Below are 57,671 nucleotides of genomic sequence, written 5' to 3' on the forward strand. Positions count from 1 at the left end.
CGCTGCCTTCGTAGGCGGCCATGAGCTGCAGGGCTAGGTCGTGGGCGTCGGCACGGCCGAGGACGCGGAACTGGGTTTCGGCCCAGGCGATGGGGAGGTGCAACAGGTCGGCGACAGGGAACGCCTCGTGCGCGGGGCGTTTGTCGAGTTCCGAGCAGAGAGTGCCGATGGGGCAACCGTATTGGGTGACGGTCTCACTGTCGGCGGTGAACAGATCCACGAGGGCTTTCAGGCGGCTTCTCGGCGAATCGAAGCGAGCGTCGATATCGGCGAGGGCTCCTCTGATCTGCTGGAGGTGAGCGTCGATGGCGGCGGTGACCACCTCGTCCTTGGTTTTGAAGTAGTAGTAGACGTTACCGGGCGGCACCTCGGCCGCCTGCGCGATGTCGGCGAGCGTGGTCCGCTGCACTCCCTGCTGGTGCAGGAGTTGAACGGCCGCGGCCACGAGCCGCTGCCGTTTGCCCGGCCGCGGTGCGACGGCCGCAGTCTGGGTTGAGTCAGCCATCTCACTTAACAGGATACGACGCTCCGGCGTCGACCATTACCAGCGGGGCCCGCATACGCGTATTGCCGGAGCGCAGGGCGATCAGGGCCGCGACCGCCATCAGGATAGCCCCGACGAACAGCGCCCGATGGTAGCCGGAATCGGCGGCCACGGCGGTGGACGCGCCCGCAGCGATCAGGTCGTTGGTGCGGGTGATGGCGACAGCGGACAGGACTGCGAGGCCGAACGCGCTGCCGACCTGCTGGGACGAGTTCAGCAATGCCGCCGCCAGCCCGGCCTTGTCCGGCGGCACGCCCGCGTTGGCCGCAGCGGTGACAGCGACGAACACCGGCCCCGCCCCCAATGACATCACGAGAAATCCCGGCAGCAGATCTCCGACATACGAACCGTGCATCGGCACCCTGGACACGTAGTAGATGCCTGCCCCGGCGAGCAGGCAGCCCACGATCATCACCCAGCGGGTGCCCACGCGCGTGATCAGTTGCGACGCAACGCCTCCGGCGACGGCGAACCCTGCGGTGATCGGAAGGTAGGCCGCTCCGGCCCGGATCGGCGAGTAGTGCAGGATCTCCTGCATGTAGAGGGTGGCGTAGAAAAGCAGCGAGAAGAACCCGGCGAACGCGATCAGCTGGGTCAGATCCGCCGCGAGCAGCCCTTTCACCCGGAGAACGGCCGCGGGCATCAGCGGATCGCGGGTGCGCACCTCGTTGAGCGCGAACGCGACAAGCACAGCGGCCGATCCGCCCAAGCACAGGACGGTGGAAAGCGAGCCCCAACCCACGACCGGCGCGCGCACCAGTCCGTACACCAACAGCAGCATGCCGCCGGTCACCAGCACCGCACCCTGCGAATCGAATGCCGCCCGCCCGGTCCGGCTGGGCCGGCCGTCTGCCAGAAGCATCACGCCACAAGCGATTACCGCGAGGCAGATGGGCGGGTTCACGAAGAACACCCACCGCCAGCCCGGCCCTTGGGAGATGACTCCCCCGAGGAACACACCCGCCGCCGCGGCCACGCCGCTGATGCCGCCCCACACCCCGAGCGCCGTGTCCCGATCCTTGCCCTCGCGGAAACGCGTCGTCAGTTCGGACAGCGCCGCGGGAGCCATGAACGCCGCCCCGATGCCCTGCACAAGCCGCGCCGCGATCAACAGCCCGGCACTGTCGGTCAGTCCGGCCGTCAATGAGGCTGAAGCGAATACCACTAGACCCGCGAACAGCACGCGGCGTCGGCCGAGCAGATCGCCCAGACGGCCACCGAGCAGCAGAAAGCCGCCATAAGTCAAGATGTAGCCACTGGCCACCCATTGCAGATTCTGCTGTGTGAAATGCAAACTGTGCTGGATGGACGGCAGCGCGACGTTCACGATCGCCGAGTCCACGATGTCCAGAAACTGGACAGTGCACAAGAGCACCAAGATAGCCACCCCCAGCCTGGACCGCAGCACCAACCGCCGCCCGGGCTCTTGTCCCAAAGCCGCACGCATACCAGCGTCCTCTCCTACTGAGTGAGTTTACTCACTCAGTCTTGTCAGCGCCTCTCGCCATGTCAAGTGAGTACACTCACTAACTAGGAAAGGCCTGTTGACCTGGCCTGTTTCTTTTCGAGATCGCCGCTCAGAGGGCATCCGAGCTAGCGTCCGGGAACTCGGTCATGCTCGGGTGAGGCTGCGTGACATGGTCATGATGGTGGCGATGTAGACCATGGCTTCGTGGCCAGCGTTCGTTCCACCACCCAGCGCCGCGGCAGGATCACGAAGCCGGGATCGATGCGTTGACGATCGTGACCGTCAGGTTCAGGGCGTGGTGCGACCAGCGCACCAGCCTGCCCGTGTAGCCAGCATCGGCCCAGGTCAGTGTGATGGTGGAGAACTGAGGTTCCCCCGCTTTCTCGGAGGGCTCTGACTGTGGTCCGATAGGACCGGAAGGAGTCATTCGTGGCAGCACCGAAGAAGTACCCCGACGCGTTGAAAGCGCGGGCGGTCCGCTTGTATCAGGAGTCCGATCCCAAGCCGACGATCCGCAAGCTGGCGCAGCAACTGGGGGTGCATCACGAGGCGTTGCGGAACTGGATCCGCCAGGCCGAGGCTGATGCCGGTGAACGTCATGACAGACCGACCACCGACATGCTCGCCGAGAACAAGCAACTACGTAAGCGGGTGGCCGAACTCGAGCGAGTCAACGCTGTATTGCGTGATGCGAGTGCGTATTTCGCCTCAGAGCTCGGCCAGACCCGGAGGTGATCGTGCGGTTCGTGAAAGATCACCCGCAGCACTCGGTCGAGCTCGTATTGCGGGTGCTGGACATCGCGTCATCGACATTTTACGGGTGGCTGCAGCAGGCGAAGGCGCCATCGCAGAGGCGGCTGGCCGACGAGGAGTTACTGGCTGAAATCGTCGATATCCACACCAGTTCCGGTGGTACCTACGGATCGCCGCGGGTGCACGCGATGCTGCGCCGCCGCGGCATCGGTGTGGGGCGCAAACGAGTCGAACGACTGATGCGGCGGGCGGGGTTGCAGGGCGCGTTCCTGCGCAAGAAATGGCGCATTCCCTCGACCCGGCAGGACAGGCGGGCCACGCCGGCACCGGATCTGGTCAACCGCGACTTCACTGCAGCCACTCCGGATCGGTTATGGGTGGCGGACGCGACCCGGATTTCGACCGGCGAGGGTGTGTTCTGGCTGGCAGCGGTCCGGGATGCGTTCTCCAACCGGATCGTGGGGTGGAAATGCTCGGATCGTTGCGACACAGAGTTGGTACTCGGGGCCCTCGAGTATGCGGTGTGGACGCGAGACGTGCGTGACGGGCAGCTGGTCCATCATTCCGACCGCGGCTCGACCTACACAGCGATCCGTTTCGCGAACAGGTTGGCCGACAACGGGATTGCCCAGTCGATGGGATCGGTCGGAGACAGCTACGACAACGCGCTCATGGAGAACTTCTTCTCCACACTGAAGACCGAGCTCGTCTACCGGAACTCCTGGCGCACAAGGGAAGACGCGGAGAACGCGTTGTTCTCCTACATCGACGGCTGGTACAACACCCAACGCATCCAGAAGAAGCTGGATTGGCGCTCACCCGACGAATACGAGGCCAGCTACCATCAACGGGTTCTGGCCGGAACCAGATAATCCGCTCTCCGGATTAGCGGGGGAACCTCAATGGATCCGATTTCGCTGGGTGTTGCTGCCGCAGCATTGGTAGCGACGAAGTTCGGTGAGCAGTTCGCCAAGGATGCTGGTGACACCGCGTGGCATGCGGTCGAGCGTCTTCGTAATCTGGTCACTGATCGGTTTCGGCGTGAGCCCGAAATTGGGTCCGCGATAACGGCTTTGACTGATGCTCCTACGCTTGAGGCACAGGCTGTGGTTGCCCAACGCATCGCCGACACCGCACGTGAGGACTCGGGCTTCGCGAGCGAAATCGATGGGCTTGTGACCGCCGCGCGGCAAAACCGGCCGGTCGAGATTGTCGTTGCGCAAGCGTTCGACGATGCGCGGCAGGTGAACGTCCACGGCGACAACACAGGCACCATCAATATAGGCTGAAGCATTGGCTGTGACACGGCATGACTGGTTCATGGCTGTTCTTAATTTTGGTGCGCCGCCAGGCTAACGGCTATCGCTGGGGTTCGAGACCGACCTCGTCCGTGTTGTCGAAGATGGCGATAGCGCGTGTCCATCCAGCGGAGGCGGCGTGGACCTTGACGGGGAAGCAGGAGATTTCGAAGCCGGTCGCGGGCAGTTGCTCGAGGTTATGCAGCTTCTCGATGTGGCAGTACCCGGTTTCTCGTCCGGCCTTGTGACCTTCCCAGATGATCGAGCTGTCTTGGTGTTGTGCGTAGCGCTGCGCGGTGTGCACAAAGGGGGCGTCCCAGCTCCACGCGTCGGTGCCAGTGAGCCTGACACCTTGTTCGAGCAGGCGCAGTGTTGCCTCACGGCCGATTCCGCAGCCCGTGGACACGTAGCTGTCCTGACCGTATCGGGTGCCGGCGGCTGTGTTGACGACCACGATCTCGAGGGGGCTGAGCGTATGGCCGATGCGCGCGAGTTCGGCGTCGATGTCATAGGGAGTCACGACGTATCCGTCGGGGAAGTGGCGGAAGTCAAGTTTGACCGCGGGCTGGAGGCACCATTCCAGCGGTACTTCGTCGATGGTGATGGCACGGCGGCCGTTGTCCATGGTTGATGCGTAGTGGTATGGGGCATCGAGATGGGTGCCGCTGTGAGTGGTCATAGAGACTCGTTCGATCGCCCAGCCCTCACCTCCAGGAAGGTCTGCCCTCGTTGCACCGGGGAAGAACGCGAGAAGGTCCTCGGCGGTGTCCTGGTGGGTGTGGTAGTCGATCTGCGGGAGCAACCCTGGTGGGTCCGAGGCGATTCCTGCTTGCAGGGGTACAGAGATATCGATCAAGGTACGCATGGTGGTCAGCGCCTTTTCAGTGTTCACGGTCGGGATCGTGTGCGGTAGCGACGTCAGAAGGGGCGATTGAGCGCGTCTTCGACGGCCGCTGTTTGTGCGGGGAGCGTCTCGCGCATGTGCTCGCTGGCGGTCGGGATCGCCGCGGCGTCGATGGCCATTTCGCCGACCAGGATGGCGTGGGAGGCGTCGTGGACGAGTTTGACTCGCTCGTATCGGCGGTTCATGAACGCGGCCATGGCAGGGTCCAGATCGGTACCGCGTTCGAGCTCCTCCGCCAGGACGGCGGCGTCTTCGAGTGCCATCCCGGCACCCTGGGTCAGGTGCGGTGCAGCCATGTGGGCAGCATCACCCAGAACGACGAGGCGGCCGCGATGCCAGGGGGCTGGCAGCAGAACCTCGTTCAACGGGCTGTAAACGATGCCTTCGGGCCCGTCGAGGCCATCACGCAGCGCTCCGATGATTCCCTGATATCCGGCCAGGCGCGCTCGCAGCAGTGTCGCGAAGTCGGCCCGATCGTGGCGCGGGTTGCCCGGCTCCGGAGTGACCAGGAACAGATACATCGATTCCTGCGACAGCGGAATCACCCCGGCCTTGCTCCGATCCCCCTGGAACAGAAGGGTGTTGGTTACCGAGGGATCACGCCGCACGGTTTTGCGCCACACCCCGTAACCAGTGAAAACGGGATCGTGGTCTGGCCCGACGACCATTTCACGCATCGCCGATTTCGCCCCGTCGAAGCCGATCACCAGGTCGTAGAGCTCACTAGCGCCGTCACTGGTGCGGACCAGGACCTGTTCACCGTCGTCGGCCAGAGTCTCCACGGTCACCCCGTAGCGGATCTTGGCCTGTGCGCTCTCGGCGGCACCGAGCAGTATTCGTTTCAACTCGGCGCGCGAGAGCGCGCTGTTGGCCGGGACGATGTCGTCACCGAGCCGCGAGGGGCAGTCGACGATCAGGTTGCCATGCCAGTCGAAGAAGGTGTTGCCGCTGTGGCTATATCCGGCACGCAGGCATTCATCGAGTACACCGATCCTGGCCAGTGCGCGCAGCGAGTTCGCGGGCTGGTTGATGCCCACTCCGAGCACGGCGGAATCCGGGCGTGCCTCGATCACATCGACCTGTACCCCGCGTTGCCCCAGCAGTGCGGCAGCTCCGAGTCCACCGATTCCGGCGCCGACGACGAGAACTTTGTGGACCAACATGGGAACTCCTTGAGGTGCTGGCGAGGGCGAACGGGCCACCCCGCCGGAATACATCGGCATCATGGGACGAGAAGTCGCTGCTAGGGGCGCAGCTCACGAGAACCCCACGGTATGACGTGGAACACACAACGCCAAGTGATTCCTGTCGATGCTGTACATCGTTAGGATTGATACTTGCAGGAATCGAAGAGGTGGCTGGTGCGCGATCTGCAGCGCGTTGATCTGAATCTGCTCGTCGCGTTCGACGCGCTGATGGCCGAACGGAGCGTTACTCGCGCGGCCGAACGCATGGCGGTGGGACAACCCGCCATGAGCGCGTCGCTGGCACGGTTGCGCAAACTGTTCAACGATCCCCTGCTGGTACGTGACGGGCGGGTGTTCGTCCCGACCCCGGTCGCGGAGTCTCTGACCGGGCCGATCCGTCAGTCGCTGTCGATAATGGAAGGTGCGCTTGGGCGACGACGCACCTTCGATCCCACCGTCGACCAGCAGACATTCACCCTGCTTGCCAGCGACTACGTGCTGCTGGTCCTGCTCAAGTCGCTACTCAGCGAAGTGGCTGCCGAAGCACCGCGTGTGCGGATCAACGTGCGTCCCATCAGCGGTGACTACGCCGACCAGTTACGGCGCGGCCAGATCGATTTGTTTATCGTCCCGCGCGAGATCGAACGGTCCGATACCCCGTTGCTGTCGGAGGACCTGTTCCACGACCGGCTCGTGTGTGCGGTCGATGTCGATCACCCGGAGGTTGGCGATGCGATTACCCGCGAGCAGTTCCAGACCCTGCCGTATCTGGCCTACGACGGTGGTCCGCTGCCTTCGGCTGCACAGTTGCAGTTGCGCGCACGGGGTGCGGAACGCGCGATCGACGTGACCACGCAGAGTTTCGTGGTCGCCCCTTTGATGCTGCGCGGAACCCGCTTCCTCACTCTCGTCCATGAACGCCTCGGCCGTAGCCTCGCCACTCAAGCTCAGATCCGGCTGCTCGAGCCGCCGGTGGTGCTGACTCCGATCACCGAAGCGATGTTCTGGAGTCCACGCCATCAAGACAGCCCCGCGCATCGCTGGTTGCGTGAGCGGATTCGTCAGTCAGCAGAAATGCTCAACATCTGATTATCGACGGCAGTGATGGATCCGATCGAAGAGAATTGATAACACCTCTGTGATCTGAGGCACTAGCGTCGGTGGTGCCGACGAGCCCGCCCTCGGGGACCTGCCTCCACACACAGCGGCTTCTTCCGACTGCGCGGCATTGGACGTTGCGGACTCGTCGATCCACCGCCTTCTATTCCGGAACCGAGGGACACGATGTTTGCACACGCCAAATCGCCTATCACCCATGTTCGGCACGTGGGGATGGCCGTGCCGAACTTCGAGGCTTCGGTCGAGTTCTACCGCAACACGTGGGGCCTGGAACTGGTCGCCGAGGACAATGGACTCGCGTTCTTCGGTACTCCCGCCCATCCGGAGAACTACATCGTGCGGGTGCGCCGGGACTTCGAGAAGCGACTGGATCTGATCAGTTTCGCCGTCGGCACCCCAGCCGAGGTCGAGGCTCTCGCCCAGCGGCTGGGACTGGCTGGCATCAGGCTGGTACGCGAACCAGGGACTCTGGACACCCCCGGTGGAGGCTACGGATTTCGTTTCTTCGACCCCGATGGCCGGTTGATCGAGGTGTCCAGCGATGTCGAGCAGCGCGCGGCGCGGACACTGGAGCCCCGCGAATCGATACCCCAAAAGCTCAGCCACGTCGTCATCAACTCCACCGATGTCGTGGCCACCAAAGCGTTCTACGAGACCCACCTCGGGTTCCGGCTTTCAGACTGGCTCGAAGACCGGATGTGTTTTCTGCGGGTACGCACCGACCACCACATTCTCGCGATCTCCCAGGGCCCGCACACCTCGCTCAACCATGTCTCGTTCGAGATGCGCGGCATCGATGAATACATGCGGGGCACCGGGCGACTCACCCGCGCCGGGCAGCCGCCGATCTGGGGCCCCGGACGACATGGAGCCGGAGACAACACCTTCTCCTACTTCCTCGACCCCGCAGGCAACGTCGTCGAATACACCACTGAGCTCGAGAAGATTGAAGACGACGACGCCTGGCAGCCACGGCGATTCGAAGCCACGCCCGAGGCCGCCGACCAATGGGGCACCGGCGGGCTGATCACCGAACAGATGATCCCGGCGATGTTCAACGACCCGGACAAGGGCCTGTGGATCCCCGCGCCCGTATAACCGATCACCGAGCACCCACTTGCCGTCCTAGCACCAGACGCAACCACACCTCCCCGCACGGAAAGTTCACGCTGACATGAGCGTTGCCATCACCGTCGCGCCCACCGGGCCGATCGCCACCAAATCCGACAACCCACACCTACCGACCACACCGCAGGAGATCGCCGAGGCTGTCGAAGCTGGCTACCGGGCCGGGGCCTCAGTCGCGCACATCCACCTACGCGACGAGCAGCAGCGTCCGACCGCCGACCTCGGCATCGGACGGCAAGTGATGGACCTGATCGCCGAGCGATGCCCGATCCTGATCCAGATGTCGACCGGCGTGGGACTCACCGTCCCCTTCGAAGAGCGCGAGAAGCTGGTCGATCTGGCCCCGCAGATGGCCACACTCAACCCCTGTTCGATGAGCTTCGGGCACGGAGAATTCCTGAACCCACCCGCCGGGGTCATACGTTTGGCGGCGAAAATGCGCGACCTCGACGTCAAACCCGAACTCGAAATCTACGACACCGGACACCTCGAGTCCTGCCTGCGGCTGCGGGACAAAGGACTTCTTCCTGAGCCGCTGCAATTCTCGATCGTGCTAGGTGTACAGGGCGGTATGGCAGCAACAGCCGACAACCTGCTCACCATGGTCCGGCGACTGCCCGAGGGAGCGATCTGGCAGGTCATCGCGATCGGACGCGCGAATCTGGAACTGACCGCAATCGGCCTCGCGCTCGGCGGCAACGCCCGCGCCGGACTCGAGGACACCCTCTACCTCGGCAAGGGACAACTCGCCGAAGGCAGCACTCCCCTCGTCGAGCGTGCAGTCCGCCTCACCACCGAACTCGGTCACGACATCGCCACCGTCGAACAGACGTACGCCGCGCTCGGTCTGAGCAGATAGCACCGCCGCGATCTCTGATGAAAGAAGGTAAATGATGTTCGAACCTGTACCGGGTAAGTACGTGTGGAACCTGTCCGCGGGATTGGCTTTGGCCACCGGTGGCCTGATAGGCGAGGTCGACCGCGCCTGTCGACCACTCGTAGATCCTGGCGAGCAAACCGAAGACGAAGCCACTCAATCGTTCTTCACCTCCTGGTGCGAGATCGCCGACACTCTGGTCGAACTTGCCGAGGAAGACGAAAAACTCAACCGACGCCACAGCGCCGGCGAGAAGCACCGCCGGGCTGCGGTGTACTACCAAACCGCCGAACGCATGCAGAACCACTCCTTCGCGCCCCGCAAGGACGCCTACGCCAAGACGCTGGCGAGCTTCGCGAAATTCCTGGAGCTCACCGACCAGCCCGCAGAACGCATCGAGGTCCCCTATGGCGAGGGCAGCTTCCCCGGCATTCTGATGCACGCCGACACCACCGGCCCGGCACCCTGCGTGCTCTTCTTCAACGGCCTCGACAGCACCAAGGAACAGTTCTACGGATCCGGCACCCCGGACGAGCTGCGCCGCCGCGGCATCTCCACGCTCATGGTCGACGCCCCCGGCGCGGGAGAAGCCCTTCGTCTGCGTGGAATGACGGCCATCCCCGAAAGCGAGCAATGGGCCGCCGCCTGCATCGACATGCTCGAACAGCGCAACGACATCGACCACACCATGATCGGAATGCTCGCCTGGTCACTGGGTGGGTACTACGGGCCGCGAGCCACCGCCTTCGAACCCCGGATCAAGTTCAGTGTCGCGTGGGGCGCGAACTACGACTGGGGCCAAGTCCAGCTACGCCGCCTCGAAAACCAAGGAGACCGGCCCGTCCCGCACTACTGGGAACATGTGCGCTGGGTGTGGGGCGCAAAAGACATGGACGAGTTCCTCCAGATCGCCCCAAAAGTCACCCTTCGCGGAATCATGGACCGAGTCCGGGTCCCATTCCTCGTAGTCCATGGCGCACACGACCGCCAGATCCCCCTCGAGTACGCCCACAACCTGTTCGACGACCTCGTCAACAGCCCCAAACGCGAACTGAAGATCTTCACCGGCCGCGAAGGCGGAGTCGAGCACTGCAGCATCGACAACATGCCCATGGTGCGTGACTTCATCTGCGACTGGATCGACGAGACCGTCACCGAACTCCAAAAATCAACCAGGGCAGCCCAATAGCCACCACCACCACGGCGCCGCTGTCGATATACCAGTTCGACCGGGCCGCGCATGCGCTCGCCGCCCCGCCAGGACACGAATGAACGAGGCCCGTGGCCTGTACAGCTAATTGGAATCTGGCAGCGCGACGGCGCGGTCGACGGGCACGAGCCCGGCCGTGGCGGCGCAGCGGGTGAGCACGGATGGCAGGTCGACCAGTTCGGCGTGCTGCCGCCAGGGGCGGGCGGTGACCACGACGTAGCTGCCGGGTTTGAGGTAGCGCCGCGGCCTCATCGAGGCCATCCACGCCGACCGTCGCGCCCTGGGCGTGGAATACGAGGATCGGTGGGCCGCGATCGCCCGGGAGAACCTCGCTCTGGCCGGCCGACGCCGGGTACGACACGGGCGCGGTCGTGTACACCGGCGATGCCCGCAAACTCGCCACCGTCCGGTGGTTCCGTTTGCGGATCCCTTCTCCGGCATGGACCCGTCCGTGGCCGTGGATCGAGTCGCCGTACGGGGCGGGGTGAGGATCAGATCGACGGCGCCGCGCACCTGCTCGGGCAGGTCACTCCACGCTGAAACTGTTCGGTGATTCCAAGAGGGACATCGAAGGCATACCGCGTTCAAAGAGAAGCGACGCCTGGACTTCTCGAAGTTCTACGACGCATAACCGCCGGGCGCCAGCTGACATCCCGGACATGCGTAAGCCGATCAGCGCCAGGGTGTCAGTGCGATCTTGCCACGCACTCGACCCGACTCTGCGATCCGGTGGGCCTCGACGATCTCGTCGAGCGATATCATCTGATCGACATGGATCTGCACCTGTCCGGCGGCGACCAGTTTCCCGATCTCGGCGAGGTCGGACGAGGAAGGTCGGCCGTTGACACGCTGATGACGCGGATCTGACCGAGCGTCGCAATCGCGGGTAGCGATGTAGCGGCCTCCAGGCCGAAGCACACTCAGCGACCGCTCACCATATTCTCCGCCCACCATATCCAGCACCACATCGACCGCGCTGACGACGGCGGCGAAGTCGACAGCCGTGTAATCAATCAGATCGTCCGCACCGAGTGCGCGCAAAAAGTCGTGGTTGGCGGTGCGAGCGGTACCGGTCACGTGCGCCCCACGCACCTTGGCGAACTGAATCGCAAGATGACCCACCCCACCGGCGGCACCGTGAATCAAAATGCGCTCGCCCGGGCGCAGGCCGGACAGCTTCAATCCCTGCCACGCGGTCAACCCAGCGGTGGCCAGCGCGGCCGCATGCACGTCGTCGAGGCCTGTCGGGCGCAGCGCCAGCCCCTCGGTGCGAGCGAGAACATATTCGCTGTGTGTGCCGGTGCGGCTGGGCACCATGCCGAACACATTGTCGCCCGGTCGGAACTCGACCACCGCGTCACCGACCTCGACGATCGTTCCGGAGACATCGAAACCAACCGGAAACGGCGGATCCCCGGCTACGGGAGAACTACCGGATCGCATTTTCCAATCCACCGGGTTCACCGAGGTGGCACCCATGCGGATCAGGACCTGCTCGGGGCGGGGGGTCGGTCGAGGAACCTCGACGGTCTCCAGAACCTCGGGGCCCCCGAAGGACGTGTGACGGATTGCTTTCATGCGGTCGATTCTGCACCAGGCGACCAAAAATTCCGATAGCCGGAGGACACAAAGTTGACCTGACGCTCAACATGTCATGCGCTTGAGGTTCATCGCTTGTACCTCAGCTGAAGCATCTTGAGCAGCACATACCGCGCCGCAAGCAAGCTTGAAGCTGATCAATCGGTCAACTAATGTGATCTGAGACAGTCGCGCCCGCGGCACACCGGCGTTGCGTCCGCCCGCCCGAAGACCAACGACGGCGACGTCTCCGACGGGCCGCCGCCCCCGAGAGGCCGAACCGCCTCACCACCTGTAAACCATTCACAATATAGGCGATCGCCCAATCTTCTCATGGGGGCGCCGAGCTAACATCAACGGAGCCGAGCAGCGAGTCGAGTCTGCTGCAGGATCATCCGTTAACATGCTGATACTCACGACCACAGCGCTTGACCACCTCGGCATTGAATGATAGACCTCCTTGTGTGAGGTTGGGCATTCGCCCAACAATGAGTGATAGACAGTGAGAGGCAGAGCAGCCTGTGTCCATCCAGGACCTGATCGAAATCCAGCAGCTGTTGGCCAAGTACGCGGTCACGATCACCAAGGGCGATATCGACGGACTGTTGGAGGTGTTCACCACCGACGGCACGTACAGCGCCTTCGGCGACACCTACACCCTCGACCTGTTTCCCGATCTGGTGGACGCCGCCCCGAAGGGCCTGTTCCTCACCGGAACACCACTCGTCGAACTGAACGGCGACACCGCCGACGGCACCCAGCCGCTGTGTTTCATCGACCACAGCACGCACGACATGCGCATCGGCTACTACACGGACAGCTATCTCCGAACCGAGGGCGGGTGGCGGCTGCAGACCCGGAAGATGACCTTCATCCGGCGCAATGGCAATCACGACTCCGGGATTCCACACGCATACGAACGTTCCAAGGGATGAATGAGCGGATGACTGTCGCCGGATTCCGGTCGGATCTGCGCGCCTGGCTCGACGAGAACGACCTCTCCCCTACCAATGACCGCTCGCGCGGCGCCGAACTGGCACAGGTATCACGAGTGCGGCGCGCGCTGTACGAAGCGGGGTGGATGCGCTACGGCTGGCCCGCCGAGGTGAGCGGCCTCGGTGGGCCGGCGTTGTTGCGCGCGGTGCTCGGCGAGGAGGTTGCCACCCGGGGATTGGCCGAGCCGGGGGCATACTCGATGATCGAGGTTCTCGCACCCACGATGATCTCCTACGCCGCGCCGGAGCTCGCCGCCCAGATGGTGCCGAGATTGTTGTCCGGCGCTGAACACTGGTGCCAAGGATTCTCCGAGCCCGGGTCCGGCAGTGATCTGGCATCGCTGGCTACGCGGGCGGTGCCGGACGGCGAGAATTGGGTGATCACCGGTCAGAAGCTGTGGACGGGTCTGGCGCAGTTCTCCACCCGGTGCATCGTACTGACGCGCACCGCGCCGGGCCACAGCGGAATCACCGCATTCTTCGTCGATATGGATACTCCCGGAATCACCGTGCGCCCGCTGCGCACCATGCACGGCGTCGACGACTTCGCCGAGGTGTACTTCGACGAGGTGGTTGTGCCCGCCGACCGGATGCTCGGCAACCCGGGCGACGGCTGGCAACTGGCAATGGATCTGCTGCCCCACGAGCGGTCCACCTGCTTCTGGCACCGCGGCGCGCACCTGTTCACCCGCTTGGACCGGCTGATAACGCAGACTTCGGCGACGGTCGGCGATGCCGGAGCCGACGCGGAACTAGGTGCCGCATATCTGGCGTTGCACACGTTGCGGTGCCGGTCCCGGCTTACCCAGCAGCGACTGGCGGGGGGTGGGCACCTGGGTCCGGAGACATCGATCGACAAGGTGTTGCTCGGCACTGCCGAACAGAAACTCTTCGATACCGCACGCGATCTGCTGCCCGCGGAGATCGAGCTGACAGATGGCGAATGGCGCACGGAATTCCTGTATTCACGAGCCGCCACCATTTATGGCGGCACCTCGGAGATCCAGCGCAACATCATCGCCCGCCGCCTCCTCGATCTGGGAAAGGAGTAACCATGGACGGCCCCGAACTGGAGTTGCTCGCCGCGACGCTGCGCATGACCATGTCGAGTACCTCCGGGAACGACCTGGACCGGGCGCTGACCAACCTCGGCTGGCTCGATATGCTGATCGAATTGCCGGAAACCGCTGTGCCGCTGGTGTTTCGGCTACTCGGCGAAACCGGTGCGCACGCACCTTTACTCAACGATGTGATACGGCACTCAGCTGGTGAACCGCTCGGGGACGGCACCGTGGTGCCCCTCCCGTTCTCGGGAGGTTCCTGGGTGATCTGGGAGCGCGATTCCGAAACGATTGCCGCGACCGAGTTTTCCACTGTCGACAGGGAGTTGCCACTTCGGCGGGTCGACGAGGGCCGCGAGGCCCCATTGGCGGCTGGCCGCCGCGCCCTGAGCTGGTGGCTGATCGGTACCGGCCGCGCCATGCTCGCCCTGGCCCGCCAGCATGCGCTCGATCGTCAGCAGTTCGGTCGTTCACTGGCATCGTTCCAGGCGGTGCGGCACCGTCTGGCCGAAACTCTGGTCGCCTTGGAGGGCGCCGAAGCTACCCTGTACACCGCCGAAGACGAACTCGGCGCGCTGTTGGCGAAGGCAGCATCCGGTCAGGCAGCGCTGACCGCGGCTCGGCACTGTCAACAGGTGCTCGGCGGCATCGGCTTCACCGACGAACACAATCTGCACCGCCACATCCGGCGCACCCTGGTACTGGACGGATTGCTCGGTAGCGCACGAGAACTCACTCAGCAGGCCGGCGCATTGATCCGTGCGCAGCGAAGCGCACCGCGACTTGCACCGCTGTAGTGTCTTGACTGAGCCGAGCTGCGAGGTGCCCAGCCGTCCCATACTGGGCGAGCGCCCAATGATATGTTTTGGTGCATGTATAGCACCGAGATCACCCGCCGGTCAAGACTCCATCGGGAGACCGACGGGTCGAACCGATACTCGAGTATTCGTATATGGGCGGTCCGCGCGTGAGCACCAAGCGGCGGGTAGGCACACAGGATTCCAAGACGCGCCAGACCCTCATCGAAACGACCACCCAGATCATGCTGGACGAGGGGTACGCCGCCGCGACATCGCGACGCGTGGCCGCGAAGGCAGGCGTGCAGCCCGCACTCGTGCACTACTACTTCCCGACTATGGACGACCTGTTCCTGGCGGTATTCCGGCGCGGGGCCGAAGCCAACCTCAAACGACAACAGGAAGCGCTGCTCTCCGACCAGCCCCTGCGGGAGCTGTGGGAGCTCAGTACTCGCCATTCCGGCACAGCGCTGATGATGGAGTTCACCGCACTCGCCAACCACCGCAAGGACATTCGCGCGGAGATCGCCAGCTACGCCGAACGTTTCCGCGAACTCCAACACACGGCCCTGACGTTCATACTCCGCGATCACGGCATCGAACCGGACGACCTGCCACCGATGGTGCTGGCGATACTCATCAGCAGCCTCGCGCAGACCGTGGTATCCGAGCAATCCCTGGGCGTCACGCTGGGACACCCGGAATTGATTTCGTTCCTGGAGCAGTTCGCGAGTCGCGTCGACTCGGCTGGAGGCGGTGGCGGCCACGACTGACCTCGAGGATCATCACCCCTGCCCATTGCGAGTTGCTTTTCCTTCCAAGTGGGTTATATCGCACCCTTGACGGCAGCACGGGCACCGCTGTCGATCGCGCCGATATCGGCGGCAACCGGTCGTCCCGACAGCCACCGGCCATCGTGGATCACGCTGCGCACCAATCGCGCCAATTCCTCCGCGACCACCGCCACCGCCGCTGGGCGGCGTCCAGCAGGCGAAACGACCAGAACGATCGACCGGCGAACCTCCGGCGCGCGCAGCGGCGCGGCGCTCAAGTCGTTCGCGAGGATGTCCCGATCAATGTGGACACCAGGCAACACTGTCCAGCCCTGCCCCTCCGCGACCAACTGCTTCTGCAGGCGAATCGAATTGGTCGTCACCGCGATCCGGAAATTGACGCCGAGATCGGCGGCCGCGATGTCGATCAGTTCACGCAATGCGTCCCCAGGTGAAGGCATGACCATCGGATGGTCTGCCAGCTCGCGAAATGAGACCGGAGCGTCGGCGCGCAGGCCTGCATCCGGGGGCGCCGCCACCCACAGCTGTTCGGTCGCCAGCGACACCTTGCGGCACACCGATTCTTCGACCCACCCCGAGGTGAGAGCGAGATCCAGATCGCCATCATTCATCCAGCGACGCAGCGATCCGGAGCCACCCGTCATCACGCGCAGATGAATTCCCGGATGATCGCGTAAGACAGTGGCGATCAGCGTGGCGCTCAATAGATCCACGACACTGTCCAGCACACCGACGGTGACGCCACCGCTTACCATGCGCGACAGTGGACCGATCTCGGCGCGAGCGCGGCCGAGTTCCTGCAGCGCACGTCGAGCCCGATCCGCCATGACAATGCCCGCGGTAGTCGGCGTCATCCCGTATCGCGTCCGCTCGAAGAGCTCGACACCGAGTTCCTGCTCCAGCGCCTGGATCTGCCGAGTGACCGAAGGCTGAATGCTGTTCAGCAGTTCCGCCGCTCGGGTCACGCTCCCGACCTCGGCCACCGTTACGAACGCTGTCAGCTGCCTGATATCCACTACGTGCTCGAGTCGGCTCTCACAGGCACAGACTGCCCAGGACTGACTCGGTCGCTCACGATCAACCTCTTTCGGTACAGGAACTCCAGCGGTTCCCGGCGTCGAAAGACGCCAATTCCCAACAGATGCTGAACTATCGCCCAACACAGCTTTGGCTATGTTTAACACCAGCAGCTGGATACGTCAAGAGAAAGTTGGTCAGCAGGTCAAGGTATTGCATGCCAAAACCGCATCTCCCGCATGCGGTGCCGACATTTCTCGGAAACATCATTCTCCGAAGTGGATAATTCCAATCCGCCACAGCAGTCCGTGCATGCAGCGCGGACGAAGGGAGAACACACCCATGTCAACCTCGCCCGTCGATGTCGGTAAGCCCGACGAAGTCGACACAGGCCGCCTCGACAGCTCATCGCGGCGTCAGATATTGCTGATCATCGCGGCAGTCGTCGCAGCCACCGAGATCGTCCCGTTCCACTTGACCTTCGTCGGGATCGCTGCCCGCTTCATCGGACAGTCGTTTCCGCACGAAAACGCCAGTCAACTAACCTGGCTGACCACGCTGTATGCGATCCTCGGCGGCGTTGCCGTCCCGGTCATCGGCAAGCTGTCCGACCGGATCGGTAAGAAGAAGATCGTCGTCGCATGCCTCATCGTCTCGATGGTCGGGTGTGCAATCGATGCACTCACGCCCTCATGGCCGGTCATGCTCCTCGGCCGGGCTCTGCAGGGCCTGGCATTTCCTGCGATCTTCGTGTCCTACGGCTTGATTCGCGATCTGATGCCACGCCGGTATCTGAACATGGCAATTGCCCTGGCCGGCGGAGGCACCGGCTTGGGTGCAGTGCTCGGTCCTCTCGCTGGCGGCGTCCTCACCGACCACTTCACCTGGCGTGCGCTCTTCTGGTTCTGCGTGGTCTGGAGCCTGGTCACGATCCTCCCGCTGGCCTTGTTCGTTCCAGAAACCAAGCTGCGGGTGAAATGCAAGATCGACTGGGTCGGCGCGGCCCTGCTGGCTATCGGCACGGCCGGGGTGCTGATCTATCTCAGCGAAGGCGGCTCGTGGGGCTGGATCCCGTCGCTGCCGTGGGTGATCGGCGGTGTGGTGGCGCTGGGACTGTTCTACGCCTGGGAGCTTTACACCCCGGAACCGATCATGGACCCGAAGCTGCTGCGGTCCCCTCGGTACGCGAGTGTCTTGCTTGCGGCGTTCATGTCGGTCGGAACCATGACGGGCCTCGGCTATGTATCCAGTTTCCTGGGTGAGACACCGGGCGGTGCGGCCGGTGAGGCCATCAAGCAACAGGTTGCCCAGGGTGCCGCCCAGCAAGCCGCAGCGCAGGCGTCGCTACAAATGCACACAACAATTCCGCCGGAGGCGATGCAACAGTACTTTTCGGTCGAAGGGCACCTGCCCGGGCTGAATCTGACACTTCTGCACATGACCCTGTATACGATCGGGATGACGATCGTCTACGTGATCGTGTCGCCGCTGTGTGGTTGGCTGTCCACCCGGATCGGGCTGCGCCGGCCGTACATCGTCTCCACCCTCGCCTTCATAGTCGCCGGAGTGGCATACGCTTTATTCCACTCGAGCGTATGGGACCTCGCGGCGATCGCGTTGATAACCGGGCTCGGAGCAGGTGCCTATCTCGGGACCCTTCCGAATATGGTGGTGGAAGCGGTACCACAGGAGCAGCAGGGCGTCAGTGCCGGCATGTACGGTGCGTTCAACAGCTTCGGTACCGCTGCCGCATCCGCGGCCGCCGCCGCGGTAATGGCTGCGCACCCACTGATCTTGCACGTCAACATACCCGGGCACGTCTCGACCACGAAGCTCAACACCGGGCCGTTGGCGCAGCTCCCAGCCGAATCCGCGTACACGACCGCGTTCTATATGTTCGCCGCGATCTCCGCCGTGGCGTTCGTACTGTCGCTTTTCATGCGTCAATTCAACCGGCCTGCGACCGGGGGACAAGGCGCACTGTCACCGGAACAAACTGCTGAGGAGCCGCATCCGTAGTCGGCATATTTCGGACAGTTCGGAGGCGTGAAAATGATACTTACACCCTCCGAACTGCTGGTTGATCGACCGTTCAGTGTGAGATGGCGGCACCCCGTACCGCATATTTCAGCGACACTCTGCTACGGAATATTCCGGTGTCTTCGACGGTTTCCGTCGAGAGCGCGGCGGCGACGAGTGCTTCCCGTTTGAACGCCCGCGCCGCATTGCTCAACGCATACTCTCCAGTATCGATCCGGAAATCCAGATCGACTGGACGGTCTTCTCCCCACAGTATGATCTCGGACCCGCCTTCACCGAGGAGGTCGAGGACACAATCATGGACACCGTCATCGGAGGCATAGAGCTGGGTCGCCACCGCGACCGTATGCGGCAGACCGCCGTTCGCTATGGCGACCAGCGCGGACTTCAATTCCGCGGACTTCAATTCATGTACGGATACGCCGAGGATGGACAGCGCCCGTGGGTTCGCGCGATCGGCGACAAGAACGTCCACCTCCCAGCCGGCCATCACCTGATCGAACAGCCACCCCCCCACCTGCTGAATTGTTTCATTTGCGCTCGGCGAAATCACGGCGAGCCGATATGGCATTCCCGGCCTGCGCAGATACATTCGGCGGGGCGGCCGGAAACGCAGTTCTCGAACATTGGATCCGAAAGATTCAGAGGGTTGAGGAGCCATCAGGTTTCCATCCGTTGGTATTAATGCAATATCCAGCCACGCGGGCCGGGTGAGATCCACTCGCTGTCATCTGGCTCGCAGCGGGTCGATTCGACAGCGCGCTCCTGTACGCCAGAATTTCCGGCCGTCCACAAAGGTTGTTGCGGTGTGATGCCGACGCCATACCCTCGACAGCTCCGAATTACCGGTACGAAGCCGCCGCGACCACGTGCGGCAGAGGGCGTCGTGAGGATGAATCTCCCGATGTCACTGTCGCGATGGAGTGGTGGCACAGCGATTCTCGGAGTCAGTCGGCGCTGTCCGACGAGGATGTCGTGGTGAACAGACCTCGATGGAGCATGGCGCGGACGCGGTCTGTCGTCCGAGTCCGTCCCAGTCCGTCACCGTCAGCGATCGGCCCTTCTGCCATCCGGAACGCCATCATCACGTCGTATACATCGACGGCCGGTCGCACGACACCGGCAACGCGGCCGCGTTCGAGCAGAGGGCCGAACGCATCCGCCGTCCGTCCGGACAGCACGCTGAACCATTCGATGGTGTTCGTGGCGAACAGCACATGCGACATGCTCCGACAATCCAACTGCATATCCAGGACGAAATCGAACAGGTCCACCACACCACGCGGACACTCCCGCAACTCAGCAGCGCGCTGCTCGATCCGCACCACGTTCTCCTCGAAGATCGTTGCGGCAAGTTCCTCACGGGTCGTGAAGTGGCGATACAGAGTAGTCCGACTGACCGACGCGGCACGGGCGACTTCCTCGAGGGGCACATCGTGGCCGTCTCTGGCGAAGATCTCGCGTGCCGCGTCCAGCAGCCGCATGCGATTACGGGCGGCGTCTCGCCGCACCTTCAGCTCAGACTCCATCCTGGAAGGATAGCCCAGAAACGTACACTCATGTACGGTTTTAGGAAACGTACACAGACGTACGTTTCATCGAGAAGACTGAACCGAACAGAGGAGTTGACATGGAAGGCCTGAACGAGAAGGTCATCGTTTTCGCCGGTGCGGGCGGACTCGCCGCCGCGACCGCAAAATTCCTGGGCGCCGGCGGCGCAACGATCGTGGTCGGCGACATCAGCGAGGAATCTGCCGAACGTAGCCTGCGGGCTGCCCAGGACGCCGGTGGCGAAGGCATCGCGATGGCTGTCGACATCGCCGATGAGGAACAGGTCAAGAGTCAGATAGATCTCACGATGAACAAGTACGGGCGCATCGATGGACTGTTCAACGTCGCGGCCAACATCCATCCCGATGAGGTCGCGCGAGACACCGACGTGGTCGACATCGACCTCGCGGCCTGGCAGCGCACCATCGACGTCAACCTGACCGGTTATCTGCTCACCCTCAAGCACGCGTTGCCGCACATGATCGCCGCCGGGGGTGGATCCGTCGTCAACACAATTTCCGACGCGGTGTACGCCGGTATGCCGGACAAGGTCGCCTACTCGGTGACCAAGTCCGGGATCACCGCGCTCACCCGGCACGTGGCCCGCAGATTCGGCAAGGAAGGCGTACGCGCGAACAGCGTTGCCCCCGGCCTGGTCCTCACCGAGGCAACCAAGCTGAACCTGCCACAGGACTTCCGCGACATGATCCTCGAAACGACCCCCGCATCCCGCCACGGCGTCCCCGAGGACATCGGCGCCACGGTCGCATTCCTGTTCTCCGGCATGTCCGAGTGGATTACGGGACAGGTATTCAATGTCGACGGCGGAACGACAATGCGCGCCTGAACAAGCGGCACGCTTCCGCCACGCCACCGGAACCCATGCGCGGCGCAATCGGACAGGTACAACGGTTCCCCTCACGACAAACTCGGCGGACACCTGGCCGTGGCCGACGCTATCGTCGGCCACGGCGGGCTTGCCAAGTTGACGGTCGTGCCGAACTGTTCCCCCGTAGTGCACGACCGAGCCCAGTGCGATACCCCCTCACAGGTCGCGAATGTCAGACTCCTGCGCGAATGCCGCGATCAGCCAGAGCGTCGTCGGGGATGGCGGAAATTCCATTCTGACAATGAGAGAATCATACATTCGAAAAGTGGCTGTGTCGATCCTGGGGCAGTTCGAACACCCCTCACTAGGGTGGCCTCGACCGCTTGCACGGGCCCTTGCGGCCTAAGTGTGCGCGATAGTACGGTTCTCACATCCGGAAGGGCGATTTCCCTTCGGACCTATCGAACAGCGAAGCCCCGGTAGTACGTGACAGGGCGGGATCGCCTCAGCCACAGGCACCATCAGCCGAGATCGGGGCCACAGCCATGCCCGAGAGCAGCCGCTATGAATACTGAAGACGACACCCGCAAACAGCCCCGTTACGACTTCGACCGGCACACTCCGCGATATCGCGAAGACTTCGACTCGATCACCAGCGAGATGGTGTCGCAATGCCCGATCGCCTGGTCGGACACCTACGACGGGCACTGGGTCGCGGCAGGCAACCGGCAGGTGTTCGAACTCGCCCGCTGCCCCGCCGTGTCCAGTGACCACGACCCGTTCGGCGAACGCCGCGGATATCAAGGAATCACGATCCCGCCGCCGCCCCGGGCCGGAACGACGCGCGGCGGCATTCTGGAAATGGACGATCCGGAGCATCGTGAACTCCGCTCGGCACTCAACCCCTACCTGTCCCCCGCCGCGGTACGCCGCTGGATTCCATTCATCGACGAGGTGGTTCGGGCAAGTCTCGACGAGAAGATCACCAGCGGGCACATCGACTTCGTGGACGACCTGGCGAACATCGTGCCCGCAGTACTCACCTTGGCAATGCTGGGGATTCCCCTCGAGAAGTGGACCATCTACAACGAGCCGGTGCACGCGTCGGTCTACACGCCACCGGACTCTCCCGACACACAGCGCGTCGAGGAGATGAGCCGGGCCATGGGCGTGGATCTGATGACGAACTACCACCAGGTCAAGCAGGCTCCACGCCCCGGCCTGCTCGACGCCGTCGCTCAGGCCACCCTCGGCGGTGAACCGATACCCGATATCGAGGCGCTCGGCATGCTGACGCTGATCATCGGCGGCGGATTCGACACCACCACCGCACTCACCGCCCACGCACTGGAATGGCTCTCGGAACATCCGGCCGACCGGGAGCGGCTCAGCCGGGAACGAGATCTGATGCTCGATCCCGCAACCGAGGAATTCCTGCGGTATTTCACACCGGCCCCCGGCGACGGCAGAACCTTCGCTACGGACGCGGAACTGGTCGGCAAGCGGTTCGAAGAGGGTGAACGCCTCTGGCTGTCCTGGGCGATGGCCAACCGGGATCCGTCGGTGTTCGAGGACCCGAACACCGTCGACCTCGAGCGAAAAGGTAACCGGCACTACAGCTTCGGCCTCGGAATCCATCGCTGCATCGGCTCGAACGTAGCCCGCACCGTATTCAAGCGGATGCTGATCGCCGTGCTGGATCGGATGCCGGATTTCCGTTGTGATCCCGCAGGCACGGTCCACTACGAGACGATCGGCATCATCCAGGGCATGCGACACCTGCCGGCGAGTTTCACCCCCGGCCCGCGGCTCGGTGCCGGGCTCGGCGAGACGCTCGAGACGTTGCAGCGGATCTGCACCGAACAGCGGCTAGCCGAACCGGTAACCGTCCACAAGGAAAAGGCACAGATCTGAACCGGCACCGCTTTCAGGAAAGGACAGCTACATGAGGTACCGCCGCACATCGGTCGTACGGGCGAGCCCATGACGATCGCCGAGGACGACCGTACGTCGTTCGACAGGGGCCTACCCGACCCCAGCAAGCCGGTTGTCCGTCAGGTCGCGGACATCGACGGCGTACCGATGTCCGCACTGCTCGCCACGGCGCCGGCACCCCGGGCGGTGCTCGTCGCGCTGCACGGTGGCGCGACGACCTCGGTGTATTTCGACTGTCCGGGTCATCCGGAACTGTCGTTACTCCGGACCGCCGCGGCAGCCGGGTTCACGGTGCTCGCCCTGGATCGGCCCGGCTACGGTAGCTCCCGGGAGTTCGCGGACCGATTCCACGATCCGCAACGGCGCATCGATGCGATGTATGCGGCCATCGACCAGCACCTCGGCCCGCAACCGCGGGGTGCCGGCATCTTCCTGATGGCACATTCGGCGGGCTGCGAACTGGCGGCGCGCATGGCCGGCCACGAGCGCGGCGCGGGGTTACTCGGATTGGAACTCGCTGGTACCGGCCGCGAGCGCCATGCCGAATCCGCGGCGCTGTTCTCCGGAGTCAGACCCGATGTGCTGCGGATTCGCACTCTCCTGTGGTCTCCGGCACGACTGTATCCGGCCGACCTCATCGGAGGCAGACCGATCGGCTGGGTCGGGGGCCCCCGGTACGAGGCCGAAGCAGCCGAGGCAGGGTCATGGGCGGACGTGCGTTTCCCTGCTCTCGCGGCACCGATCGGCATTCCCCTGCGCTTCACCGTCGGAGAGTACGAACGGGTGTGGCGCAACGACCCGGAGGAGTTGGCCGAGGTCGCCTCACTGTTCACCGCCGCGCCGCGGGTCGTGCTCAACATACAGCCGAATACCGGGCACAACCTCAGTCTCGGATATTCGGCCGCGGCATACCACCTGAAGCTGCTGTCCTTCGCCGAGGAGTGCGCCATCGCCCGGGAGACCGGCGAATTCTCGGGCCCGGCAACACAATGGGACGGTATCGCGCCATCTCGGCGGTAGCTCCCGGCATCCACTCAGGTCAAGATTGCCGACGACGGCTATGCCGTCGTCGGCGAGAGTGGCGTCCGGCTCGCGCGCTCCGGACAGCTGAGCCGACGTGCGCAGAACAACCAGTAAGGTCCGGACCCCTGCATCCCAGCGGCCTTGACCTCCCATCAGCCCAAGTGCTAAACATGTGTTCAACGTCAATCATGCTGTCTACCAGCAATTGCTGATCTTATGCACAACGTTCTACGACGAGTGAGGAAGTCCGATGACACTGCAGTCGGTAGTGGATGAACTACGTGAGCGCCCAGGGACGGGTGAGGTCATTCCGGTCATCGATCCCGCCACAGAGGAGCAGATCGCCGAGTTCACTGATTGCGGGGAAGACGCCGTCGACGATGCCGTGGCGCGGGCGCGAGCCACGTTCGAATCGGGGGTTTGGCACGGTCTGCCCGCACGGGAACGGGCCAAGATCATGTGGCGCATCGCGGATCTGATGGACCAGCACGTCGATGAGCTGGCCGAACTCGATTCGCTGAATACCGGCATGCCGTTGGTACAGGCGCAGAACATCATGCCGACCTGCGCCGAATTCTTCCGCTATTACGCGGGTTGGTGCACCAAGCTCGACGGCGCCGCGTACGACGTGCGGATGACCGGTGGGATCACCGGCGCCCATGCGAGCATGCACGCCTACACCATCAAGGAACCGTTCGGAGTGGTCGGCCACATCATCCCGTGGAACGGCCCGATGATGACCGCGTGCGCCAAACTCGCACCCGCCCTGGCCGCGGGCTGCAGCAACGTCCTCAAACCCGCCGAGGAAACACCGCTGTCCGCCCTGTTGCTGGTCAAGCTCATCGCCCAGGCGGGTGTTCCCGACGGCGTGGTCAATCTCCTGACCGGTAACGGCCACACTGCGGGCGCGGCCCTGGCCGCGCATCCCGATGTCGACAAGATCGCCTTCACCGGGTCGACCGAGGTCGGCAAGCAGATCGTGCGGGCTGCCGCGGGCAACCTCAAGAAGGTCCTGCTCGAACTCGGCGGCAAATCGCCGGTCCTGATCTACGACGACGCCGACCTGGAAACGGCCATCAAGGTGGCGGCCGGTGGCATTTTCGTGCACTCCGGTCAGGGCTGCGTCTGCGGTTCGCGCATCTTCGTTCAACGGAGCGTCTACGACCAGGTAGTGGACGGTGTAGCCCAGGCGGCGAATGCTGCCAAGCTCGGGGGACCGAAGGAAAAGGGCAGCAGAATCGGCCCGCTGATCAGTCAGAAGCAGCTGACCCGTGTGATGGGCTTCATCGACGAGGGTAAACGCGACGGCGTCGAGGTGGTTACCGGCGGGCACCGGCTCGACCGACGCGGATATTTCGTCCATCCGACAGTACTCACCAATGTCGATCCCGCCATGCGGCTGTATCAACAGGAAATCTTCGGGCCCGTGGTGACCATCCTGCCGTTCGACGACGACGATGAGGCCGTGGCGATGGCCAACGACACGACCTACGGCCTGGCCGCCACTGTCTGGACGAACAACCTCAGCCGCGCCCATCGCCTCGCGAAACGACTGGAATCCGGAACCATCACGCTGAACTGCCAATTGGTCTTCGACCACGCCGTGCCCTTCGGTGGCTACAAACAGTCCGGTTGGGGCCTGGAATACGGCCGAGAGGGCATCGAGACCTATATGCAGACGAAATCAGTCTGGACCCAGCTCTGACGTCGGGGCGCTCATTCGGGAGATGTGCATGACGCAGATGAAATTCGGACCCCTGATGCAGCACGGCTACGTGGTCGCCGACGCAGCGAAAGCGGCCGCCGAATGGTCGGAGCGGCTCGGCATCGGGCCGTTCTATCTGCTTCCGACGGTGGTCGAGGATTACCTCTATCGCGGAACGAAGAGCAAACTCGACCTGCTCGTCGGAATGAGTTATTGGAACGATATCCAGATTGAGGTCATTCAGCCCGTCGGCGACGGTGAATCGCTCTACACCGAGGCCGTCAGGACCGGATCGGGCGCGTTGAACCATCAGGCGGTCCTGGTATCCAATATCAATGTGGTGGTCCGGGATTCGAATCTGGAGAAATTCGTGGTGCACCGGGGGTCCTCGGCCGGCCTGGCCTTCCTGTACCTCGAAAACTACCTGCCCGATGGCAGTCACCTGGAACTCATCGATGCAGACGCGAGAATCCTGCGCACTTTCGACGCCGTGCAGACACTCTGCCGGACGTGGGACGGATCCAGGCCGGTACGGCACGCCCGGGAACTCTCGGCAGATCTGGCCGCGCTGTCGCGGTCTCGATAGTGCGGGAACGGTCCGGCCGCCCGCCCCACTGAAAGGTCGAATCCCCTGCCGCACTTCACCAAACCGGCCGCAGGCAGCTGGACGGAGAACTACCCGGAGCTCGGTACCGGACCGGTCGACTACACCGATTCCATAGACCCGTCCTTCTACGAGGACGAGCGCAACGCCATCTTCCGCAAGAACTGGCTCAACGTCGGCCGCGTCAACCAACTGCCGCGCGTGGGCAGCTACTTCACCAAAGAACTGGCCTGCGTTGGCAAGTCACTGATCATCGTCAAAGACACCGACAGCGTGATCCGGGCATTCCACAACATCTGCCGCCATCGCGGCAACAAGCTGGTGTGGGACGACTACCCCGGCGAAGAGTCCGCGGGCATCTGCCGCCAGTTCACCTGCAAATATCACGCGTGGCGCTACAACCTGCAGGGCGAGCTCACCTTCGTCCAGCAGGAGGGCGAGTTCTTCGACCTCGACAAGAGCGAGTACGGGCTGAAGCCGGTGCGCTGCGAGGTGTGGGAGGGCTTCATCTTCATCAACCTCGACAACGAGGCCAAGCCACTCGTCGAATACCTCGGCCCCATGGCCAAGGGCATCGAGGGCTACCCCTTCGATCAGATGACCGAGGTCTACACTTACCGCGCGGAGATCGGCAGCAACTGGAAGTTGTTCGTCGACGCGTTCGCCGAGTTCTACCACGCACCGGTGCTGCATCAGAAGCAGGCGACCCAGGAGGAGGCCGCCAAACTGTACAACGTCGGCTACGAGGGGCTGCACTACGAGCTGTTCACCCCGCACTCGATGATCTCCTCCTGGGGCGGTATGGCGCCGCCGAAGGATCCGAGCATGGTCAAGCCGATCGAGCGGGAACTGCGCAGCGGCCTGTTCGGTCCGTGGGACAAGCCCGATATCGAGGGCTTGGACCGGCTGCCGAGCGGCCTCAACCCGGCCCGGCACCGGGCCTGGGGAGAGGACTCGTTCGAATTCTTCCCGAACTTCACCATCCTGATCTGGGAACCGGGCTGGTACCTGACCTATCACTACTGGCCGACCGCGGTGAACAAACACATCTTCGAGGCGAGTCTGTACTTCGCCCCGTCGAAGAACGCCCGCGAGCGGCTGCGCCATGAGTTGGCGGCGGTCACCTTCAAGGAATACGGGCTGCAGGACGCCAACACGCTCGAGGCGACCCAGACCATGCTCGAGACCCGCGAGATCACCGAGTTCCCGCTCTGCGACCAGGAAATCCTCCTGCGCCACCTGCACGTGACCGTTCAGAAAATCATCAAGGATTACCGCGCCGGCTGATCGCGAAGACCATGGCCGTCGCCGGGCCGGACGTCCGTCTCGGCGACCACACGGCGGCGGTACGGCTGGGGCCTGCCGATCGGGCGAGGCGAACGTTCTTGCCCGATCGGCCCCAAAACCCATGCGGCTCACTGCGAGTGCTCAGCCTCGGGGTAGGCCGAGCACTCGCTCTGCGATGATGCTGCGCTGGATTTCGGAGGTACCTCCGGCGATCGTGGCCCCGAAGCTGCGCAGATACCGATCGAACCAGCTTCTGCTGAACAGGTCGTGGTGATACGGCTTAAACGCTGCGCTGAAGCTCGGATCGATCAAGCCGTCAGAGCCCGTCGCGTTCAGTGCCCGCTCGGTAGCGTTCTGCAGAGCCTCTGAACCGAGCAGTTTCAGGACCGACAGCGATTGGGTGTCCTGCTCGCCGCGGGCGGCACGGGACAACGCCCGCGACCCCAGCAGCCGCAACGCGAACAGATCCATCACCAGGGTGGCGTAGCCGTCCCGTTCGGTCGCGGTCTCGGGTCGGCAGTCTTCGGCGATGAACTGCAACTGCTCGGCGAAGCTCATCCACAGCAACGACCGCTCATGGCCCAGCGAGCCATTGGCCACACCCCAGCCGCCGTTGAGCGGACCGACGAGATTCTCCGCTGGCACCCGGGCATCGGAGAAGAACACCTCATTGAAGTCCAGGTCATCCGGGGAAACAGCCGATGCGAACGGCCGCCGGGTGACCCCCGGAGTATCGGTGGGAATCAGCAGCACACTGATGCCCTTGTGTTTCGGCGCATCGGGATCGGTGCGCACGAACGTCAGCAGCACGTCGGCGTCGTGCGCACCGGAGGTCCACACTTTCTGGCCGTTCACCACGAAATCGTCACCGTCCCGAATCGCGCGGGTACGCAACGAGGCCAGGTCCGATCCGGCGCCCGGCTCACTCATGCCCAGGGAGGCGGTGATCTCGGCGCGCAAGATAGGCACCGCCCAGCGTTGCTTCTGTTCCTCGGTGCCGAAGGACAGTAGCGACGCGGCGATGATGCCCACTCCCTGCGGGTTGTAACTGTGGTAGATCCGGCGGCGCGAGAGCTCCTCGAGATGCACGTACTGCTGCAGCACCGTGGCATTGCGGCCACCGAACTCCGGTGGATTTCCGGGCAGCAGCCAGCCGTTGTCGAACAGCAGTCGCTGGAAGCGGCGGGCCCACGGGGGCACATCGGAGCTGGAGTGCGCCCGCTGCGTGGTTTCGTCGGGGGCGGGCAGATGTTCGTCGAGGAAGGCCGCGAATTCGGCCCGGAATTCCTCGACGTCGGAGTCGAAGGACAGTTGCACGGTACTCCTCAGTAATAGATGTTCGCCCGGCCCGGTCAGGCGACGGCTTCCTCGCCGACGAGCGTGGTTCGATGCAGCAGGCGACGCGAGGTCGGTTCGAAGGGCAGCGCTCGGTGCAACATCCCGGTGTTGTCCCAGATGACCAGGTCGCCTCGCCGCCACTGGTGCCGCAGCGTGAACCGCGGCTGGGTCGCCCAGTCGAGCAACCGGGTCAGCAACGCCTGCCCTTGCGCCGCGTCCATTCCGACGACCTCCCCCGCGGTGGATCCGATCAACAGCGACTTTCGGCCATTGCGGTGCGTCCAGACCAGCGGGTGAATCTTGTCCGACACCTGCTCCCAGGCCGCGCGCTCGTCCGCTGTGGCATCGGGATGCACCCGTGCCTGGGCGGTGGCGAAGCTGTGCCGTACCTGCAACGCGCCGATCTCCGCCTTGGTCTCCTCGGGCAGTGCCTCGTACGCGAGATAGGTGTTGGTGAACTCGGTATCGCCACCGGCGGGATCCACCTCGCGGGCGACGAGCAGCGTGGCCTTCTGTGGAAGATCGCGGGTCGCGCCGTCGATATGCCAGAGAAAATTGCCCTGCCGATAGGAGGACAGCACCGCGCCCGCCTTGGACGGATCGAGAGTGATCGTGTCGATCTCGGGGTGCCGATGCTCGGCGGTCTTGGCCACGACCGGTTCGCCCAGTAGCCGAGTGAACGCCACCAGATCGTCATCGCCGATGCCGATCCCGCGGTAGATCACGACTCCGTGCTCGCCGAGTGCGTCCCGGCATTCCTCGGCCGCATCGCGGTCGGCCAGCCGATCACCGGATACACCGGCGGCCTCCACGCCGAACGGCGTCATTGTTGTAAAGGTCGCAGTCATCGCCGTTCCTCCATCGTCACCGCACGGATGAGACTCCCAGTCTCCTATTAGGAGAATAATACTCTGATATAGGATCAGAATACCCCTAATGTTCCCTAAATCGATGCCGTACACACACCCCAAGGAGTGGAATAACCTGTCGGTGAGACAACAGCGCATAATTCATTCGGTCACGGAAACGATAATCATATAAGAGCGAATACCAATCCCGCCGAGGTCGCGTACGCACAGCACCGACACATCCGAGAGGAACTGCTGCTCGACCAGCGACCAACCGCGCCAAGGCGGTCTCCGGCATCCGACCGGCAATCGCGGATGCGGCCGCCACGGCCCCGGACGTCCCGGATCACGCAGTCCGACTGCCTGATCCGGGCGCCTCGGACACCGGCCGCGACGCACGAACGACCGGAGTTCCGTCATATCCCATCGCACGGGAGCCCGGGGGTCACCGCAGTCTCACACCGCCGCCAGGGTCTTGCGCTCCAGGAACTCCTCCAGCCCGGCCACACCCATCTCGCGTCCGATACCGGACTGTTTGTAGCCGCCGAACGGCGCATCGGCAGCGAAGTAGTTGCCTCCGTTGACGGCGAAGGTGCCGGTGCGGATGCGCCGGGCCACCGCCAGGGCCCGCTGCTCGTCGGCGCTGAACACACCGCCGGACAGGCCGTAGACCGAGTTGTTGGCGATTCGCACCGCGTCATCGTCGTCGTCGAACGGAATCACCGCCAGCACCGGGCCGAACACCTCGTCCTGGGCGATCTCGCTGTCGGGATCGACCCCGGCCAGCAGTGTCGGCTTATAGAAGAACCCCGGGTCGATCTTCTCCCCGCCCGTCACCAGCTTCGCGCCGGCCGCTACCGCGCGCTGAACCATGGCATCGACTTTGTCCCGCTGCCGTTCGCTGATCAGCGGGCCCATATATGTCTTCGGAGCGCCCGGGTCGCCGACCCGGACCCGTGCCATGCTGGCCGCGACCAGCTCCACGACCGCGTCGTGATCCTTGCGGGGCACCAGCAGCCGCGAGGTGAGCGCGCACCCCTGGCCGGCGTGAATGGTGATGCCGAAGGCCGCGAACAACGCCGTCGACTTGTAGTCGGCATCGTCCAGCAGGATCAGGGCCGACTTGCCGCCCAGCTCCAGGAACACCCGCTTGAGCGTGCCGCTCGCGGCCGCCATGATCTTGCGTCCGACCACCGTGGAACCAGTGAACGTGACGACGTCCACATCGGGGTGGGTGGTCAGCTGTTCGCCGATCGCCACGTCGGTGGAGGACACCACGTTCACCACACCGGCGGGGATATCGGTGTGCCGGGCGATCAGCTCGCCGAGCGCGAGGGTGACCAGCGGGGTATCCGGGGCGGCCTTCAACACGACCGTGCAGCCCGCGGCGAGCGCCGGTGCCAGTTTGGCCAGTGCCAGCTGGGTCGGATAGTTGTAGGCCACGATCGCCGCGACCACCCCGGCCGCCTCCTTCTCGACCCACCGCCGGTGCTGCTGACCGTTGAACTCGATGGCGCCGAGATCCTCGGTCATCGGAAACGTCGGCAGCAGGTCGGCGTAGTACCGGACGATCTTGATCGGATCCTCCAGCTGACCGGCCTTGGTGAGTTGCAGAGTGGAGCCCGCCTCTGCGATGGTCAGCTCTCGCAGCTCCTCGACGTTGTCCAGCAGGGCCCGGTGAAACTGGTCGAGGCAATGGGCGCGGAACGTCGCATCCGTCGCCCAGGAGGTTTCGTCGAAGGCACGGCGGGCGGCCTCGATCGCCGCCTCACCCTGCGCGAGCGAGGCGTCGGGCGCGTACCCGACGATCTCCCCTGTCGCGGGATTCGTCGACGGGAATGTCCGCTCGGCCTCCACCAGCGTTCCGTCGATGAGCAACCGCCGAGTCACCGCGCCGGGATCACCCGTCGGGGCCACACGTGCGGGCGTCTGTTCTGCAGACAATTGAGTCTCCTAACTAATGAAATAAAAATAGAACCGACGACGGACATATTCGGCACGCCGTTCGATATCGCCCTGGATTCACACGATACTTGTCGAATCCGCTGCTGCGAGAATATGATTCTCATGACGCATGCTCATGGTTCTCATTCAGGGCCATGCTCACAACAATCCATGATTTCGATAACGAAGGAGTCCCTGTGCGTATTTCCCCGCTACCGGCCGAAGAATGGGACGATCGAACCCGCTACGCGGTAAAAGCATTGGTGCCGCGTCAGCGCCAGAACCCCCAGGGCGCCGGGCCTGCGATATCGACCCTCGCCAGGCATCCGGATCTGGTCGAGGCGTACCTCGGGCTGGGCGTTTACGTGATGATGCGATCAACCCTGGAACCTCGAATCCGGGAGTTGGTCGTCCTTCGCGTCGCCCAACGCCACAGCTGCGCATACATCTGGGTGAGTCACGTGCGGGCGAGCACGGACGCGGGACTGTCGGCCGCGGAGATCGAGGGAGTGCAACACGGCACGCTTCCCGACCCCTTCGAGCAGATCCTGCTGGACACGGTCGACGAACTCGAGGAGAACTACGACCTGTCCGAGCGGACGTGGGCGGCCCTGAGCGAACGCCTCGACGAGCGGCAACGCATGGATCTCGTGTTCACCATCGGTCACTACGGAATGCTGGCCATGGCCTACAACACCTTCGGCGTCATGCCCGACCCGCAGGAGATCCCCGAGACGCGCTGATCGCCACGCCGCCGCGGCGCGTGGACGCGGATCGGCCGGTCGGGCCGATCCGCGTTCGCCGCCATGGCGGCGCGCGCCGCACCGATCAGGTATTGCGCCCACCGTTGACTCCGAGCACCTGTCCGGTGATGTACTCGGCATCGTCGGAGACCAGGAACGCAGTGGCGGCCGCGATATCCTCCGGCCGTCCCGGTCGTCGCACCGGCGTGCGGGCCGCGTGATCTTCGAGCGACCCGCCGAGGAATCCACGCTCCTCCGCCGACCGCAGCAGCGGTGTCTCGACGAAGCCGGGCGGAACGCTGTTCACGGTGATCCCGGCCGGGCCGAGTTCGAGCGCCATGGCCTTGGTCAGGCCGATCAGTCCCGCCTTGGACGCCACATAATGGGTCTGGAATGCCTGGCCCGACTGTGCGCTGGACGAGGAGATGTTCACGATCCGCCCCCAGCCGGCCTCGACCATATCCGGCACGACCGCTTGGCACAGGTAGTACGGGCCGGTGAGGTTCACCGCCAGCATCCGATCCCACAATTCGTCGGTCACATTCATGAACTTCTTGAATTCGGCGATACCGGCGTTGTTGACCAGCACCAGCGCCGGCCCCATGCTCTCGCGGACGCGTTGCACCGCATCGTCGACCTGAGCCCGGTCCGAGACGTCTACGCCGCCGAATGCCTCCGTCTCGTAACCCTTGCTACGAGCCTCCTCCGCGACCTTCTCGGCCGCCTCGGCATTGCGGTCGAGGATCGCGGTCGCCAACCCGTCTGCACCGAGCCGGTGCACGATTGCCCGCCCGATCCCCGAGCCGCCACCGGTGACGATGGCCGTACGCCTGACACTCACGCGCACACCTCCTTGTGACTATCGATAGTGTTGTGTCCCATACCTTTTCCTGTCTTACTCAGATCGCAGGCTCGATGACGGTGTCGAAGAACGCGGCACCGGTATCCGGAATCCTGGGCTGTTTGAACACGTTCACCGGGTACGACACCATGACCAGCGAATACAGCAGATGCAACAGCCGGGTCTCCGGATCCGGCAGGTCGTTCAGATCGAGGCCGTCCAGATACGCCATGGCCTGCTCGGCGCGCGGTGCGATGGCGTCGTAGAACTCACCGAGTTCGTCGATGGTCTTGGAAAGCCGCATGTCGTAGCGCTCCTGCCTGGTGGGCCGGGCCCAATCGGCCACGTACGGCTCCAACTCCCGGAAGTCTTGCGGCAGCATTGAATTCGTCATCGGTATTCCTATTCGTCGCCGAGGTTCCGGTGCGCGGCCACGGTGTCCCGGACGACCTTGTGGAAGTTGCGGATCATCAACTCCTGATCGGACAGGTGGAACTGGCGATTGGCTCGGGTGGCCAGTGCGGAGTGCGTCGCCTCGACGGTGTTGCAGTCCTGCATGGCGAACTCGATCGTGGTATCCGCGACCATTTCCTGTGCCAGCCGCTCCGACGCGGTGGGTGGTTCGGGGAAGTAGATGTCGAGCTCGTAGGTGTGCGAATCGACCGATTCGGGCCAGTACTGGTAGGTAATGTAATAGTTGCGCGCCCAGATCTGCACCGAGAAGTTCGGGAACAGCCAGAACGCGTCGTTACCCCAGGACTGGATCCGGCCCGAGTTCAGTGCCGCCGGCATGGGACCGACGTCGGGAATGTCGTCCGGGCCGAACAGCCCAGCGCGGAACAGCTTGTAGATCCACCGCTGATCCCGCTTGGCCGGACCGAGGCTGCCCGGTTCACGCGGCGGCAGCGGCGGCGGCCCCGGCACCGAGTTGAGCATGTGCGAGGTGAACAGGTCGTAGTGGTAGGCATCGGGCGGCGGGACCATCTTCTCGGCCTTCGACACGTCCGGGTTGATGAACCTGCCGTGCACATACGGCGGGTGATACCACTCGAGGATCGTGTCGATCGATAGCTTCCAGTTGCCCTTGACCGTGGTCTTGTATCCGAACCGCTGGGTCATCTGCTCGAACGGGTAGGCGTCCAGCTCGCCGAACCGCTCCCCCAGGAAGGCCCGCAACGGTTCGGCATGTTCGGCGGAGTTAACGAAGATGAACCCGGCCCAGACATCGCAGTGCAGCGATGGCATCCCGAGGCTGTCCCGGTCGAGGTCGAAGAACTGGTCCTCGTTGGTGATGTGTGCGACCTTGCCGTCCAGCCCGTACCGCCAGCCGTGGTACTTGCAGGAGAACACCCGGCAGCTGCCTTGTGATTCTTCGGCCGGATGTTCCTGCCACACCACCTTGTTCCCGCGGTGCGCGCACACGTTGTGCAGCGCCTTCACGCTGCCGTCGGCCTGGCGCACGATGACGATCGAGCCGAGCCCGGCCAATTCACGGGTGAAGTAACTGCCGGTGTGCGGGAGCTGTTCCATTCGGCCGACCTTCAGCCAGGACCTCTTGAACACCGCCTCCCGCTCGGCGGCGAAAAACTCTTCGGAGATGCAGTCCTCGTAACTCACCGGCCCGGTACCGAGTTCGGGATACCGCGGGGTGAACTTTCCCTTTCCGGTGGCGAGGCGTTCCTGAATCGCCATGATGTCAACCTTCCTTCTGCGCTGCTCGTGACGTCACATGACGTAGTCGGCGTGCAGGCGAGCCAGGTCCTCGGTGACCCGGCCTACCCCTGACCCGACCAGGGCTTGTCGTTCCACTGCCGATCCAGCGGTTCCATTCCGCCGGCAATGGGGAAAAACGCGCGCTGGGCATAGGTCTCCCAGCCCACTCCCTGACCGATCTGATCCAGGAAGGCGCGTTTGAGTTCATGGGTGAACAGCTGACGGGTGTAGCGCAGAGTCAGCGGCGGCCGCTTGGCCAGCTCGTGCGCCAGCTCCCACGCACGGTCCAGCAGCCTGTCCTTGGAATGGACCTCGGCCACCGCACCCCATTCCAAGGCTTCCTGCGCACTGAGCTTCTTGCCGGTCAGTAGCAGATACCGGCCACGGTTGTGGCCGACCAGGAAGTTCCAGATCACGTGCTGTCCGTCGCCGGGCACCACTCCGCGCGGGAAGTGTGAAACATCCTGGAACCAGGCGTCCTCGGAGGCAAGCACGATGTCACCCATGAGCGCCACTTCGGAATGGATATTGCACGGCCCGTTCACCGCGCTGATCATCGGCACGTCCACGTTGAGCACGTTGAACATGAGATTGCGGTTGTACCAAGCCTTCTCGTCCAGCTTCCACAGCCCGCGATCACCCGGCATCGCCTGGTACGCGTACTCCTCCGGGGCTGGATTGTCCGGCGAGAAGCCCCAGTCAGCGTTGTAGTTCTCCCCGGTGCCGGTGTGGATGAGAACCTTGATCTCCCGGTCACCGGCCACATCGGCGAATGCATCGGCCATGTCGTCATGCGCTTTCCAGTCCCACACCAGCGGACCACCGTCGGTGTGGCACTGCATGAACAGGATGCCGTCGTCGCTCAGCTCGAAGCGGTAGTTCGCGTACCGGTCTCGGTACTCGACGAACCTCGTGCGCTTGACCATACCGCTCCTTCCGCTTATGAGAATGTCCTTCTCGCTTTCGGAAAGTGACTATACTCCAGTAACCGGACATACATGTACGTTTCTATGAACGAGGTTCTCGCTATGACCAAACCGTTCCGCTTCGCAGTCCAGGCCACTCGCGCCACCTCGGCCGCCGAGTGGCGTGACCTGGCCCTCAAGGCCGAAGACTTGGGGTACTCCACGCTGTTCCTGGCTGATCACTATCTCGGCAAGGGCCCTGCGAGCCGAGAGGCGCAGTGGCCTCCGCAATACCTCGCACCGATTTCGGCCATGGCGACAGCCGCCGCGGTGACAACGACCCTGCGGGTCGGTTGCCGGGTGTTCTGCGTCGACTATCACGTGCCGGGCGCGCTGGTGAAGGAGGCACTCACCATCGACCTGCTGTCCGAGGGACGGTTGGAGTTCGGTATCGGCGCCGGCTGGAGCGAACCGGAGTACCGCGCAATGGGACTGGACTTCGATGCCCCAGCTCGCCGGGTCACCAAGCTCGAGGAGGTCGTCGCGCTGTTCAAGACCCACAGCTCGGGTGAACCGCTCGACATCAAGGGGGACTTCGTCACCGCGCGCGACTACGCGGGCCTGCCGCTGCCGGTCCAGCGGCCGCACCCGCCGATCATGATCGGCGGCAGCCGCAAACGCGTCTTGTCGCTCGCCGGCCGTGAGGCGGATATCGCCAGCATCAACAACGTGCCGTTCGAGCCGATCGATGCCGCGGGCCGCACCCCGCAGCAGGAGGCCTTGCGGCGGCTGTCCTTCATCCGTGAGGCGGCCGGAGATCGATTCGGCGCCTTGGACATCGAGAGTTCTCCGTTCTTCACCGCCATCACCGACGACGTGGCCACCTCGGCCGCAGGCATCGCCAAGATGGTCAGGGTGCCCGCGGAGGGGCTGCTGGAACACCCGAATGTGCTGATCGGCACCGTCAATGCCGTTACCGACCGGCTGAGCGAACGCCGCGAGACATTCGGCATGAACTACATCAGCGTCCAGCAGACCGAACTGGACGCGTTCGCGCCGGTGGTCGCCCGGTTGTCCAGCAAATAGCAGATCGACTCCGGCACGCCCCCGAGCAGTCTCGACCATCCGACGGTGGGCGAACTGCTCCGGGGCGTCTAGATTATGCAGTCGCCCAGCATAAAAATCCTTCAAAGTCGGCATTTAACATGCATACAGCATCTATGCTGACCTTGTGTTCAATACTCGCAAGTATCGCGTCGTGCAGTGGACAACCGGGAACGTCGGGAGGGCCTCGGTCCAGGCGATCGTCGCGAATCCTCGATTCGAACTGATCGGGTGCTACGCCTGGTCTCAGGACAAGGCGGGCCTGGACGTCGGTGAACTGGTCGGCATCGAACCGTTAGGAGTCGCCGCCACCAACGACGTCGAGGCGCTCCTGGCACTGAAGCCAGATTGCGTGGTCTACAACCCGATGTGGTGCGACGTCGGCGAACTCGTGCGCATTCTCTCCGCGGGAGTGAACGTCGTCACGACAGCGGCGTTCATCACCGGCCACACCCTAGGTGAGGGGCGCGATCGAATCGCCGAGGCGTGCCAACGCGGCGGCTCGACGATTTTCGGGTCCGGCGTCAGCCCAGGTTTCGCGGAGCTGCTGGCCATCACGGCCGCGAGCGCGAGCGACCGGGTCGACAAGATCACCGTCTCCGAATCCGCCGACTGCACCTTTTACGACTCCCCCGATACCGAGATACCGACCGGCTACGGCAGGCCCATCGACGACCCTGCCCTGCAGTCGATGACAGAGAAAGGCACGGCGGTGTTCGGCGAGGCAGTGCGGCTCGTTGCCGACTCGCTCGGCGTCGAACTCGACGAGGTGCGTTGCGTGGCCGAGTACGCGCAAACCACCACCGATCTCGACCTCGGGTCGTGGACCATCAAGGCAGGATGCGTCGCCGGCATGTTCGTCAGCTGGCAAGGCCTGATCGGCGACACAATCGTCGTGGACATCAACGTCCGTTGGCGCAAGGGCCAGACCCTCGACCCGGACTGGAAGATCGACGCGGACGGCTGGCAAATCCAGATCGACGGACGACCGACGGTGGTCATGAAGGTCGACCTGCTGCCGCCACCCGACTTCAAGGCCGAGACACCAGCGGACTACATCATGCTCGGTCACATCATGACGGCGATGCCCGCGATCAATGCGATCCCGGCGGTTGTCGCCTCCGAACCGGGCATTGTCACTTACAACGACCTGACTCTGCCCAATCCCCGGGGGGTCCTCGCCGCCACGACGTCGCCGTCCGCCGGGAAATGATGCTCCAAGGAACTGATCGCCGCTCGACCACAGGCTCGAGCGGCGACGTTGCTACCACAATGCCGAGGTAATCACTGTGGAATCTGTTCGAACCTCGCTACCTGCCCTGCGTGTGACCAGTAGGGATATCCCGGTGCCCACATCGGTGAGCCCGCAGGCACAGGCCATCCTGGCCATGGGACTCTTGCAACCGCCACCGGACTGGCCCGCCCTCGACGACATCGACGGGTGGCGGACATCCGTCAGCGCAGAGGAAGCCAGCGCGATGGCCATGATCAACCAGATGTTTCCGGCCTACGATGCCGAAGTCGAGGAGATCGATATCGACGGCGTTCGTGTCTACGTGATCACACCCGCCGGTGTCGATCCCAGCGATCGCAGGGTCATGCTCGATATCCACGGCGGCTCGTTCGTCTACGGGGGCGGGCAGGTCTGCCGCGCCATGGCAGTTGGCCAGACAGTGCCGATGGGGGTTCGCGCATGGTCGGTGGACTACCGGCAGCCGCCCGACCACCCGTTTCCCACGCCGGTCCACGACTGCCTGGTCGCGTATCGCGCGCTACTCGAGGTCCACCGTCCCGAAGACATCGTCGTAAATGGCGCATCCGCCGGCGGCAATATCGCCGCCGCGATGATCCTGCTGGCCCGCGACGAAGGTCTGCCGCTGCCCGCGGCAGCCGTCCTCACCAGCCCGGTTGCCGACCTGACCGAATCGGGCGACAGCTGGCATACCAACATGGGCATCGAGCCGACGCTCACCGGCAGCCCCACGCCGGCCTTTCTGCTCTACGCGGGCGGACACGACTTACGTGACCCTCTCGTATCTCCGCTGTTCGCCGACTTCACCACGGGATTCCCGCCTACCCTGCTCTTCGGCGGCACCAGGGATGTCTTGCTCTCGGACACGGTCCGATTGCATCATGCGCTCTACCGAGCCGGCGTTCCGGTCGAACTGCACGTTACCGAGGCCGCCGGCCACGGCATGTTCCTCGGCAGGGCACCGGAGGACCGCGAATACACCGACATAGTCCGGGATTTCCGACTTCGCCACTGGGCCGCCCGCGCGCAATCGGTCTGATGCGCTCGCCCGTTCCTCACCACCACGCTGGCACGAACCAGCCGACGCGGCGGGTTTCTCCAGCCCGGTCGCGCTCGAATAGAAATGAAAGGGGCCGACAATGACGACGGTTGACGGTTCACACCGGGCACTGCATGTACCCGCACGGAATATTCCCGTACCGACCTCGGTCAGCGCGGAGGCGCAGGCATTCCTCGGCCAGGGCCTGATGGATTCGCCGCCATACCCGGCCCTCGATGATCTCGACGGATGGCGGGCCAGGATCGCGTCGACCGAAGAGGCAATGCAGCCGATGTACGAGGCGCGCGCCTCCCGCGTAAAAGCCGATGTCACCGAGATCGACGCGGAAGGCACTCATGTCTACGTTGTCACTCCGCAGGGGACGTCAGCCGACGATCGACGGATATACCTCGATATCCATGGGGGCGCCCTCATTCAGGGCGGTGGCGACACCTGCCGACTGAACGGAATCGCGATTGCCGGGCAGGTCGGTGCGCGCACCTGGGCCGTCGACTATCGCATGCCTCCGGACCATCGCTACCCCACACCACTCGACGACTGTGTAGCGGCGTATCGGGCGATACTGCGCGAGCACCGCCCGGACGAGATCATCGTGGGTGGCGGTTCGGCTGGCGCCAACCTTGCCGCAGCGCTTCTTCTGCGTGTCAGGGACGAGGGCTTGCCACCACCTACCGCTGCGGTATTGCTCACACCGGAACTGGACCTCACCGAGTCGGGAGACTCCTTCCGGACGAACGCGGCGGTCGACATCGTCGGCCACCGGAGCCTGATGCCGGTCAATCTGTTCTACGCCGGCGGCCACGACCTGGCGCACCCCTATCTTTCACCGCTGTTCGCGGACTTCACCACGGGCTTCCCCGCGACATTGCTCACGGCAGGCACCCGCGATGTCTTCCTCTCGAACGCGGTACGCATGCACCGGGCCCTGCGAACGGCTGGAGTCGAGGCCGAGCTGCACATTCTCGAGGCAATGCCCCACGGAGGGTTCTTCGGCACCGCACCCGAAGACGCGGAGGTCGACCAATTGGTGCGCCGGTTCGTCGACTCCCACTGGGCCGGGTAGCCCCCTTCGAGGGTTCGCCACTGACCGAGCGATCTCAACCCACGGTGTCCTCGCGGCGAATGTACCGAAACTCGTTGCCGCACAGCACTTTCCGGAAGTCTGTCAAGGCGCGGCGGTCACGTCGATAGCCGACAACCCTCCGATCAGCCGAGGCCAGACCGCCGCTGCCATCTGCTCGGGCGTGCCCGGACAGTCTCGACGTATCCAATCAATGACGGTGCCGAGCACGGCGCCCGCGATCAACGCGGCCTCGGGGTCGTGCGGGATCTCGTCCGGATATCCGGGATGAGAGACCGAGTCGGTACCGGTGAGGCGCCGATTCACGTAAGCGGCGATCGCGATGCGCTCGAGCAGATGGTTGATCACACGTGCACTCCCGGCGGTACCGAGCAACGTTCGGTACCGCTTGGCATGGTCGGCGACATGGGTGAACAGGCGAGTCAGCGGATTGTCGACATCCCTGATCTCGGCGGAGAGCCGGCCCCCCAAAGCCGCCGTGGTAGAGGCCATCTCGTCGAACATCGCCGCAGACGCGGACGCGGCCAGGTCGTGCACATCGGTGTAGTGCTCGTAGAACGTCGATCGGTTGACACCCGCCCGCTTGGTGATATCGGAGATCGAGATCTGAGTGAGGTCGTGTTCCGCGACGAGCTCCCACAGCGCGGCCTCCAACGCCGACCGAGAGCGCCGGCTACGTGGATCCGAAAGTTGCGCGGGCATAAATGCACTGTAGCTTATCCGCCACTTGTTGGTTTTCCGACACTTGTTGGATAACCTGGCAGAACAGACGGCCGCAAAGCACCCGCCAGGAATAGGAGAAGCCATGAGTAGTGCGCGCGAACAGGGCCTGGCTCTACTGCGAGAAATGATCCCCGACCTGCCCTCCGATGATTCCGGCCAGCTGCCCCGATCCGATGCCTTCGCCACCGGATTGGGTGAACTGAGCCTGGACAACGTATTCGGGAGCGTATGGATACGCCCCGGACTGGACCGGCGGTCACGGAGCCTGGTCACGCTGGGCATCCTGATCGCACTGCGGGCCGAGGACGAACTGAAGGTCCACTTCCAGATCGCCCTGCGCAACGCTGTCACCAGAGAAGAGCTGGAAGAGGTCGTCTACCACGCCAGCGCATATACCGGTTTCCCGGCCGCCGCCACCGCACAGCGGATCGGCCATGAGGTGCTCGACAAATAGGACAGACCGATCCGCCGACGACAAGGAGTCACACCATGGAATCCCTGCAGAACAAGGTCGCCGTCATCACCGGCGGGAGTAGCGGCATCGGCTGCGCCACCGCACACGCGCTGGCGCAGCGTGGCGCGCGAATCGTGATCGCCGACATCGATAGCGCGGGCGCCGACGCCGTCGCCGCGGATATCACCCGGTCGGGAGGCCAAGCCGCCGGAGTGCGCTGCGACGTCGGCGCGGAAGCGGCGTTCGACGAATTGAAAGGCTTCACCCTGGATCGTTTCGGCCAGGTCGATGTCGTGATGAACAATGTCGGCGTGCTCACCAGCGGCCTCCCCGACCACCTACCGGTGCAGGAGTGGCAGCGGATCATCAATATCAACCTGTTCTCCGTGGTGCGCAGCAACACCGCCTTCATGCCCCTGCTGATCGAGCAGGGCCACGGGCACATCGTCAATACCGCCTCGTTCGCTGGGCTGTTCACCTATGCATACGATCGGCTCCCCTACGCCGCCTCGAAGGCCTCGATCGTGCAGATCTCCGAAGGTCTCCGGATCTACCTGCACCCTCAGGGCGTCGGCGTCACTGTGCTGTGCCCCGGCCCGGTGAAGACCAACATCAGTGTCGGTCTTCCCCGCACCTTTGGGCCCGAGCCCGGCATCCGCGGTCCGGGCGCACAGTTCGCGCTGCTGGAACCGGACGTCGTCGGCGAGCAGGTTGCCCAGGCGATCCTGGACGACACCTTCATGCTCTACACCCACGAACAGGTCCGTGACACGCTGGTCGAACGCGCCTCCGACTGGAATGCCTTCATCGCCAAGCAAACCGATACCATCGCGAACACGCCCGCGCTCATGCAAGCCGATCTGTTGAAAATGGCGGCGGAGGCCGAGAGTCGTGACTGAGCCGATCGACGTGCGCGAGCGCCGGGAGTTGTGCGATCTGATGGCCGAGCTGGGACCGGACGCACCGACGCTGTGTACCGGGTGGACGACGCTCGACCTAGCCGCACACCTGGTCCTGCGCGAGCATTTCCAGAAGTGGACCGACGAGCGTATGTCGATCGAAAAAGCCAAGGGCCTTTCCGTCTTGATCGATCGACTATACGGTGGCGCGCCGCTCGTGCCATGGCGTCTGCCTCGCATCCGCACGGTAATGAACGGCGTGGAGTACCTCATCCACCACGAGGATGTTCGCCGAGCCAACGGTCACGATCGCCGACTCGATCGCCCCGACCTCGAACCGATTGCCTTGCGAGTGCTCGGTTTCATCGGACGGCGCATCGCCCAAAGGATCGCACCGCACGGCCTGGAGTTGCGCAGACCCGATGGGCACTCTCGCCGGATCGGTCCGGTCGGAGAGGCCGTACTCACCGGCGAGCCGACCGAACTGCTGCTGTATCTGACTGGTCGACGCGAGGCCGCCCAGGTGAGCCTTACAGGTCGGCCCGATGCCATCGCCGCGCTGGAGAAGGCGAATCAAGGATTCTGATGAGCGCCATCACAAGAGTTAGGCGATCGACCAACCTCCTCGTTGAATATCGGCCTTCACTTGCATAGATGTGTCTATCATTGGCCTACATGAGATAGGCGATCGACCAACATATATCCATCCAGGCGAGCATTATGTTAGTCCGGACAACGAGGAACCACGAGTCTGACCAGTCGAATCCTGCAGCGGTTACTGCGTTTGCCCGCTCCCGCGACCCGAGACATTGCGGTACGCCGGGACCTTCGGGTGCCGATGCCGGACGGTGCGGAACTGCTGGCCGACCTCTGGTCGCCGCGTTCCGAGACCCGACCGCCGACGGTACTGATCAGAACCCCTTACGGTCGACGCGGTTTCACCGCGGCCATGACGCAGCCGTTGGCTGAGCGCGGGTTTCAGGTGCTGGTCCAGAGTTGCCGCGGCACGTTCGGTTCCGGTGGGGATTTCGAACCCATGCGCAACGAACGCGTCGACGGGCTGGCCACCCTGGACTGGATCATCGAACAACCCTGGTTCGGTGAGGCAATCGTGCTTTACGGAGCCAGCTACACCGGGTACGTACAGTGGGCGATGGCCGACAAGCTGCCGCCTCAGGTCGCCCGATGCTCGTGCAGGCCAGCGGGTCGGACTTGTTCCTGGAAATCCTTCGCGAAGACGGCTTCTCGCTGGAAATCCCGTTCGGCTGGGGCGTCAATGTCGCCAACCAGGAACGGGGATGGGGTATGGCGAGAGCATTGACGCAGGGGCGGCGGGTTCGCCGCGCCCTGAACACGTTGCCGCTGTCGGAGGCTGACACCACGGTGCTGGGCAGGCACGATGATGTCATCCAAGCCATGTTGCGGTATCCGGGCGATTCGCCGTACTGGACCGATGTCGACCACACTGCCCGCGTCGCGGACACTTCGGTACCGGTCAGTTCGATCGGCGGCTGGTTCGATGCGTTCACCCCCGGCCAGCTACGCGACTTCCGGATACTTCAGGACGCCGGTAAGCCGGCCCGGCTGACCGTCGGCCCGTGGCCGCACGCCTCGGTGGAGGTCCTGGGAACGTTGATGCGCGACCTGCTGGAATTCGGTGCTGCTTGTGCTCGCGGAGAGACACCCCCGGAACGCGCCCCGGTTCGGCTGTTCGTGATGGGGCACAACGAAGGCTGGTCCGATTTCGCGTCGTGGCCTCCCCCGGACTCCGCCCCCCAACCGCTCTACCTGCAGACCGACGCCAAGCTGCGGTCAGCCGTTCCGGTCAGGGCCGGAACCGACAGTTACCGTTACGATCCCGCCGACCCCACTCCCGCGGTAGGTGGCATCCAGATGCAATCGACCGGCAAATCCCGGGTCGACAACCGCATCGCGGAAGCGCGCCCCGATGTGCTCACCTACTCCACCGACCCCCTCGAGGAGGCGGCCGAAGTGATCGGTGAGGTGGCCGCGGAAATCTGGTTCCAGTCCAGCCGCCCCAGTGCCGATGTGTTCGTCCGGCTCTGCGATGTCGACCCGAGCGGCCGTTCCCTTGATATCTGTGACGGCCTGACCACCGTCACCGACGCACAAAACCTGACCTGCGTGCGAATCCGACTGTGGCCTACCGCGTACCGCTTCGCACCCGGCCACCGCATCCGCGTTCAGGTTTCCAGCGGCGCGTTCCCCCGATACAACCGAAACCTCGGTACCGGTGAGCCCCGAGCCACCGCTGCGACCCTCCATGTCGCCGACCAAACCGTCTACCACGACCTGAACCATCCGTCGGCGATTATTCTGCCTGTTCGTCGAGCACCGTGAGGACGCCGCCCCGAGATCGCGCAGCACATTGCCGCTGAGAGCATACTGATCGGGAAGTCTGCGCGGCCATAGTCCGGTGGCAGCGACGATCACTTCGGCCGGCGAGCCACGACCGGAATCCGTGTGCACGATGTGGGTTGCTCCCGTCCTGTCCGGCACCCAGGTTGCCGGAGAGAAGACCCGCGGTGACTGGATCTTTCTCCGGCAGAACTGGATTAGGCACATCGCCGCCCTGCAGGGAACAGGTCCCCCACAACCGATCTCAGTCGCCCGCGCGGACAGGCAGGATGATCGCCGACGACCGGCCTGGGTCATGGAAGACGGTCTGATCGGCGGCGCGCAATTGTGTTGCGCTGCTGCGAGGTTCGCCGGTTCCGGTATTACGGTTGTAGCGGGGGAACGCGCCGCTGGAAACCTGAACGCGGATGCGGTGGCCCTTCGCGAACCGGTAGGCGGTGGCAAAGAGGTGCACTTTTGCACAGGTGTCGCGGTTCGCCTCGACCAGCGTGGTCAGGCCGTCGGTGACGTTGTAGGAGCGGCCGTCAGCCCTGACGTCGCACAGTCGGACGAACACATCCGCATACCGCAGGGTGGATCGAAACCAGATCTCGGCCTCGATCTCACCGATGATCTCGACGTCGTGCTCCAATGGCATTGTGGTGTAGGTCAATACGTCGGGGCGGGCCTCCAGCTTGGTGTTGTCGACACTGCCGGTGTCGAACATGAACCGCGAGCCGCCGACCGCAGGCGTCGGGTCGGCCGGGTCGTAGTGGTAGCCGTCCGGGGTCGAATTGGCCGGGGGCTCGGGGGCGAGGCCCCGGCCGGGTTGGAGGTGGAATCGTCGCGGCGAATAGCCTTCCGGCGGCCAGGTCTGGAAATCCCGCCATTCGTCCGTTCCCTGGACGAACAGTCGCACAGGTTCACGGTCCACGGGCTGCTCGCCGCGGGCGTGGGACATGCCGAAGTCGAGCAGCTCCAGCATGCCCGCTGTCATCGGTTCCGAGGCCATGCTGTGCGCCCATGGGCCCACCGTCAGCCGTGCCGGAGTACCAGCGGCCTGCAGCGCCTTGAAATCTCGGAGTTGACCGGGCAGGAAGAAATCGTGCCAACCGGCGATGGAACTGACCGGGATGGTGACGTCCGGGACCCGGCCGCTGTGGTCGGCCGCAGCCCAGTGCGGCGAATCTGCGTCGTGAGCCAGGATTTTCTGGAAATAGTCGATGCGGTGGCCGACGGCGCGCTGGTCGGCCTGCTCGAGTGGCAGATCACGCATGCGCCGCAGCATCGTGCGTCTGCGGGTAAGGGCAGGGTGCCTGAGCAATGCCAGCGGATGTTCCTGCCCGTCGATGACGAAACTCCACAGGAACGGCGTTTCCAACGCGAATCCGTCCGGACGCAGAAAATCCAGCATCACCGAGGATTCGGTCTGGATCGGGATCATGGCCTTGACCTGAGGTGGCACTTGGTCGGCGACGGCCCACTGGGTGTAGCCGAGGTAGCTGACTCCGTACAGGATGATCGAGTCGCCGCACCAGGGTTGTTCGACGAGCCAGTCCAGGGTATCGAGGCCGTCCTCGCGTTCGTTGCGGAACGGGTCGAAGGAACCCTCCGAGCCGAAGGTGCCGCGTGAATTCGTCACCAGCACTTGAAAACCGCGCTGGGCAATAGGGCGAATGATAGGTGTGGTCGTCAGCGTGTGGCTGCCGTAAGTGGTGCGGACGAGCACGGTCGGCAGTCCGGCGCCGCCGGTCTTGGGTTGCCAATGGTCGGCGAGGATTTCGACCCCGTCCCGCATCGGCACCCGCAGGTTGCGGGTCACGGTCACATCTTTCGTGATCGGCGACGGGTACTTCGGCTGCAGCTGTTCTCTCAACCACTGCAACGGGTTTCGTGTCATACCCGCGCGCCCCACTGCCGGTCGCAGTAGGTACGGATCTGCGCCACCCGGTCGTGATCCTCCGGCGCCATGCCCAGGAACATGAAGTGCGGCGCTCCCTCCCACACGTGCAGTTCGGCCGGGAGATCGGCGGCCAGCAGCTTACGGTGCAGCCGCACGGTGTCCGAGAGCAGGAAGTCACGTGTGCCGGTGGTCAGCAGGGAGGGCGGGAAGCCCTTGGTGTAGTCCCCGAACAGCGGGGACACGTACGGGTCGGTGCGGTCGTGGCCGTCGACGTAGAGCTGGAAGACGATCTCCAATTGCTCCGCGCTGTAGGAGACATCGAGCCCGCTATTGGTGTAGTGAGTGTCGCCGGCCTTGGTCACGTCGGCGACCGGGGTCTCTATCACAGCCGCGCGCGGCAGCGGCAGGCCCTCGTCTCGCGCCCGCAGGATCGTGGCCGCAGTGAGGTTTCCCCCGCCCGACACGCCGCCGATGATGATGTCCTCGGGGCGGTGATTTTCGAGCAGTGCGCGGTAGGCGTTGACGCAGTCGTCGAGCGGGACCGGGTAGGGGTAGAACGGCGGCATCCGGTAATCCACGGCCCAAGTTCGGGCGCCGACCGCACCGGCGGTCATGCTCGCCCCCAGCCGGGACAGCTCGCCGGCGCCGTAGATCCAGGCGCCGTGCAGGGCCAGATAGACCCGGGGGTCGTCCGCGGCGACACCCTCGGGAACAGCCTGCCAGACACCGAAATCGCCGAGTTCGATGCGTTCGGTCTCGCTGGGCACGCCCGTGTCGGCCATGCCGAATATCGACGACACCATCGGCGACTCCCCGCCTTCTGGGATCGAGGCGATCAGCTCATCGATATAGGCCTGCACCGCTTCGCGGTCGTCCAGCGGCGGCCACGGCTTATCGGGCATGGCATTACCCATGCCGATGACCCCCTGGGCGATTTCGCTCAGGGAGGCTGGGACCGGGACGCTGCGCTCTGGAACGGTCACCGGCGGGTGCGAGGTTGTCATGTGTGTGCACTCCTTTGTGTCATCAGGGATGGTTTGGTCAGTGGGAATGGATGGTCAGCGAATGGATGAACCGATGCCCAGTCCGCCGTCCACGTCCAGGACGATGCCGGTGATGTACCCGGCGGCAGGCGAAGCGAGAAAGGCCGCGGCCTCCGCGATGTCGGCCGGTTGACCGGTAACCCGTTGGGGCACTTTGCCGATGAGCTTGGCCCGGACCGCGTCGTCCATCGAGGCCAGCATCGGGGTGTCGATCAAACCGGGGGCGATGGCATTCGCGGTGATGCCGTCGCGGGCAGTCTCCAATGCGATCGTGCGAGTGAGGCCGACGATCCCGGCCTTGGCCGCGACATAATTAGCCTGGCCGAAGTTTCCGCGCCAACTCATCGAGCTGAACGAGACAATCCGGCCGTAGCCACGGGAACGCATATGCGGAATCACCGCCCGCGCACAGTAGAAGCTACCGGTCATCGAGACATCCACCACCGCATGCCAATCCGCGTCGCTGATGTCGGTGATCCGATTGTCCCGAATGATTCCGGCATTGTTGACCAGCACGTCGACGCGGCCATGCCGAGCGGCAACCCCGTCGACCCACCCGGTCACCGCGGCCGAGTCGGTCACGTCGAGACCGGCGCTCTCGCTGGGCCGATCGAATTCCGCACGTAGACGGTCGCTCTGCGCGGCGGCGGTGTCCTTGTCGATATCACCGATGACGACGGTGGCCCCCTCGGCAGCGAAGCGGTGTGCCATCGCGGCACCCAGTCCCTGCCCACCACCGGTGACGAGGACGATCTGGTCGGTGAAGCGATTCACGCCGATTGCTCCGATCGAGAAGTATTGGGGCGGTTGATGAATTGCCGTAGCGAAGCAGCCACGTCGTGTGCGGCCCAGTGGTCGTCGAACGCCTCGAGTTCCTGCGCCAGAGCGGCATCGGCAGGGAGGGTGGATGTACGGGCCAGCAGGCGTTTGTACCCGGACTGTGCAGGCCCATGTACCTGCGCCAACGTTTGCGCGATCCGCACTGCGACAGCGACAACCTCGCCCTCGGGGACCACCTCATGCGGCCAGCCGGTATCGGCCAGCCGGTCGGCGCGGATCAGTTCGCCGGTCAATGCCAGTCGTCGCGCTATCGCGTGACCCAATATGTGTGGCATCCGTACCGCGGCACCCGCGGCGGGCAGCAGATTGTTGCGGATATGGCCGTCGCCGATCAGCGTGCCGGTCGCGGCGACCACGATGTCGCAGGCCAGGGCAAGCTCTATGCCGCCCGCCACGGCGTGGCCGTGCAGTGCCGCCACAATCGGCAGCGGGCTGGTCTCCAACCGAGTCGCCAACGCGGACACAGTGCGCAGGAACGGGGTCGGAGTCTCACCCCTACCGTCCAGTTCCAGCAGATAGTTCAGATCGGCTCCCGCGCAGAAGCTGTGGCCCGCGCCGAGCAGCACAATGGCAGCGGTGCCCGGGTCGCTCTCAGCAGTGCCGAGCGCCCGGTTGAGAGCCTCGATCAAATTGGCGTTCAATGCATTTCGGCGTTGCGGGCGATTCATCGTCAGCAGGCGCACCTGGCCATGCTGTTCCATGCCGACAACGTCGGAGCCGACGCCGTCGGATCGGCGGCGCTCACTCATCGCGAGCCGCTTCGCCGAGCACTTCCGCGCGGCGCTGCCGGCGCAGTTCGACACGCTGGATCTTGCCGCTCGGGGTCTTCGGCAGGGCCGGCACAAAATGGATGCGGCGTGGGTAGGCGTGCGCGGCGTAGCGATCCTTCACCCACTGCTGCAACTCTTCCGCCGATACCGCGGTGTCGGCGGCGGTGACGACGAAGGCTTCGACCACTTCCCCGCGGGCCTGGTCCGGTGCGGCGATCACCGCACACTCGGCGACGGCAATATGTTGCGCCAGTACCGATTCCACGTCGAACGGGCCGATACGGTAGCCAGCCATGATGATCACATCGTCGTCGCGGGACGAGAATCGCACCATGCCCGTGGCGTCGATACTCGCGGTATCACCGGTGAGGTAATAGCGGCCCTCACCGACGAACCGGCCGTGATCGTCACCGTCGGCGTACGCGGTGAAGGTCATATGCGGACTGTCGGCCACCACTATCGCCAGCCGACCAACCGTTTCCTGCGCGGCGGGCTCGTCCCGGTCCGGGTCCAGCACGGTCACCGTCCACCCCGGCAGCGCCACCCCCATCGCGTTGTCGACCACCGGCACCGACACCGAGGCGTCGTGCGGAAATCCGATCGGCATGCCGAGCTCGGTCTGCCCGTAATGATCGTGCACTCGCGCGCCGAGAGCCTCAGGCGCCCAGGCATTCACGTCCGGAGTCAGCGGCTCGCCCGCACTGGAGAGATAGGGCACCGTCAATTCCCTGGACCGGACTCGACCGGAGTTGCGCAGGGCGCGGTAGACCGTCGGCGCGGCGGCCAGATTGGTCACCTTCAGCTGCGACAACACGCCGAGCGTGGTGTCGGCGGAGAATCCGCCGCACAGCAGTACGGTCGGTACCCCAGCGGCCAGCGGCGCGACGATCGCGGCGTAGAGACCGTAGGCCCAGCCGGGATCGGCCGCACACCAGTACACGCTGTCCGCACCGACACCGAGACCGAACTCCAGGTAGCTGTGCCAACCGGCGACATACTGCACCGGATGGATCACCCCCTTGGGCGACCCGGTGGTGCCGGAGGTGAACATATGCACCAGCGGGCCGGTTCCGCCCACTGCTATCGATCCGGTCTCCCACGGCCCGGCCGCGGCAAGTTCCGCTTTCAGGGTGTCGGCTTCGAGTACCTCCCACTCGCCTTCACCGACCTTGTGCCGCTGATCCGCGTCGGCGATCACCAGCCGAGCCTGCGAGCGCTGCAATCGGTCGGTCACCGCAGCCTCGGCGAAGGCGGTGAACAGCGGAACGTACACCGCACCGACCCGCCAGATCCCTACCAGCACGGTGAGCAGGTCCGCGCTCTTGCCCATCAAGGTCGCCACCCTGTCCCCGCGGCCTATCCCGCGGCGGCTCAGAAGCGTTGCGAACCGGCGCGAGGAATCGGCTAGCTCCCCATAGGTAACCGTGGTTTCCACCAGGGCATCGCCGATAATCCGTACCGCTACCGCTTGGCTGGGATGACGATCGCACAGCAGCTGGGCGACGTCGAGCGACGCTACCGAATATCTCTGCGCCAACTGTGCGGTGCGCGTGGCCGGGTCGACCATTCAGGCCCCTCCTTTGGGTACGTTATACAATGTGACAGTACCCACTAACGTACCTCTCGGCAAGCACACATTTCCGACCCACCATCGGCCCTGTGCCAGACTCGAGATCATGAGCCCTACTTCAGGTGTGACGCCCCCCGCGCCGTTGAAGACCCCCCGACGCCGCCGGGTCGACACGGCACGGCGTGAGGAGCTGCTGGCCCAGGTCACCGACATCTTCCTGGCCGAGGGCTTTACATCAGTGACCGTCGAGGACCTCACCCGCCGCATGCGTTGCTCGAAGTCGACCCTCTACGCCATAGGGTCCACGAAGGAGCAGTTGGTGGTCGCGGCCGCCAAACACTTCTTCGGCACCGAGGCCGACCGTATCGAGCAGACCGTCGCCGATCACGACGAACCACAGATCAAGATCACCACATACTTGGAGGGCGTGGCACAGGCGATGCGCCGCAACTCCTCGGCCTTCTACGCCGATATGGTCACCTATCCCCCCACCGCGGAGATCTACGCCCGCAACACCGCCCGTGCCGCCGAACGCATCCGCGAGATGATCGGCGACGGCGTGCGCAGCGGCGCCTTCCGCGCCACCAACGGCACCTTCGCCGCCCAGGTCGTGGCCCTCGCGATCGAGGCCGTCCAGTCCGGCACACTACTCGAGCGCACCGGCCTGTCCGCCGCCGAATCCTTCGCCGAACTCGCCGATCTGCTGTTCAACGGCCTCCGGCACGATAGCTGAGCGGCTCACGACTTGTTCAGACGCCGAGCAGGTCGAAGCTGGTGTGGCGGTCGACCGCGATCGAGAGCCGCCTGGTGAAGTGTTCGATGATCGGCCGGTCCACTGCCCGGGTTATCGCCCACATGAACATTCCGTAGGGCAGATACGAGCGATACATCAGCCAGGCGTGCTCCCGGCCCGGTGGAGGCGCACCGTAGGCGGCCAGCCGATCGAGATAGTGGTCGAGTAGGTCACGCTCGACACGAGCCAGTTCGTCCGGGTCCAAAACCGTCGCCAGGTGGTAGCCGACATCGAGCGCCCACACGCCACGCTGAACTACCTGCCAGTCGATGAGGCCGGGGCTGCCGTCTGCCAACTCGTAGATGTTCCCCGCGTGCAGGTCGCCGTGCACCAAACACATCGGACTCGTGGCAGCCGATGCCTCCATGGCGGCCATCGCACCGACGAGACGGTCGGCGCGGCGCACATCCAGCGAAATACCTTGCGCCCTGCCGTCATCGAGGAGTTGCTGGATCTGCTCGGTACTCATCAACCGAGCGAGAGACGCGAGGCGAGGCGGAAATTCCGCCGCCAGCGGCGCACCACTCGCACCCCATGTCGCGGCATGCAAAGCGGCGAGCTGGTCCAGAGTGCGGGCGGCTTGTTCAGCGCTGTAGCCGACGAGAGGGTCGAGAAACCTGGCCCCGGCCTCGACAAGATCATGCATCAGAATCAGTGCGTGTCCAGTATCAGCGTCGACGCCCGTGTAGACACACGGCGGGGTGCGCACTGGCAGGTCGTGCGCGACCAGGCGGTAGAAATCGGCCTCGGCACGGGTGCCACGGCGATGCGCCGGATCGAAGTAGCCCTTGGCGCACAAGGCGTCCGGGGCGGCGGTCTGTCGGGCATAACCGACCCGGAAGCGGACCTTGGTAGCGACCGTCTCCAACCGTTCGGTCACTTCGGTGTAGGTCGCGATGGCATCCGGGTAGCGCTGCGCCAGAACAGAACTGAGCCATTCAGTCGACAGTACGACCTGTTCGTCGTGCGGCGCCGGGCTGTTTGTCACGTCCATCAGAAATCTTTCGGCGCCGGGAGTCCGAGCAGTTCACATGCGCGGCCCAGATAGGAATACGGCCGCGCGTCCACCGGAGGCAGAGGCGCCAGGTATCGGGAGTGCAAACCGAGCAGCCCCGCCTTCACCCCCGCGAATACCTCGTGCCAGAGCAGATGATCGGCCTTTCGGCCGGTCATTTCCTGCCACACGGTAATCGTCTCCGCACGGGTGCCCAGCCCGTCGAGCCGGGGCACGCGTGCGCCGACACTGTGCGCCTCATCGAACAACAGCCACCAGCCCAGGTCTGCAACGGGACCGACGAACGACGCCTGCTCCCAGTCCATGACTCCGACCACGCGAAATTCGCTGTCGAACATGATGTTTCCGATCCGGGCGTCGCCCCACGACGGGCCCGCGGTGGTTTCGGGCGGCTGGTTGCTATCCAGCCAATCGAGGAGATACCGGACTGTGTCCGGGATCTCGTTACCCAGCGCCCACGTGGCGTAGCGGTTCCAGTAGGACAGGTGCTGCTGGATGCCGGTAACACCGTGCTCGGGCCGTTGCACGACCGAGAGCTCGGCGGCGGGTACCCGATGGATCGCGGCCAGCTGGGCCATGGCGTCCTCCCACAGGACCCGGCGCTGCGCCGGGGTCGCCTCGAGTAGCCAGCCCGTCGCGTTGTACACCGGCATGCTCACCGGAACGCGTCCACGCATTCGTCGCATTACATAGAACGGCCGGCCGAGGATCGACGAATCCTCCTCCAGCCATAGGGCTTCCGGGACACGCACCGTACCGTTCTGCCACAGGGCCATCAGAATGTCGTATTGCATCCTGAATCTCGGCTCCATGAACATCTGATGTTCCGGAGCAGGAGCAATCCGCACTACGAGTTCCTCGACCGTATTCCCGTATCGGGCACGAAAGAGGATGGTCTCGTTCGAGACACCCGCACCCTGCGGGTAGGTGAAATCATCGATGGCTACGGTGCCGACGTCGAGCCGAGCCGCCAGCCACGGCCGCAGGGCGGTGGCGGTCGCCGCGAGATCACGGCCCTTGGAGAAAACAGGCGCTTGCCGCATTACTTGTGCCTCATTACATTTCAGTGAATCGGCCACCGAAGGCGGCCAGGCAGAACGACCAGGTGCGTTCGGCCGTCTCGTCGATGCCGCGGGGCGCCGGAGCAAACGCGTAATGGTGGAATACCGACATCACCAGCTTCGTCGCCAGCCAGGCATCGGTGGCCGGATCGTTGGGCCGCAGCACACCCGTGGTCGCGGCCTCCCGAAGTTCTCGTTCTATCAGATCTGCGAAGGGCTGGTTCGCCTTCGCCATCTCGTCCGGGAACAGTTGATGCAGGCGCCAGTGCTCAGCGGTAACAGCTCGCGGGCCCGGGCCATCATCGTCCCGCAAGGACATGAGCGTGTCGCCGATGTAGACGCGAAGGCGCGCAACAGGATCCGGTAGCTCACGGGCAACCGCCTCGGCCTCCGCCGCCCGTCGGGCGATGACGTTCTCGAAAACGGCCAGTAGCAGTTGATCCTTACCAGCGAAGTGGCGGTAGAAGGTCTGCAGTGCGATGCCTGCTTCCTTCGACAGCTCCTGTGTGGTGAATGCGGATCCCCGGACCTGCAGCAACCGCTCTGCCGCGGCGACGATCGTCTGCGCCTGTGCGATACTTCGCGCGCGTGATCGTCGTACCGATTGAGATTGTTTCGCGGCTCGATCGGCCCAGGGCTGCGAGGATACCTCGATACTGTCGTCAACCGGTGAATTCTGCGTGTTCACAGTTCATCTCCTCTCGCGCCGCTGAAGTACGACTATCGGGATCACTCGACTCGTGCGTGCCTGATAGACGTCGTAGTTCGGCCAATATCCGGTCGCGATGTCCCACAGGGTTGCCGCTCCGCCGGGGATTCCGTCCGTGCGACGGACACCTGGATCTCCAAACACATTCGAACGCGGAGATCCAGATCAGAGCTGATAAAACCCGAGTGCCGGTCCACTCGTGGCCGACCTCGCCGTCGGTCTCCCGGTACCTTGCGACGTGCAAGGCGCCGACGAGGGTCAGGTCGGGCGTGCGGTAGTCGGGTGCGTCCATGGTGTCTGTCCTACGATGCACCCTTGGTCGCCACCGCGGTCATGCCTTCGCGAGAACCGGTGGTTCGGCTGGAGTGAAGCGATACAAGCGCTCGGCATTGCCGCGCAGGATCTTGTATTGGGTCTCCGGTGGCAGGTGACCGATGTGCTTCTTGACTACCTCGATACAATTCGGCCAGGTCGAATCGGAGTGCGGATAGTCGGTTTCGCACATGATGTTGTTCTCGCCGATCTCGGCGATGCTACCGATGCCGTGGCCATCCTCGATAAAGCAGCCGAAGATGTGGTCGCGGAATGTAGCGCGGATATCGAGGCTATCGAGATCGACATTTCGGCTCACCGCGTGGTCATTGAACTGGACTCCCTTCTTCACCCAATGACGCTGCTTGTCCAGGACCTGTTCGGCGCGCTCGAGGAAGTAGGGCATCCATCCGATCTCTCCCTCCGACAATGCGATTCGCAGTTGCGGGAACCGCTGGAACATGCCGCTGAACAACCAGGACAGCATCGCACCCGAGGTGCGCGTCGCACCCCAGGCCAGATTGGCCAGGAACGGGGCGTCCGGTGCGATCTGCGGGACAGTCGACGACGAACCGACGTGCATCGATACGACCATCTCCAGATCGTTCGCCGCGGCCATCACCGGATCCCAGTATCCGCCGGCATCGTGGATGGTGGGCAGACCTATCGGGGCCGGGTTTTCCGAGAACGCGAAGGTTGTCGCACCCTTGCCCGCACAGCGTTCCAGTTCTGCGACCGCTAGTTTCGGGTCCCACAGTGGGATGAGGACGAGTGGGATATATCGGCCCGGTGCTGCGCCGCACCACTCCTCGATCAACCAATCGTTGTAGGCCCGCAGGCAAACCAAGCCGAAGTCGCGGTCACTGGCTTCCATGAACAACTGCCCACAAAATCGCGTGACCGTCGGGAAGCACAGGGAGGCAAGGATTCCCGCTTCGTTCATATCCTCGATACGAGCTTTGGAATCGTAACAGCCGGGCCGCATCTCGCTGTACGGCAGCGGCTCCGGGCTGAACTCCTCCTTCGACTTCCCGACGACCGCGCTCAGACCCGAGGTGGGATAGCGCTTACCGTCGTAGATCCAGTAATCCATGCCACTCTCGTCGGTTTCCATGTGAGGCGCACGATCCCTGTCGGCACGCGATACCCGGTCGATCCACAACGTGGGCGGCTCGAGAATATGGTCGTCCACCGAGATCAGCCAATCGAGTGACGGGTTGGAGGACATGATTGCTCCCTGAGTTTGTAGGCGCCTGGGGTTGATGCCCTGCGTGCCCGCGATGGACAGCAACGCTCCCGCGACCGGAACGAAGACCCACTGCGCAAGCTCGACCGGACGTACACCGTTGAACGCTTCGCCGTTCAACTGGTACCTCCAGACCGCCGCATCTAGAGTGTGGATCTACTAGACGGTAGAACATGACTCTCGTTTTGGGAAGTGCCACTTTGGAGCGACGTGGCGAGGGTGCTGATCCGATTTCTCAGCGATACAAGGGATCTGATGATCATCCGTGTCGCGATGACCGACGGGCATGCGAGCCATGGAGGGCTCCGCGAGGTCCTTTCCGCTCGGTCACGGTACGACCCGCGCGAGAATGAACCTCTCCAAAAATTCTGCGATTCCTCACACTCGAACAACATCTCCGTTCTACTCTCAGGTAGATCCGCGTTATGTGGCGGATGTTCAGGAGGTTGCCTCGCGGCGGACGGCCCCGCGTTCCGACCTCTCGCTATCACTTGGCAACGACATGACGGTCCCCACCGTGTCCGTGTGCCTCGATTCTGGAGCTTCGATCATGCGCACTGTCCCCACTGAACTGGTCAAACGGTACGAAGATGAGGGGTGGTGGACCCGCGATACTCTCGGCGGACTGCTGGCGCGCGGACTGGACGCCGCACCTGAGACCGGTTTCCATGTCCATTCAGAGGTCCGCCCTTACTGCGGGACCTTCCGGGAGGTCGAACGCACAGCCCGCCGACTGGCCGCCGGTCTGCGCGCCCGCGGTGTCGGCCCCGGCGACATTATCGCCTGTCAGCTGCCCAACTGGATGGAGGCCGCCGCAACCTTCTGGGCCGCAACGTTTCTCGGCGCGGTGATAGTGCCGATCGTGCACATTTACGGCCGCAGGGAGGTCAGCTATGTCATCGACACGGTGCGACCGCGTGTCTTCGTGACCACCGACCGATTCGGATCGATCGAGTACGACCCCGGGACGTACGCGGATGTGCCGATCATCGGTGTCGTCGGCAGCACCGACTCCGATACCAACTTCGATCGTCTACTGAACGACGAGCCGTTCGTCGGCGCCGCCGAGGTCGACCCGGCCAGCCCGGCACTGATTGCCTTCACCTCCGGCACCACCCGGGCACCGAAGGGCGTCCTCCACAGCCACCAAACGCTCGGATGTGAGGCTCACCAGCTGGCCGAACACTTCCCGTCTGACGTCGGACCCCAGCTCATCGCCGCGGCCGTCGGCCATTTCATCGGCATGCTCGGCGCCTTCTTCATCCCCATCCTGGAGGGCTTCGCGATCAACCTCGTTGACAGGTGGAATCCGGAACACATCCTGGCGCTGATGTCCGCCCACGGGGTGACCGTCGGCGGCGGCGTCCCTTACTACATGACCAGCCTGGTCGACCATCCAAATTTCGCGGCCGAGCACCTGCGCCTCATGAAGTACGCGGGCA

56 protein-coding genes and 1 pseudogene (2 of these 57 only partly in view) are annotated in these 57,671 nt (G+C 64.0%); 30 read left to right on the forward strand and 27 right to left on the reverse strand.

Annotated features, from left to right (window positions below; all coding sequences use genetic code 11):
* Positions 1 to 505: the 5' portion of a TetR/AcrR family transcriptional regulator gene (locus tag K7711_RS37795; RefSeq protein ID WP_222976051.1), read on the reverse strand. It extends 83 nt beyond the left edge of the window; 505 of the gene's 588 nt are visible here — the first part of the coding sequence; its start codon is at positions 503 to 505; the stop codon falls past the left edge of the window.
* Between the two features lies 1 nt (position 506).
* Positions 507 to 1,919, reverse strand: coding sequence for an MFS transporter (locus tag K7711_RS37800; protein WP_308015138.1), 1,413 nt, complete (start codon positions 1,917 to 1,919; stop codon positions 507 to 509).
* Between the two features lie 522 nt (positions 1,920 to 2,441).
* Here K7711_RS37800 and K7711_RS37805 point away from each other — a divergent pair.
* From K7711_RS37805 to K7711_RS37815, 3 genes are read left to right on the forward strand one after another with little or no spacing between them, the layout of a single operon-like run.
* Positions 2,442 to 2,747 (forward strand): transposase, encoded by a 306-nt coding sequence (locus tag K7711_RS37805; protein ID WP_222976056.1) that lies wholly within the window; start codon positions 2,442 to 2,444, stop codon positions 2,745 to 2,747.
* 11 nt (positions 2,748 to 2,758) lie between these two features.
* Positions 2,759 to 3,637 (forward strand): IS3 family transposase, encoded by an 879-nt coding sequence (locus K7711_RS37810; protein ID WP_222976058.1) that lies wholly within the window; start codon positions 2,759 to 2,761, stop codon positions 3,635 to 3,637.
* Positions 3,638 to 3,667: 30 nt separating this feature from the next.
* Positions 3,668 to 4,054 (forward strand): hypothetical protein, encoded by a 387-nt coding sequence (locus K7711_RS37815; RefSeq protein ID WP_222976060.1) that lies wholly within the window; start codon positions 3,668 to 3,670, stop codon positions 4,052 to 4,054.
* A gap of 70 nt (positions 4,055 to 4,124) precedes the next feature.
* Here the strand turns inward: K7711_RS37815 and K7711_RS37820 are convergent, their stop codons facing one another.
* Positions 4,125 to 4,928, reverse strand: coding sequence for a cyclase family protein (locus tag K7711_RS37820; protein ID WP_222976366.1), 804 nt, complete (start codon positions 4,926 to 4,928; stop codon positions 4,125 to 4,127).
* A 53-nt stretch (positions 4,929 to 4,981) separates the two neighbouring features.
* Positions 4,982 to 6,130, reverse strand: coding sequence for an FAD-dependent monooxygenase (locus K7711_RS37825; RefSeq protein ID WP_222976062.1), 1,149 nt, complete (start codon positions 6,128 to 6,130; stop codon positions 4,982 to 4,984).
* Positions 6,131 to 6,304: 174 nt separating this feature from the next.
* On the opposite strand from K7711_RS37825, the gene K7711_RS37830 reads away from it, so the two are divergent.
* The 4 genes from K7711_RS37830 (at position 6,305) to K7711_RS37845 (ending at position 10,467) form a co-directional block, all read left to right on the forward strand.
* Positions 6,305 to 7,243, forward strand: a complete 939-nt coding sequence (locus K7711_RS37830) for a LysR family transcriptional regulator (RefSeq protein WP_222976064.1) — start codon at positions 6,305 to 6,307, stop codon at positions 7,241 to 7,243.
* A gap of 243 nt (positions 7,244 to 7,486) precedes the next feature.
* Complete coding sequence (locus K7711_RS37835; protein ID WP_235748434.1) at positions 7,487 to 8,371, forward strand: VOC family protein; 885 nt, start codon at positions 7,487 to 7,489, stop codon at positions 8,369 to 8,371.
* A 76-nt stretch (positions 8,372 to 8,447) separates the two neighbouring features.
* Complete coding sequence (locus tag K7711_RS37840; protein ID WP_222976068.1) at positions 8,448 to 9,260, forward strand: beta-keto acid cleavage family enzyme; 813 nt, start codon at positions 8,448 to 8,450, stop codon at positions 9,258 to 9,260.
* A 31-nt stretch (positions 9,261 to 9,291) separates the two neighbouring features.
* On the forward strand, positions 9,292 to 10,467 hold the full coding sequence (locus K7711_RS37845; protein WP_235748409.1) for an alpha/beta hydrolase family protein: 1,176 nt from the start codon (positions 9,292 to 9,294) through the stop codon (positions 10,465 to 10,467).
* Between the two features lie 105 nt (positions 10,468 to 10,572).
* Here the strand turns inward: K7711_RS37845 and K7711_RS37850 are convergent, their stop codons facing one another.
* On the reverse strand, positions 10,573 to 10,740 hold the full coding sequence (locus K7711_RS37850) for a hypothetical protein (protein WP_222976070.1): 168 nt from the start codon (positions 10,738 to 10,740) through the stop codon (positions 10,573 to 10,575).
* 420 nt (positions 10,741 to 11,160) lie between these two features.
* Positions 11,161 to 12,066, reverse strand: a complete 906-nt coding sequence (locus tag K7711_RS37855; RefSeq protein WP_222976370.1) for an NADP-dependent oxidoreductase — start codon at positions 12,064 to 12,066, stop codon at positions 11,161 to 11,163.
* A 521-nt stretch (positions 12,067 to 12,587) separates the two neighbouring features.
* Between K7711_RS37855 and K7711_RS37860 the strand changes: the two genes are divergently transcribed.
* From K7711_RS37860 to K7711_RS37875, 4 genes are all read left to right on the forward strand, one after another.
* On the forward strand, positions 12,588 to 13,001 hold the full coding sequence (locus K7711_RS37860; RefSeq protein ID WP_222976072.1) for a nuclear transport factor 2 family protein: 414 nt from the start codon (positions 12,588 to 12,590) through the stop codon (positions 12,999 to 13,001).
* Positions 13,002 to 13,009: 8 nt separating this feature from the next.
* The gene (locus tag K7711_RS37865) at positions 13,010 to 14,113 is read left to right on the forward strand and encodes an acyl-CoA dehydrogenase family protein (protein WP_222976372.1); all 1,104 of its coding nucleotides are present in this window, start codon (positions 13,010 to 13,012) and stop codon (positions 14,111 to 14,113) included.
* Positions 14,114 to 14,115: 2 nt separating this feature from the next.
* Positions 14,116 to 14,919 (forward strand): acyl-CoA dehydrogenase family protein, encoded by an 804-nt coding sequence (locus K7711_RS37870; protein WP_222976074.1) that lies wholly within the window; start codon positions 14,116 to 14,118, stop codon positions 14,917 to 14,919.
* Positions 14,920 to 15,074: 155 nt separating this feature from the next.
* A complete protein-coding gene (locus tag K7711_RS37875; RefSeq protein WP_222976075.1) occupies positions 15,075 to 15,692 on the forward strand; it encodes a TetR/AcrR family transcriptional regulator in 618 nt (205 codons plus the stop codon).
* Positions 15,693 to 15,745: 53 nt separating this feature from the next.
* Here the strand turns inward: K7711_RS37875 and K7711_RS37880 are convergent, their stop codons facing one another.
* Complete coding sequence (locus K7711_RS37880) at positions 15,746 to 16,729, reverse strand: LysR family transcriptional regulator (RefSeq protein WP_222976077.1); 984 nt, start codon at positions 16,727 to 16,729, stop codon at positions 15,746 to 15,748.
* 343 nt (positions 16,730 to 17,072) lie between these two features.
* Between K7711_RS37880 and K7711_RS37885 the strand changes: the two genes are divergently transcribed.
* Entirely contained in the window at positions 17,073 to 18,749 is a 1,677-nt protein-coding gene (locus K7711_RS37885; RefSeq protein WP_222976079.1) for an MFS transporter, read from the forward strand.
* A gap of 73 nt (positions 18,750 to 18,822) precedes the next feature.
* Here the strand turns inward: K7711_RS37885 and K7711_RS37890 are convergent, their stop codons facing one another.
* On the reverse strand, positions 18,823 to 19,491 hold the full coding sequence (locus K7711_RS37890) for a hypothetical protein (protein ID WP_222976081.1): 669 nt from the start codon (positions 19,489 to 19,491) through the stop codon (positions 18,823 to 18,825).
* A 226-nt stretch (positions 19,492 to 19,717) separates the two neighbouring features.
* On the reverse strand, positions 19,718 to 20,299 hold the full coding sequence (locus tag K7711_RS37895; protein ID WP_222976083.1) for a TetR/AcrR family transcriptional regulator: 582 nt from the start codon (positions 20,297 to 20,299) through the stop codon (positions 19,718 to 19,720).
* Between the two features lie 101 nt (positions 20,300 to 20,400).
* Here K7711_RS37895 and K7711_RS37900 point away from each other — a divergent pair, with 101 nt between their 5' ends.
* From K7711_RS37900 to K7711_RS37925, 6 genes are all read left to right on the forward strand, one after another.
* Positions 20,401 to 21,168: an SDR family NAD(P)-dependent oxidoreductase gene (locus tag K7711_RS37900; protein ID WP_222976086.1), complete on the forward strand. Its 768-nt coding sequence runs from the start codon at positions 20,401 to 20,403 to the stop codon at positions 21,166 to 21,168.
* Between the two features lie 546 nt (positions 21,169 to 21,714).
* Complete coding sequence (locus tag K7711_RS37905) at positions 21,715 to 23,064, forward strand: cytochrome P450 (protein WP_222976088.1); 1,350 nt, start codon at positions 21,715 to 21,717, stop codon at positions 23,062 to 23,064.
* A gap of 69 nt (positions 23,065 to 23,133) precedes the next feature.
* Positions 23,134 to 24,105, forward strand: a complete 972-nt coding sequence (locus K7711_RS37910) for an alpha/beta hydrolase (RefSeq protein ID WP_222976090.1) — start codon at positions 23,134 to 23,136, stop codon at positions 24,103 to 24,105.
* Between the two features lie 253 nt (positions 24,106 to 24,358).
* The gene (locus tag K7711_RS37915; protein ID WP_222976092.1) at positions 24,359 to 25,813 is read left to right on the forward strand and encodes an aldehyde dehydrogenase family protein; all 1,455 of its coding nucleotides are present in this window, start codon (positions 24,359 to 24,361) and stop codon (positions 25,811 to 25,813) included.
* A 28-nt stretch (positions 25,814 to 25,841) separates the two neighbouring features.
* Positions 25,842 to 26,399: a VOC family protein gene (locus tag K7711_RS37920; protein WP_222976093.1), complete on the forward strand. Its 558-nt coding sequence runs from the start codon at positions 25,842 to 25,844 to the stop codon at positions 26,397 to 26,399.
* Between the two features lie 45 nt (positions 26,400 to 26,444).
* A complete protein-coding gene (locus K7711_RS37925; RefSeq protein ID WP_222976374.1) occupies positions 26,445 to 27,704 on the forward strand; it encodes an aromatic ring-hydroxylating oxygenase subunit alpha in 1,260 nt (419 codons plus the stop codon).
* A gap of 141 nt (positions 27,705 to 27,845) precedes the next feature.
* On the opposite strand, the gene K7711_RS37930 is transcribed toward K7711_RS37925, so the two are convergent.
* The 3 genes from K7711_RS37930 to K7711_RS37940 all read right to left on the reverse strand — a co-directional run bounded on the left by K7711_RS37930 (position 27,846) and on the right by K7711_RS37940 (position 31,834).
* The gene (locus K7711_RS37930; protein ID WP_222976095.1) at positions 27,846 to 29,021 is read right to left on the reverse strand and encodes an acyl-CoA dehydrogenase family protein; all 1,176 of its coding nucleotides are present in this window, start codon (positions 29,019 to 29,021) and stop codon (positions 27,846 to 27,848) included.
* Between the two features lie 35 nt (positions 29,022 to 29,056).
* Entirely contained in the window at positions 29,057 to 29,890 is an 834-nt protein-coding gene (locus K7711_RS37935) for a TauD/TfdA dioxygenase family protein (protein ID WP_222976097.1), read from the reverse strand.
* Positions 29,891 to 30,346: 456 nt separating this feature from the next.
* Positions 30,347 to 31,834 (reverse strand): aldehyde dehydrogenase family protein, encoded by a 1,488-nt coding sequence (locus K7711_RS37940; protein WP_222976099.1) that lies wholly within the window; start codon positions 31,832 to 31,834, stop codon positions 30,347 to 30,349.
* A gap of 197 nt (positions 31,835 to 32,031) precedes the next feature.
* Here K7711_RS37940 and K7711_RS37945 point away from each other — a divergent pair, with 197 nt between their 5' ends.
* Positions 32,032 to 32,577 (forward strand): carboxymuconolactone decarboxylase family protein, encoded by a 546-nt coding sequence (locus K7711_RS37945; protein WP_222976101.1) that lies wholly within the window; start codon positions 32,032 to 32,034, stop codon positions 32,575 to 32,577.
* 85 nt (positions 32,578 to 32,662) lie between these two features.
* Here K7711_RS37945 and K7711_RS37950 read toward each other — a convergent pair whose 3' ends face one another.
* The 4 genes from K7711_RS37950 to K7711_RS37965 form a co-directional block, all read right to left on the reverse strand.
* Complete coding sequence (locus K7711_RS37950; RefSeq protein ID WP_222976103.1) at positions 32,663 to 33,418, reverse strand: SDR family NAD(P)-dependent oxidoreductase; 756 nt, start codon at positions 33,416 to 33,418, stop codon at positions 32,663 to 32,665.
* 58 nt (positions 33,419 to 33,476) lie between these two features.
* Positions 33,477 to 33,812 carry a hypothetical protein gene (locus K7711_RS37955; RefSeq protein WP_222976105.1) on the reverse strand — a complete coding sequence of 112 codons (336 nt, stop codon included), beginning with the start codon at positions 33,810 to 33,812 and terminating at the stop codon, positions 33,477 to 33,479.
* 8 nt (positions 33,813 to 33,820) lie between these two features.
* Positions 33,821 to 35,110 carry an aromatic ring-hydroxylating oxygenase subunit alpha gene (locus K7711_RS37960; RefSeq protein WP_222976107.1) on the reverse strand — a complete coding sequence of 430 codons (1,290 nt, stop codon included), beginning with the start codon at positions 35,108 to 35,110 and terminating at the stop codon, positions 33,821 to 33,823.
* A gap of 83 nt (positions 35,111 to 35,193) precedes the next feature.
* Complete coding sequence (locus K7711_RS37965; RefSeq protein ID WP_222976109.1) at positions 35,194 to 36,057, reverse strand: enoyl-CoA hydratase/isomerase family protein; 864 nt, start codon at positions 36,055 to 36,057, stop codon at positions 35,194 to 35,196.
* 102 nt (positions 36,058 to 36,159) lie between these two features.
* Here K7711_RS37965 and K7711_RS37970 point away from each other — a divergent pair, with 102 nt between their 5' ends.
* The 4 genes from K7711_RS37970 (at position 36,160) to K7711_RS37985 (ending at position 40,515) form a co-directional block, all read left to right on the forward strand.
* Complete coding sequence (locus tag K7711_RS37970) at positions 36,160 to 37,122, forward strand: TIGR03621 family F420-dependent LLM class oxidoreductase (protein WP_222976111.1); 963 nt, start codon at positions 36,160 to 36,162, stop codon at positions 37,120 to 37,122.
* A 145-nt stretch (positions 37,123 to 37,267) separates the two neighbouring features.
* Positions 37,268 to 38,353: an NAD(P)H-dependent amine dehydrogenase family protein gene (locus K7711_RS37975; protein ID WP_222976113.1), complete on the forward strand. Its 1,086-nt coding sequence runs from the start codon at positions 37,268 to 37,270 to the stop codon at positions 38,351 to 38,353.
* A gap of 265 nt (positions 38,354 to 38,618) precedes the next feature.
* Positions 38,619 to 39,431, forward strand: coding sequence for an alpha/beta hydrolase (locus K7711_RS37980; protein WP_235748411.1), 813 nt, complete (start codon positions 38,619 to 38,621; stop codon positions 39,429 to 39,431).
* A gap of 100 nt (positions 39,432 to 39,531) precedes the next feature.
* Entirely contained in the window at positions 39,532 to 40,515 is a 984-nt protein-coding gene (locus K7711_RS37985) for an alpha/beta hydrolase fold domain-containing protein (RefSeq protein WP_222976115.1), read from the forward strand.
* Between the two features lie 102 nt (positions 40,516 to 40,617).
* Here K7711_RS37985 and K7711_RS37990 read toward each other — a convergent pair whose 3' ends face one another.
* Positions 40,618 to 41,235, reverse strand: coding sequence for a TetR/AcrR family transcriptional regulator (locus K7711_RS37990; protein ID WP_222976117.1), 618 nt, complete (start codon positions 41,233 to 41,235; stop codon positions 40,618 to 40,620).
* A gap of 103 nt (positions 41,236 to 41,338) precedes the next feature.
* On the opposite strand from K7711_RS37990, the gene K7711_RS37995 reads away from it, so the two are divergent.
* The 5 genes and pseudogenes from K7711_RS37995 to K7711_RS38015 all read left to right on the forward strand — a co-directional run bounded on the left by K7711_RS37995 (position 41,339) and on the right by K7711_RS38015 (position 44,970).
* Entirely contained in the window at positions 41,339 to 41,710 is a 372-nt protein-coding gene (locus K7711_RS37995) for a carboxymuconolactone decarboxylase family protein (protein ID WP_222976119.1), read from the forward strand.
* A 35-nt stretch (positions 41,711 to 41,745) separates the two neighbouring features.
* Complete coding sequence (locus tag K7711_RS38000; protein ID WP_222976121.1) at positions 41,746 to 42,609, forward strand: SDR family oxidoreductase; 864 nt, start codon at positions 41,746 to 41,748, stop codon at positions 42,607 to 42,609.
* Positions 42,602 to 43,195, forward strand: a complete 594-nt coding sequence (locus K7711_RS38005) for a maleylpyruvate isomerase family mycothiol-dependent enzyme (protein WP_222976123.1) — start codon at positions 42,602 to 42,604, stop codon at positions 43,193 to 43,195. The genes K7711_RS38000 and K7711_RS38005 overlap by 8 nt, the downstream gene beginning before the upstream one ends.
* Positions 43,196 to 43,447: 252 nt before the next feature.
* A pseudogene (locus K7711_RS48670) lies at positions 43,448 to 43,729 on the forward strand (CocE/NonD family hydrolase); the annotation flags it as partial.
* Positions 43,730 to 43,794: 65 nt separating this feature from the next.
* Complete coding sequence (locus K7711_RS38015; RefSeq protein ID WP_268929638.1) at positions 43,795 to 44,970, forward strand: CocE/NonD family hydrolase; 1,176 nt, start codon at positions 43,795 to 43,797, stop codon at positions 44,968 to 44,970.
* Positions 44,971 to 45,232: 262 nt separating this feature from the next.
* Here the strand turns inward: K7711_RS38015 and K7711_RS38020 are convergent, their stop codons facing one another.
* Genes K7711_RS38020 through K7711_RS38040 form a run of 5 tightly spaced genes read right to left on the reverse strand, consistent with a single transcriptional unit; the run spans position 45,233 to position 51,090 of the window.
* A complete protein-coding gene (locus K7711_RS38020) occupies positions 45,233 to 46,867 on the reverse strand; it encodes a CocE/NonD family hydrolase (RefSeq protein ID WP_235748412.1) in 1,635 nt (544 codons plus the stop codon).
* On the reverse strand, positions 46,864 to 47,874 hold the full coding sequence (locus K7711_RS38025) for an alpha/beta hydrolase fold domain-containing protein (protein WP_222976129.1): 1,011 nt from the start codon (positions 47,872 to 47,874) through the stop codon (positions 46,864 to 46,866). Before K7711_RS38025 ends, K7711_RS38020 begins: the two co-directional genes overlap by 4 nt.
* Before the next feature lie 54 nt (positions 47,875 to 47,928).
* Positions 47,929 to 48,687, reverse strand: coding sequence for an SDR family oxidoreductase (locus K7711_RS38030; RefSeq protein WP_222976131.1), 759 nt, complete (start codon positions 48,685 to 48,687; stop codon positions 47,929 to 47,931).
* Entirely contained in the window at positions 48,684 to 49,454 is a 771-nt protein-coding gene (locus K7711_RS38035; protein ID WP_235748413.1) for an enoyl-CoA hydratase/isomerase family protein, read from the reverse strand. The genes K7711_RS38030 and K7711_RS38035 overlap by 4 nt, the downstream gene beginning before the upstream one ends.
* Before the next feature lie 40 nt (positions 49,455 to 49,494).
* Complete coding sequence (locus tag K7711_RS38040; RefSeq protein WP_222976135.1) at positions 49,495 to 51,090, reverse strand: AMP-binding protein; 1,596 nt, start codon at positions 51,088 to 51,090, stop codon at positions 49,495 to 49,497.
* Positions 51,091 to 51,199: 109 nt separating this feature from the next.
* On the opposite strand from K7711_RS38040, the gene K7711_RS38045 reads away from it, so the two are divergent.
* Positions 51,200 to 51,826, forward strand: a complete 627-nt coding sequence (locus K7711_RS38045; protein ID WP_222976137.1) for a TetR/AcrR family transcriptional regulator — start codon at positions 51,200 to 51,202, stop codon at positions 51,824 to 51,826.
* A gap of 16 nt (positions 51,827 to 51,842) precedes the next feature.
* Here K7711_RS38045 and K7711_RS38050 read toward each other — a convergent pair whose 3' ends face one another.
* The 5 genes from K7711_RS38050 to K7711_RS38070 all read right to left on the reverse strand — a co-directional run bounded on the left by K7711_RS38050 (position 51,843) and on the right by K7711_RS38070 (position 56,211).
* On the reverse strand, positions 51,843 to 52,880 hold the full coding sequence (locus K7711_RS38050) for a phosphotransferase (protein ID WP_222976139.1): 1,038 nt from the start codon (positions 52,878 to 52,880) through the stop codon (positions 51,843 to 51,845).
* Positions 52,880 to 53,944 (reverse strand): phosphotransferase family protein, encoded by a 1,065-nt coding sequence (locus tag K7711_RS38055; RefSeq protein ID WP_222976141.1) that lies wholly within the window; start codon positions 53,942 to 53,944, stop codon positions 52,880 to 52,882. The genes K7711_RS38050 and K7711_RS38055 overlap by 1 nt, the downstream gene beginning before the upstream one ends.
* Before the next feature lie 13 nt (positions 53,945 to 53,957).
* Positions 53,958 to 54,650 (reverse strand): TetR/AcrR family transcriptional regulator, encoded by a 693-nt coding sequence (locus tag K7711_RS38060; RefSeq protein WP_308015130.1) that lies wholly within the window; start codon positions 54,648 to 54,650, stop codon positions 53,958 to 53,960.
* 3 nt (positions 54,651 to 54,653) lie between these two features.
* Positions 54,654 to 54,815, reverse strand: coding sequence for a nitroreductase/quinone reductase family protein (locus K7711_RS49420; RefSeq protein ID WP_372460225.1), 162 nt, complete (start codon positions 54,813 to 54,815; stop codon positions 54,654 to 54,656).
* 187 nt (positions 54,816 to 55,002) lie between these two features.
* A complete protein-coding gene (locus tag K7711_RS38070) occupies positions 55,003 to 56,211 on the reverse strand; it encodes an amidohydrolase family protein (RefSeq protein WP_222976383.1) in 1,209 nt (402 codons plus the stop codon).
* A 568-nt stretch (positions 56,212 to 56,779) separates the two neighbouring features.
* On the opposite strand from K7711_RS38070, the gene K7711_RS38075 reads away from it, so the two are divergent.
* A protein-coding gene (locus K7711_RS38075; RefSeq protein WP_222976143.1) for an AMP-binding protein crosses the window boundary here: on the forward strand, positions 56,780 to 57,671 show its 5' portion. 656 nt of this gene lie beyond the right edge of the window; 892 of the gene's 1,548 nt are visible here — the first part of the coding sequence; its start codon is at positions 56,780 to 56,782; the stop codon falls past the right edge of the window.

This window comes from Nocardia coffeae (assembly GCF_019890715.1).
Classification (GTDB): Bacteria; Actinomycetota; Actinomycetes; order Mycobacteriales; family Mycobacteriaceae; genus Nocardia; species Nocardia jiangxiensis.

Bases quoted from the DNA above. Each gene is read 5' to 3' on its own strand.
- K7711_RS37865 (WP_222976372.1), top strand. From the start codon at position 13,010: ATGACTGTCGCCGGATTCCGGTCGGATCTGCGCGCCTGGCTCGACGAG.
- K7711_RS37970 (WP_222976111.1), top strand. From the start codon at position 36,160: ATGACCAAACCGTTCCGCTTCGCAGTCCAGGCCACTCGCGCCACCTCG.
- K7711_RS37920 (WP_222976093.1), top strand. From the start codon at position 25,842: ATGACGCAGATGAAATTCGGACCCCTGATGCAGCACGGCTACGTGGTC.
- K7711_RS38045 (WP_222976137.1), top strand. From the start codon at position 51,200: ATGAGCCCTACTTCAGGTGTGACGCCCCCCGCGCCGTTGAAGACCCCC.
- K7711_RS37835 (WP_235748434.1), top strand. From the start codon at position 7,487: ATGGCCGTGCCGAACTTCGAGGCTTCGGTCGAGTTCTACCGCAACACG.
- K7711_RS38020 (WP_235748412.1), bottom strand. From the start codon at position 46,867: ATGACACGAAACCCGTTGCAGTGGTTGAGAGAACAGCTGCAGCCGAAG.
- K7711_RS38035 (WP_235748413.1), bottom strand. From the start codon at position 49,454: ATGGAACAGCATGGCCAGGTGCGCCTGCTGACGATGAATCGCCCGCAA.
- K7711_RS37900 (WP_222976086.1), top strand. From the start codon at position 20,401: ATGGAAGGCCTGAACGAGAAGGTCATCGTTTTCGCCGGTGCGGGCGGA.
- K7711_RS37935 (WP_222976097.1), bottom strand. From the start codon at position 29,890: ATGACTGCGACCTTTACAACAATGACGCCGTTCGGCGTGGAGGCCGCC.
- K7711_RS38055 (WP_222976141.1), bottom strand. From the start codon at position 53,944: ATGCGGCAAGCGCCTGTTTTCTCCAAGGGCCGTGATCTCGCGGCGACC.
- K7711_RS37965 (WP_222976109.1), bottom strand. From the start codon at position 36,057: ATGGTCAAGCGCACGAGGTTCGTCGAGTACCGAGACCGGTACGCGAAC.
- K7711_RS37960 (WP_222976107.1), bottom strand. From the start codon at position 35,110: ATGGCGATTCAGGAACGCCTCGCCACCGGAAAGGGAAAGTTCACCCCG.
- K7711_RS38070 (WP_222976383.1), bottom strand. From the start codon at position 56,211: ATGTCCTCCAACCCGTCACTCGATTGGCTGATCTCGGTGGACGACCAT.
- K7711_RS38040 (WP_222976135.1), bottom strand. From the start codon at position 51,090: ATGGTCGACCCGGCCACGCGCACCGCACAGTTGGCGCAGAGATATTCG.
- K7711_RS37955 (WP_222976105.1), bottom strand. From the start codon at position 33,812: ATGACGAATTCAATGCTGCCGCAAGACTTCCGGGAGTTGGAGCCGTAC.
- K7711_RS37825 (WP_222976062.1), bottom strand. From the start codon at position 6,130: ATGTTGGTCCACAAAGTTCTCGTCGTCGGCGCCGGAATCGGTGGACTC.
- K7711_RS37850 (WP_222976070.1), bottom strand. From the start codon at position 10,740: ATGAGGCCGCGGCGCTACCTCAAACCCGGCAGCTACGTCGTGGTCACC.
- K7711_RS37875 (WP_222976075.1), top strand. From the start codon at position 15,075: ATGGGCGGTCCGCGCGTGAGCACCAAGCGGCGGGTAGGCACACAGGAT.
- K7711_RS37870 (WP_222976074.1), top strand. From the start codon at position 14,116: ATGGACGGCCCCGAACTGGAGTTGCTCGCCGCGACGCTGCGCATGACC.
- K7711_RS38000 (WP_222976121.1), top strand. From the start codon at position 41,746: ATGGAATCCCTGCAGAACAAGGTCGCCGTCATCACCGGCGGGAGTAGC.
- K7711_RS37815 (WP_222976060.1), top strand. From the start codon at position 3,668: ATGGATCCGATTTCGCTGGGTGTTGCTGCCGCAGCATTGGTAGCGACG.
- K7711_RS38015 (WP_268929638.1), top strand. From the start codon at position 43,795: ATGCTCGTGCAGGCCAGCGGGTCGGACTTGTTCCTGGAAATCCTTCGC.
- K7711_RS37905 (WP_222976088.1), top strand. From the start codon at position 21,715: ATGAATACTGAAGACGACACCCGCAAACAGCCCCGTTACGACTTCGAC.
- K7711_RS37910 (WP_222976090.1), top strand. From the start codon at position 23,134: ATGACGATCGCCGAGGACGACCGTACGTCGTTCGACAGGGGCCTACCC.
- K7711_RS37995 (WP_222976119.1), top strand. From the start codon at position 41,339: ATGAGTAGTGCGCGCGAACAGGGCCTGGCTCTACTGCGAGAAATGATC.
- K7711_RS37885 (WP_222976079.1), top strand. From the start codon at position 17,073: ATGTCAACCTCGCCCGTCGATGTCGGTAAGCCCGACGAAGTCGACACA.
- K7711_RS37820 (WP_222976366.1), bottom strand. From the start codon at position 4,928: ATGCGTACCTTGATCGATATCTCTGTACCCCTGCAAGCAGGAATCGCC.
- K7711_RS37845 (WP_235748409.1), top strand. From the start codon at position 9,292: ATGATGTTCGAACCTGTACCGGGTAAGTACGTGTGGAACCTGTCCGCG.
- K7711_RS37915 (WP_222976092.1), top strand. From the start codon at position 24,359: ATGACACTGCAGTCGGTAGTGGATGAACTACGTGAGCGCCCAGGGACG.
- K7711_RS37980 (WP_235748411.1), top strand. From the start codon at position 38,619: ATGGCCATGATCAACCAGATGTTTCCGGCCTACGATGCCGAAGTCGAG.
- K7711_RS37855 (WP_222976370.1), bottom strand. From the start codon at position 12,066: ATGAAAGCAATCCGTCACACGTCCTTCGGGGGCCCCGAGGTTCTGGAG.
- K7711_RS37985 (WP_222976115.1), top strand. From the start codon at position 39,532: ATGACGACGGTTGACGGTTCACACCGGGCACTGCATGTACCCGCACGG.
- K7711_RS38025 (WP_222976129.1), bottom strand. From the start codon at position 47,874: ATGACAACCTCGCACCCGCCGGTGACCGTTCCAGAGCGCAGCGTCCCG.
- K7711_RS37990 (WP_222976117.1), bottom strand. From the start codon at position 41,235: ATGCCCGCGCAACTTTCGGATCCACGTAGCCGGCGCTCTCGGTCGGCG.
- K7711_RS37840 (WP_222976068.1), top strand. From the start codon at position 8,448: ATGAGCGTTGCCATCACCGTCGCGCCCACCGGGCCGATCGCCACCAAA.
- K7711_RS38050 (WP_222976139.1), bottom strand. From the start codon at position 52,880: ATGGACGTGACAAACAGCCCGGCGCCGCACGACGAACAGGTCGTACTG.
- K7711_RS37895 (WP_222976083.1), bottom strand. From the start codon at position 20,299: ATGGAGTCTGAGCTGAAGGTGCGGCGAGACGCCGCCCGTAATCGCATG.